This is a genomic window from Paenibacillus fonticola DSM 21315 (assembly GCF_000381905.1).
Taxonomy (GTDB): Bacteria; Bacillota; Bacilli; order Paenibacillales; family Paenibacillaceae; genus Fontibacillus; species Fontibacillus fonticola.
Window position 1 is genome coordinate 115344 of sequence record NZ_KB907246.1, and the last position, 57671, is coordinate 173014.

43 protein-coding genes (2 of these 43 cut by a window edge) are annotated in these 57671 nt (G+C 46.0%); 39 read left to right on the forward strand and 4 right to left on the reverse strand.

Annotated features, from left to right (window positions below):
- The 13 genes from csaB to G358_RS0102360 all read left to right on the forward strand — a co-directional run.
- A protein-coding gene (csaB, locus tag G358_RS0102300) for a polysaccharide pyruvyl transferase CsaB (RefSeq protein WP_019635589.1) crosses the window boundary here: on the forward strand, positions 1 to 117 show its 3' portion. Its footprint begins 1032 nt before the window's first position; only the last 117 of its 1149 coding nucleotides appear in the window; its start codon lies beyond the left edge, outside the window; it ends in the stop codon at positions 115 to 117.
- A gap of 67 nt (positions 118 to 184) precedes the next feature.
- Complete coding sequence (locus G358_RS0102305; RefSeq protein ID WP_420836041.1) at positions 185 to 931, forward strand: WecB/TagA/CpsF family glycosyltransferase; 747 nt, start codon at positions 185 to 187, stop codon at positions 929 to 931.
- A gap of 114 nt (positions 932 to 1045) precedes the next feature.
- Positions 1046 to 2167, forward strand: coding sequence for a glycosyltransferase family 4 protein (locus tag G358_RS0102310; protein ID WP_019635591.1), 1122 nt, complete (start codon positions 1046 to 1048; stop codon positions 2165 to 2167).
- A 286-nt stretch (positions 2168 to 2453) separates the two neighbouring features.
- A complete protein-coding gene (locus G358_RS0102315; protein WP_019635592.1) occupies positions 2454 to 2852 on the forward strand; it encodes a hypothetical protein in 399 nt (132 codons plus the stop codon).
- A gap of 346 nt (positions 2853 to 3198) precedes the next feature.
- Complete coding sequence (locus tag G358_RS0102320; protein ID WP_019635593.1) at positions 3199 to 7083, forward strand: S-layer homology domain-containing protein; 3885 nt, start codon at positions 3199 to 3201, stop codon at positions 7081 to 7083.
- 141 nt (positions 7084 to 7224) lie between these two features.
- Positions 7225 to 7566: a hypothetical protein gene (locus tag G358_RS0102325; protein ID WP_019635594.1), complete on the forward strand. Its 342-nt coding sequence runs from the start codon at positions 7225 to 7227 to the stop codon at positions 7564 to 7566.
- 547 nt (positions 7567 to 8113) lie between these two features.
- The gene (locus G358_RS29355; protein WP_019635595.1) at positions 8114 to 11248 is read left to right on the forward strand and encodes an S-layer homology domain-containing protein; all 3135 of its coding nucleotides are present in this window, start codon (positions 8114 to 8116) and stop codon (positions 11246 to 11248) included.
- A gap of 257 nt (positions 11249 to 11505) precedes the next feature.
- On the forward strand, positions 11506 to 14031 hold the full coding sequence (locus tag G358_RS0102335; RefSeq protein WP_019635596.1) for a hypothetical protein: 2526 nt from the start codon (positions 11506 to 11508) through the stop codon (positions 14029 to 14031).
- Between the two features lie 126 nt (positions 14032 to 14157).
- On the forward strand, positions 14158 to 14721 hold the full coding sequence (locus G358_RS0102340; RefSeq protein ID WP_019635597.1) for a hypothetical protein: 564 nt from the start codon (positions 14158 to 14160) through the stop codon (positions 14719 to 14721).
- Positions 14722 to 14850: 129 nt separating this feature from the next.
- Positions 14851 to 15126, forward strand: coding sequence for an alpha/beta-type small acid-soluble spore protein (locus G358_RS0102345; protein ID WP_019635598.1), 276 nt, complete (start codon positions 14851 to 14853; stop codon positions 15124 to 15126).
- Positions 15127 to 15330: 204 nt separating this feature from the next.
- Positions 15331 to 16533: a methionine adenosyltransferase gene (gene metK, locus G358_RS0102350; RefSeq protein WP_019635599.1), complete on the forward strand. Its 1203-nt coding sequence runs from the start codon at positions 15331 to 15333 to the stop codon at positions 16531 to 16533.
- A 1137-nt stretch (positions 16534 to 17670) separates the two neighbouring features.
- Positions 17671 to 17985, forward strand: a complete 315-nt coding sequence (locus G358_RS0102355) for a hypothetical protein (RefSeq protein WP_019635600.1) — start codon at positions 17671 to 17673, stop codon at positions 17983 to 17985.
- A 233-nt stretch (positions 17986 to 18218) separates the two neighbouring features.
- Positions 18219 to 22211 (forward strand): Ig-like domain-containing protein, encoded by a 3993-nt coding sequence (locus G358_RS0102360; RefSeq protein WP_019635601.1) that lies wholly within the window; start codon positions 18219 to 18221, stop codon positions 22209 to 22211.
- Between the two features lie 149 nt (positions 22212 to 22360).
- Here G358_RS0102360 and G358_RS0102365 read toward each other — a convergent pair whose 3' ends face one another.
- The 3 genes from G358_RS0102365 to G358_RS0102375 all read right to left on the reverse strand — a co-directional run bounded on the left by G358_RS0102365 (position 22361) and on the right by G358_RS0102375 (position 27933).
- Complete coding sequence (locus G358_RS0102365; RefSeq protein WP_019635602.1) at positions 22361 to 23263, reverse strand: TetR/AcrR family transcriptional regulator; 903 nt, start codon at positions 23261 to 23263, stop codon at positions 22361 to 22363.
- A gap of 84 nt (positions 23264 to 23347) precedes the next feature.
- Entirely contained in the window at positions 23348 to 26530 is a 3183-nt protein-coding gene (locus tag G358_RS0102370; RefSeq protein WP_019635603.1) for an efflux RND transporter permease subunit, read from the reverse strand.
- Positions 26527 to 27933 carry an efflux RND transporter periplasmic adaptor subunit gene (locus G358_RS0102375; RefSeq protein ID WP_019635604.1) on the reverse strand — a complete coding sequence of 469 codons (1407 nt, stop codon included), beginning with the start codon at positions 27931 to 27933 and terminating at the stop codon, positions 26527 to 26529. The genes G358_RS0102370 and G358_RS0102375 overlap by 4 nt, the downstream gene beginning before the upstream one ends.
- A 169-nt stretch (positions 27934 to 28102) precedes the next feature.
- On the opposite strand from G358_RS0102375, the gene G358_RS0102380 reads away from it, so the two are divergent.
- Positions 28103 to 29458 (forward strand): TolC family protein, encoded by a 1356-nt coding sequence (locus tag G358_RS0102380; protein ID WP_019635605.1) that lies wholly within the window; start codon positions 28103 to 28105, stop codon positions 29456 to 29458.
- Positions 29459 to 30501: 1043 nt separating this feature from the next.
- Here the strand turns inward: G358_RS0102380 and G358_RS31160 are convergent.
- Positions 30502 to 31095, reverse strand: a complete 594-nt coding sequence (locus G358_RS31160; protein ID WP_019635606.1) for a hypothetical protein — start codon at positions 31093 to 31095, stop codon at positions 30502 to 30504.
- Positions 31096 to 32138: 1043 nt separating this feature from the next.
- Between G358_RS31160 and G358_RS0102390 the strand changes: the two genes are divergently transcribed.
- The 25 genes from G358_RS0102390 to prfB all read left to right on the forward strand — a co-directional run.
- Positions 32139 to 34850 (forward strand): stalk domain-containing protein, encoded by a 2712-nt coding sequence (locus G358_RS0102390; RefSeq protein ID WP_019635607.1) that lies wholly within the window; start codon positions 32139 to 32141, stop codon positions 34848 to 34850.
- Between the two features lie 49 nt (positions 34851 to 34899).
- Positions 34900 to 36060: a sensor histidine kinase gene (locus G358_RS0102395; protein WP_019635608.1), complete on the forward strand. Its 1161-nt coding sequence runs from the start codon at positions 34900 to 34902 to the stop codon at positions 36058 to 36060.
- A gap of 4 nt (positions 36061 to 36064) precedes the next feature.
- Positions 36065 to 36793 (forward strand): response regulator, encoded by a 729-nt coding sequence (locus tag G358_RS0102400; protein WP_019635609.1) that lies wholly within the window; start codon positions 36065 to 36067, stop codon positions 36791 to 36793.
- Between the two features lie 277 nt (positions 36794 to 37070).
- A complete protein-coding gene (locus G358_RS0102405; RefSeq protein ID WP_019635610.1) occupies positions 37071 to 37496 on the forward strand; it encodes a glycosyltransferase family 2 protein in 426 nt (141 codons plus the stop codon).
- Between the two features lie 158 nt (positions 37497 to 37654).
- Positions 37655 to 39910 (forward strand): ATP-dependent helicase ComFA, encoded by a 2256-nt coding sequence (locus G358_RS0102410; RefSeq protein ID WP_019635611.1) that lies wholly within the window; start codon positions 37655 to 37657, stop codon positions 39908 to 39910.
- Positions 39911 to 40048: 138 nt separating this feature from the next.
- Entirely contained in the window at positions 40049 to 40987 is a 939-nt protein-coding gene (locus G358_RS0102415) for a ComF family protein (protein ID WP_019635612.1), read from the forward strand.
- Positions 40988 to 41093: 106 nt separating this feature from the next.
- A complete protein-coding gene (locus tag G358_RS0102420; RefSeq protein ID WP_019635613.1) occupies positions 41094 to 41513 on the forward strand; it encodes a TIGR03826 family flagellar region protein in 420 nt (139 codons plus the stop codon).
- Positions 41514 to 41646: 133 nt separating this feature from the next.
- On the forward strand, positions 41647 to 41931 hold the full coding sequence (gene flgM / locus G358_RS0102425; RefSeq protein ID WP_019635614.1) for a flagellar biosynthesis anti-sigma factor FlgM: 285 nt from the start codon (positions 41647 to 41649) through the stop codon (positions 41929 to 41931).
- Between the two features lie 9 nt (positions 41932 to 41940).
- On the forward strand, positions 41941 to 42441 hold the full coding sequence (locus G358_RS0102430) for a flagellar protein FlgN (protein WP_019635615.1): 501 nt from the start codon (positions 41941 to 41943) through the stop codon (positions 42439 to 42441).
- A gap of 17 nt (positions 42442 to 42458) precedes the next feature.
- Positions 42459 to 44057 carry a flagellar hook-associated protein FlgK gene (flgK, locus tag G358_RS0102435; RefSeq protein WP_019635616.1) on the forward strand — a complete coding sequence of 533 codons (1599 nt, stop codon included), beginning with the start codon at positions 42459 to 42461 and terminating at the stop codon, positions 44055 to 44057.
- A gap of 15 nt (positions 44058 to 44072) precedes the next feature.
- Entirely contained in the window at positions 44073 to 45002 is a 930-nt protein-coding gene (gene flgL, locus G358_RS0102440; RefSeq protein ID WP_019635617.1) for a flagellar hook-associated protein FlgL, read from the forward strand.
- Positions 45003 to 45015: 13 nt separating this feature from the next.
- On the forward strand, positions 45016 to 45579 hold the full coding sequence (locus tag G358_RS0102445) for a DUF6470 family protein (RefSeq protein ID WP_019635618.1): 564 nt from the start codon (positions 45016 to 45018) through the stop codon (positions 45577 to 45579).
- 102 nt (positions 45580 to 45681) lie between these two features.
- On the forward strand, positions 45682 to 46134 hold the full coding sequence (gene fliW / locus G358_RS0102450; protein WP_019635619.1) for a flagellar assembly protein FliW: 453 nt from the start codon (positions 45682 to 45684) through the stop codon (positions 46132 to 46134).
- Position 46135: 1 nt separating this feature from the next.
- Positions 46136 to 46369, forward strand: a complete 234-nt coding sequence (gene csrA, locus G358_RS0102455) for a carbon storage regulator CsrA (RefSeq protein WP_019635620.1) — start codon at positions 46136 to 46138, stop codon at positions 46367 to 46369.
- Positions 46370 to 46521: 152 nt separating this feature from the next.
- A complete protein-coding gene (locus G358_RS0102460; RefSeq protein WP_019635621.1) occupies positions 46522 to 47805 on the forward strand; it encodes a flagellin N-terminal helical domain-containing protein in 1284 nt (427 codons plus the stop codon).
- Positions 47806 to 47880: 75 nt separating this feature from the next.
- Positions 47881 to 48249, forward strand: coding sequence for a DUF8042 domain-containing protein (locus tag G358_RS0102465; protein ID WP_019635622.1), 369 nt, complete (start codon positions 47881 to 47883; stop codon positions 48247 to 48249).
- A 76-nt stretch (positions 48250 to 48325) separates the two neighbouring features.
- Positions 48326 to 49567, forward strand: a complete 1242-nt coding sequence (gene fliB / locus G358_RS0102470; protein WP_019635623.1) for a flagellin lysine-N-methylase — start codon at positions 48326 to 48328, stop codon at positions 49565 to 49567.
- A 153-nt stretch (positions 49568 to 49720) separates the two neighbouring features.
- On the forward strand, positions 49721 to 50101 hold the full coding sequence (locus G358_RS0102475; protein WP_019635624.1) for a flagellar protein FlaG: 381 nt from the start codon (positions 49721 to 49723) through the stop codon (positions 50099 to 50101).
- Positions 50102 to 50125: 24 nt separating this feature from the next.
- Positions 50126 to 51598, forward strand: a complete 1473-nt coding sequence (gene fliD / locus G358_RS0102480) for a flagellar filament capping protein FliD (protein ID WP_019635625.1) — start codon at positions 50126 to 50128, stop codon at positions 51596 to 51598.
- 29 nt (positions 51599 to 51627) lie between these two features.
- On the forward strand, positions 51628 to 52023 hold the full coding sequence (fliS, locus tag G358_RS0102485; protein ID WP_019635626.1) for a flagellar export chaperone FliS: 396 nt from the start codon (positions 51628 to 51630) through the stop codon (positions 52021 to 52023).
- Positions 52016 to 52351 carry a flagellar protein FliT gene (fliT, locus tag G358_RS0102490; protein ID WP_019635627.1) on the forward strand — a complete coding sequence of 112 codons (336 nt, stop codon included), beginning with the start codon at positions 52016 to 52018 and terminating at the stop codon, positions 52349 to 52351. The genes fliS and fliT overlap by 8 nt, the downstream gene beginning before the upstream one ends.
- Before the next feature lie 728 nt (positions 52352 to 53079).
- Positions 53080 to 53277, forward strand: coding sequence for a cold shock domain-containing protein (locus tag G358_RS0102495; RefSeq protein ID WP_019635628.1), 198 nt, complete (start codon positions 53080 to 53082; stop codon positions 53275 to 53277).
- 275 nt (positions 53278 to 53552) lie between these two features.
- Positions 53553 to 54110 carry a ribosome hibernation-promoting factor, HPF/YfiA family gene (hpf, locus tag G358_RS0102500; RefSeq protein ID WP_019635629.1) on the forward strand — a complete coding sequence of 186 codons (558 nt, stop codon included), beginning with the start codon at positions 53553 to 53555 and terminating at the stop codon, positions 54108 to 54110.
- 217 nt (positions 54111 to 54327) lie between these two features.
- Entirely contained in the window at positions 54328 to 56835 is a 2508-nt protein-coding gene (secA, locus tag G358_RS0102505; RefSeq protein ID WP_019635630.1) for a preprotein translocase subunit SecA, read from the forward strand.
- Between the two features lie 139 nt (positions 56836 to 56974).
- Positions 56975 to 57671, forward strand: a protein-coding gene (prfB, locus tag G358_RS0102510; protein WP_157274235.1) for a peptide chain release factor 2 whose coding sequence is annotated in 2 segments (ribosomal slippage) — positions 56975 to 57046 and positions 57048 to 57671 — 1113 coding nt in all (it continues 417 nt past the right edge of the window). Because the reading frame shifts where the segments join, the coding sequence is not laid out codon by codon here.

Here is a 57671-nt window from a genome sequence, read left to right on the forward strand (position 1 = left end):
CTGCTTCATGACCGGGAGGGCTGGCGCGCTTCTCATGCAGCGCAGCTCGAACAATTGCGGCGGGAAGCCCAGCATCCGGCAAAGCGCATAGTGGAATATTTACAGAGCAAAGGGTGAGCTTCGCGTGAATAGCTTGAATCATTCTAACAATGAAGCGGAAGAGCAGAGTATAAGCACTGCTGGAATAGAGCGAAGGATAGTTACCATTCTTGGCATTCCTTTTTCAAAATGGGGGATGCAGGAAACGGTCCGCTATTTAACGGCTGCTGTGTCTGCTCGCAAGCCGCATCAAGTCATCACGGCAAATCCGGTTATGGTGATGGCGGCGCTGGAGGATCCTTCCTATAAAAAGATGATGCAGCAAGCAGAGCTTATCGTGCCCGATGGAACAGGCGTTGTCTGGGCTTCGCGGATCGGCGGCGACCCGGTTACGGAGCGGGTGGCAGGCTATGACCTTCTTCATGAATTAATGAAGCAGGGGGAGCTGCATCGCTGGAAAGTATACTTGCTTGGAGCGAGCCCCGAAGTTGTGGAGAAAACGGCCAGCAGGCTAAAGGAGCTATACCCCGGAACGGAGATCGTCGGTTATCGGGATGGTTATTTTACCGCAGAACAGGACGAAGAGGTCGTGGATGAAATACGGAAGACTAGCCCAGACCTGTTGTTTGTTGCCCGTGGAGCGGATACGCAGGAGCCGTGGATCGCCAAATATAAGCAAAGGCTGGGCGTCCCCGTTGTAATGGGGGTTGGCGGCAGCTTTGATGTCATTTCAGGCAAAACGAAACGGGCCCCGAAGTTGTTCCAGAAGCTTCGGCTTGAATGGTTATATCGCTTAATAAAGGAACCTACCCGGTTCCGTAGAATGCTTGCGCTGCCGAGATTCGCAGTCCGCGTGCTGCGGGAAAGAGGAAACCTTACGAAATCACGTTAAATAAGTTGGTTTTGAAGGGAAACGGCGTGAAATTGCTGAATTACGGACTTGGTGATTTACTTTTAAACAGAGTATAATTCATTCCGGGCAGAACAATTGGGGGTTGAATTTTACATGTGGTATATATATATTATCGGTTTTATCGTCTCGCTCGGCCTTGCGCTGGGACTGACGCCGCTCGTGAAGAAATTTGCATTTAAAGTCGGCGCCGTGGACGTGCCTAATGCGAGAAAGGTTCACACCAGGCTAATGCCAAGATTGGGTGGGCTAGGAATATATTTAGCGTTTCTTATTGCTTTTTTTCTGCTGCTTCCGTTTATTCCGGAATCATTCTCCGTACGCGAAGTGAACTTCGTTAAAGCGTTTCTCGTTGGCGGCACGATGATTTTGCTGCTCGGCGCACTGGACGACCGCTTTGATCTATCGGCCAAATTGAAGTTTCTCATTCAGATCGCTACGGCTTGCATCGTCGTATTCGGTTTTGATATTAAACTGGAATTTGCCAACATTCCGTTTCATTCGTATGCCTCCGTCGAGAGCTGGATCGCCATTCCGTTTACTATTTTATGGATTGTGGGCGTGACGAACGCCATCAACTTGATTGACGGACTGGATGGGCTGGCTGCGGGAGTTTCCGCTATTGCTATCGGTACGATCGCCGTTATGGCCTTTTTGATGGGGAATGTTGTCGTAGCACTGCTGTGTCTACTGCTTCTTGGCAGCATTATTGGATTTTTATTCTTTAACTTTCATCCGGCCAAAATCTTCATGGGGGACTCAGGGGCGCTGTTCCTCGGATTCAGTTTGGCGCTTCTGTCGCTTTTGGGCTTTAAGCAAATTGCGATCGTCTCTTTCTTGACACCGCTCATATTGATTGGCGTCCCCCTTTCGGACACGCTGTTCGCTATCGTACGCCGCTGGGTACAGAAGAAGCCGATTTTCTCACCGGATAAAGGTCATTTGCATCATTGCCTGCGTGAGCTAGGATTTTCTCATCGCCAGACGGTGCTCATTATTTACGGGATCGCTGCCTTTTTCGGAGTGCTGGCGATTATTCAGTCTTCAGCAGCGATGTACAATGCGAACTGGGTAACTTTCGTCGTCATTTGCATAATGGTCTTCTTCCTGCAAATCGGCGCTGAAGTGATCGGCCTGATCGGCAAGACAAAACGGCCGCTGCTTGATTTCTTTGCCCGGCTGCGTATGAAGGTAAATACGGAACGCGGCTCGAAGTAACGTTGTTTCTCGAAAGTAATGTTGTTTGAGGTTTGAAAGTAACACCATTTTTCAGGAACTGATCAGGAAATTGCAATGATGACTTGGACTTGCATTTGTACTTGTGCACTATTATCGGACAACCCTTGCTTGTAAATGTATAGCGAGGGTTGTTTTTTTTAATATTAGAAAGAATAAAGTTGATCAAACGGAATGAATGTCATATTGCATTCAGAAATGGACGGTTAGTATAATAAATAATAGGCAGTAAATTGTCGAATTCATTCTATGAGAGGGAGTTATTCCGATGAGTGAACAACTGCTTCGAGAGATATTACACAAGGTAAGCAACATAGAGTCCGACCAGCAGTCGATGAAATCCGAGATGTTGTCGATGAAACCCGAGATGCAGTCGATGAGGTCGGATATGCAAGCGATGAAATCCGAAATCCAGGCGATCAAAGAAACGCAAGGCCTGATGCAATCGCAGTTAGATGAGACAAATACGATCGTTCGAGCGATCCGTGACCGGCAAGAAGAGACCGATGCGAAGTTGGATGCCCTTAGCATGGACGTTCACCAACTGCGTGGGGATTTTGTACGGCTTAAAGAAGGACAAGAACGGTATGAGAAAATATTGGAGAAGCTATCCTTGCGCTCCATTGAGCAGGAAACAGATATTTCAGCGCTGTGGCGGGCGAAGTGAATTTTTGTTTGCTAGCATGGCTTAATTGTTCAGTAAAAGCGACCCTTGCTGTACCCTTGTGGGCAGCGGGTCTTTTTTTGTACAGCTATCGTTTATGTGAAGAAGTGAAGGCAACTCCCATTCCAAATCCAAGGTGGCCCAAGGTGAGCTTCAGGCTTGCTTCGGTGTATGGCGTTCAATATATTGTGAGCGCTTCTATATAGATATCGATTAAATATCTCAAATACTTTTCCCTTTATTCCTAAATATTTATCTATTAGGTACCGATAATTAAATTATGTGATGATTAGGGGCGATCTTGGCACCATGACAATCGTAAATTAAGAAATAAAGGAGAGATTAGTGCATGCAGCGCTTGAAGAAACCACTGGTGTGGCTGGCTTTGGTATCATTAATTGTTGGACTCGTTCCCCTTGGCCTGACACAAACTGTTGAGGCGGCGAATCCCCCGGCTTATTTTATGCCGGATGATCCAGATTTATTGAAGACGAGTTCGATGGATTTGGCTGATTTAAACAGTGATAAGGTGAAAGTATCATCCTCTGAAACTTATCCTGTAGAAGGAACTTACAGCCAGGTCAGTACTGATTTGGCGGTAACCGTACAACAACTGCAATCCAGAACTCCTACGCAGTGGGAAGCAGACAGTACGCGTATTATTACAGAGCAGCTTACGGATAACGGAAATAACCGTTTTTCGGTAAATCTTCGTCTGTTTCCAGGCTACAATAAAGTTACATTTACAGGGAGCCAAGGGAATAGTAAACGATCCGATACTTTCTATGTATTGTACGATCGGACCCCGACACTTGTAAATGCGAATATCATTTATCCTGGGGGCGGCTCAACCGCGATTAACTTAAATGAAGATGCTAGAGCGGTAGCGTCAAACAGCAGAATCATGGTTCGCGGCATATACGATAATGCCACGCGAATTCGAATCACTAACGACAGCAACAGCAGCAGCGGTGAACAGTTAGCGACATTGATTGAACAAACGAAGGAGTTCTTCACTAGTTATATCGACCTTGTTCCAGGCCTGAATACGTTGACAATTGAAGTAGGGAATGAGACGAGTAAAATAACTTTCAAGCGGGAAGTGTATTTCTTCGACCAAAATCAGCCTTTTGTAGATTTGGCTTTGCTGCATAACGGAACCGAGCATGATTTATTAGGTGCGGCGCCGACGGTTTCCAAAGCACCGGCAAATGCTGCCATAACCGGCCAAGTACTGCTGCCTTATAAAACGGAAGGATTTAATGGAAATAATGAAATCAGTGTGGTAGTGAATAGAGGGGCGGCTCAAGACTTTGTAGCTACTTCCTCAGAAGAAGTAACGATACCAGGTCCAGACGGTGTCACACCGGCGTATCGTCTGATCACTTTCACGACTACAGGGGAATTTGATTTCGATACTACAGTGAGTAATCAAACTATTGATGTGACGATCAAATATGGCGATTCATCGAGACCAAATGATCAATATAGAGCAACCAAGAGAGCTACTTTTAAGTACGCGCCGGGACAACAAGTGATTAAGAACATGTATCTGCTGGAAGGCTATGAAACAAATCCGAGCCTGGCTAATAAAAAGGCGCTTAACAATTCGCAAGTGACTACCTCCGTGTTTTATATTTTAGTGGAGAGTGACGATGACATTAGTGACCCTACCAAGCTGGTTGGTAAATATTTACCATTAAGCGTTAGGGATGTGAACTTGAGGCATGTGGCTTCGCCAACGCCAAAGCAGGCAGTATATGAGGTGACTGGGTTTGCGAATGGAACTCAGCAGGTTCGCTTCTACTTTGAAAACTCTCCGGATGCTTTTTATAACGCCAATATTACTTATGTATCCAAGAGTAGAATTCATATCAGAAACCTGTTAGATGGGCAAACACTCACGATTAATTCCAGTAATCCGCAGGAGATCCGGATTGAAGGGGAATATGTCGGGTTTGGGAACAGCGGGTCTGGTACACATAATTTCCATAACCAGGTTTTCATTAACGGAGTGGAACAGCGCAAGGATGATCCATCCTGGCTAGGCAACAATGGTGTCATCAGCGGACTGGAGTTTCCCGTAAGCGATAGCGGACCGTTTTATTATGGTCAAAATACGATCATATTGAAAGGTAAAATAACGGGCAATGACCCTACGGGCAAGACACAGACGGAAATCACTGAGACGATTCGCATCTTTATTGTCGATGAGAACGTATCGGTAATCGAGAAGTTTATTCCCGTAGCTGCTCCGACTGTCGGCCATGAGCGGACTGTAATCTACGATAACTTTGGTATGAATGATTTAAACAAAATTTTTGAACAGTCTACAGATTTTGTTCCGACTGATGAAGGTTTTACTACAGGCAGAATGACCTATGATTTGGTGCTGCACGGTGGCGGGGCAGAGAAAATCGAGCTTTATGAAGGATCGAAGCTCATTCTGGCCATACCGACGGATACTTATCAGAACGGTGCGAGTTACGGAGATCTGGTCTATGATTTCTCCGGAACAGCGGAGGAATTTATATTACGGATCCGTGACCTGAAGTTCGATAGAAATATTTCAGGTGCGCATATCTATAATTTGGAACTGATTAATAGGACGGGTTCACGCACGACTCAGAAGCTGGAAGTCAAACGTGAAGTGAGCGGGTTCCGCATATTGGCGCCTCAGCCTACGGTCGGTGGGGAAATTATCGTGAACCGCAACTTTGTGCGCTTTGATATCGAAGCCGAAGGAGCGACGAGCGTAAAAATCGGCAAGGAGCAAGCGGTTAAACGTACGGATCTTCCGGCTGGGGAGAATGCCCGATTTGTATTGGACTATGTCGGATTGAAGAAAGACGGCTGGACGACGATCAAAATTGAAGTAGATCGCAACGGTGTGAAGTATAATAGCGACATTAAAGTTTATTACGCTTCTGCCGTAGCAATAGATTCGCAGTTTATGGCCGAGAAGGTCAGTAATAAATACAGCGTGTTCAACAAAAAGCTGGAACTGTCCTTCCCGAAAGGCACAGTACTGCAAAATGCGGTTGTGCCTAGAAATACCGTTGTAAAATTTTACCCGGAAACTAAACTCTTATTCGGCATTGCCGACCCAGATGACGGGGTAGTGGAAAGAAGAAATGATTATGGCGGCATTATTTTTGATCCTACGAGCGGGGAAGACGACGGATATCGGAAAATCGAGCGGCCGGTCTTTGAAGTGAGTATGTTCCAAACCAATTCCTTCAACTTCTCGAGAGTCTCGGATGTTTACTGGATCAGCGGCGGGCTTGGAGAGCTTGATAATTCCCCAGCGACAAACGGACTGCCTCCGTATTCGTCCTGGTATTCCTACCCGTCCCTAAACAGCCATGAGCCAATAAGCTTCATGACGGTCGATCCGACCCGCAGATTGAAGCCGTCGCAGCGCGGTCAGTTGACGATTGCCTTCGATCCTAACGTAGTGGATGCAGCCGGGACTTCGATCACTGTTTTCCGCTTGACGCATACCGGAGTATGGGAAAATATCGGCGGAGAGGTGGACACGAAGAAGGGGACGATCACCGTTCCATTCGACGAATTTGGATATTATAAAGTAATGAAGCTGAGAAGCAGCTATAAAGATATTACGAATCATGGCTGGGCGCGTGAAGTGTTGAATGCCTTGTATTCCAAAGGAGTTATGCGTGAAAACGGCTACCGTTCCGACGCTTTTGGAACAGATGACCGGATTTCGCGTGGTGAGTTTGCAACACTGCTGGTCAAAGGGCTTAATCTGCCTCTGAATTATGATGACAACCAGACATTCTTTGATGTCTCGCCGGATACCGGAACGAATACGTGGACGTACGCCCATATAGAAACAGCGGCACGAGCAGGAATCATTTCCGGTGTAGGCGATAGTTACTTCGGTGTCGGCAATGATTTGACGAGAGAGCAGGCAGCTATCATGATCGCCAGAGCATTGGAGCTGAAGCTTGATGCGAATGACACCAAGCTGGAGGCATCGCTGTCGAAGACGTTCCTGGATTCGGGCAGAATCGATTATTATGCCCGTCCAGCCGTTCAAGCGGTTTATAAGGCGAAGATTATGTCTGGTACGCCGGTCACGGTACCAGGACAGAAGAAAAGCTCGCTTAACTTTAACCCGAAAAGTCCGATGACCCGGGCTGAAGCAGGTAAAATTGCAGTCGAGCTTCTTAAGAAGAGCACGAAAATGTTCCCTAAAAACTTAAGCTAGCACTGGAGCAGCCCTTCCCCGGCGCGATATGCGGGGCAAGGGCTCTTTTTTTCCAGTTACATCATTTTGTAATTTGTTGGAGATTACGTTACAATAGCAGAGGAGTATTAGACATTTTAGCAAAAGGGTGAATAAGGACAGATGAAACCGATCCTATCGAAGGCTCAGCTAGGCTATATGAAAGCAAAACACAAATTCGAGGATAAATCGAAAGTTTTGGAGAAAAAAATCGAAGAAACGGCTAAAGCTCAGGAGGTAACTCAAGAGGTAATGGAATCTCTTGTTGTGGAAACCGGATTCCATGAAGCGTTCAACGCACTGCGCACTGCGGAAAATGAGCTCATCGATTGGTCGCATATGACGATGAAGCATGAGAAGACCTATAAAGACAATAAGAAGCCGATTGATGATATGTACGCGAAGCTGGAAACAGATCCTCAAATGCGTGCCCGGATCATTCAGTTGGCGATGAAGGTCAGATAAGGAAAACAGCGCTGCTTTTCGAATGTTATATTTAATAGAATAATTTTTTGTTTTAGATGAAATAAGACGTCCAATGGGACGTCTTATTTGTGCTGGACCAACATAGAATAATGATATTGGGGATTGGAAGATGTTGCTTAATGACTGGGATAAATCGGTATGTTATACTAATTTCCGTCAGAAGGCAAGGGATGAAATAAGTTGCAGCTAAGGATAAGCTTAGAAAAGTAACAAACTTGCAAATATTTTTAAAAAGTGCGCAACTTTTTGAATCCTGATGCGTTTAAGATGTAGAGCATTTACAAAGATGACCAAAACAGTATGACTAAATTAGACAGGGAGAATATGTCATGTGGGGAAACTTGTCTATCTATTAGAAAATTTAGCTTTACGGTTCTTGGTATACATTGTATAATGTCTAGGTAGGATTAGGTAACTAGTCTAGTTCTGCGTCTATTTGCTTGTTTTATTTACAAGTTTCTGCGGGAAACCGCAGACCTAATTTATAGGAACTCGCTCAGGCTCTGGAAAGGAGGTGCAATGGCTAATGAGTAACACGAGCTATTCATTTAAAGAAAACTCTCATATGAAGGAATTTCAAGGAGGAGAAAAAAAGGTTATGAAGAAAATTTTATCCGTAGCTTTGTCTACAGCAATGGCATTCTCCATGTTTGCTTCCGTAGCATTCAGTGCCGAGAAATTGACACCACAGCAACAATTTGATGCATTGAAAACTGCTGGGGTTGTAAATGGTTACCCAGACCAATCATCAGGACTTGAAAGAACTATTACGCGCGCTGAATTGGCAACAATCATCGTTAAGGCGATCGACCTTGACCCAGTTGTTGGCGTAGCTACTTACAAAGACCCGAACTACACTGCAGGCCATTGGGCTGCTAAATACATCGAAGCAGCTACACAAGCTGGTATCCTGACAGGCAAAGACGCAGTTAAACAACTGTTTGGACCAAACGACAATCTGACAGTTCAAGAATTGGCAGTAGTTTTGGTTAAAGCGTTGAAACTGGAAGTTCCAGCTGAAACTAACAACACAGCTACTGAGTGGGCTAAAGGTTACGTTCAAGCTGCAATCAACGAAGGCCTGATCGAGTCCGGTATCAACTACCAAGCTAATGCTACTCGTTCTCAAGCAATTGTAGCAGCTTACGCAATCTGGGAATCTAACCAAATTCCTACTGTAGCTTCCTACGAAGTATCCGAAGCTGGTAAAGTTGTTGAGTTCAAACTCTCCAACGACGATGTTGTGAAAGTAACTTTGGAAGAAGCACTTGCGCCTAACAAAGAAACTGAAGTGAAATTCACTCACAACGGTAACGAGTACACACATAAAGTAACTTATGTTACTACTGTGGCTCAAACAGTTCAAAGTGTTAAAGCTGAGAACCTGAAACAAATCGTAGTTACTTTTGACGGTACTTTGGATCCTGAAACTGCAGGAAACGAAGATAACTATGTAGTCAAGGATAGATCCTTCCACAGTGCAACATTGTCCGAAGATAAATCATCCGTGACGTTGCTTCTTGACAATGAAGCAGCTGGCAACTACATGACGAACCAAAAAGAAATTGAATTGGAAATCAAGGGTGTTAGAAACGAGGATGGAACTAAAACCTTTAACCAAACTGTTAAGTTTACACCATCTGATGTGACTGCTCCTACGGTTCAAGAGGTTACTGGTTTGGGAACTAAAGCTTTCAAAATTAAATTTAGCGAGCCGATTGATCCTGCCACTGCTTTGACTTCCAGCTCTTATAAAGTAGATGGAAAAGCAATTGGTGCTTTCGTTAAATTTGGTTTCCCTGACACTGTGATTGTTCAAACTAGCTTGCCAGTTGGTGAACACACTGTTACTGTAAGTGGCGTAGCTGATTTCTCTGGCTTGAAAGTGGCGCCGGTGGACAACCAATTTACGGTAACTGAAGACACAGCGGCTCCTGAAGTTGCATCTGTTAAAACAAAAGATTTGAAGGAAGTTATCGTTGAGTTCAATGAGTCGATTAAAGCTGTCTCTGAAGCTTATGCTAATACCACAAGCAATAAAGCTACGAGAATCGTAATCGAAGATACAAAAGTTAGATTGTTCTTCAACTCACCGCTTAACTACAGTGAAAACACTGTTACATTGAGAGGTGTTAGTGACTACAGCGATAATAAAGCTGACAGAGACGTGAAGGTAACTCCTACTCTGGATACAGTTCGTCCTGTAGTTTCTGAATCTGAACTGAAATTGAATTCTAACGGGCATTATATTGCTAAGATCAGATTTAGCAAAGAACTTGATCCAAAATCCGCTAAGGACACGGATAACTATGTTCTGAAAAATGCTGACGGTAAAATCCCGGATCTTGCAGGTATTGACAAAGATGGTCATCCACAACTGAAACCAGAATTTGAAAACAGCAGTAACAGAGTTGTTTTGGTCGATCTGGGCACTAGCCTGAAATCGGAAAAATACACACTTACAATTACTGGTGTTAAAGACACGGCGTATGTTGGGAATGTTCTTGCACCAACAACCATTGATTTGGATGTTTCCAAAGCACAAAATGGCGCAATCGATCGTGTATGGTACGGAGATGCGGATAGCGGCCATAAATACGTTTATGTTGAATTCAACAAAGAATTAGCTACAAGTGGTGACGGTAACCCTAAATCCGCTGCTAAATATACTTTGCTGAAGAAAGCAAAAAATGGAACTGGCGGTTACGTTACTGTTGGTCAACTGACTGAAAATAATGATGATATTGATTTGCTGACATCTAAATCTGTTCGAATCAAAACTAAGCACACAACATTTGAAGATGCTAATTACACATACGCCGTTAAAGCAAGCTATGTTGCCAACGCAGAAGGTAAATTCTTGCAACAAAATGGTAGTTACGAGTTGATTCAGGATTTTGCAGACGACAAGTATATCACTATTAAATCAGGTTCTGTTAAAGCTACTAGCCGTACAGAAGTCGAAGTAGAATTTAATTCGAGAATTAGTAACGTTAGTGACTCTGACTTCTATATTAACGATGCTAGACCTCAAAGAGTATCTCTTAGCTCGGATGGTAAGAAATTGACGTTTACTTTGGATGATGACCACAAATTGCCTGCTACTGTTGGAGGGGCGACCTTTAAAACTGTTGCACAAACAGCGATTGGCACATCCAATGAGTACGGAGTCAAGATTAAAGAAGTTGAAGTAGGTATTAAGGACGAAATCAAACCTGAACTCTTGAAAGACGGTTTGAAAGTTGCACGTGTGAATCCTTCTGCTACAACTGCAACGTATGAAATCGGTCTGGCACTGACAGAAGCTGTTGAATTCAATCCGGACTGGGCAGGATCTTCTCCTCAACAGGTTTATAACCTTTTTGAAATTGAGGCTAAGCAAGGTCAAAATATTACCTATAAAGGAACTGTAACAGGTATCAAATATGTTCCAGCTGATGCCGTTTACAACAACCTTACTGGCATTGTTCTTACAGTCGAATTTGAACTCAATGGTAATGATGTTGCCGATCTTGGAAATTCAGCTAATACTACATTGCATGTGAAGATTAAAGACAGCAACGAACAGTCTAAACTTATTGTTGATAAGACTGGAAATAAAAATCCGCTTAAAGCTGGTTCTGTATCCAATTATTTCAGCAACATTGGAACACTCAACTAATAACTAAATATTTACAAAAAAACGGGCCTTGTGCCCGTTTTTTTGTTATTAATGGTTTTAGCTATGGAGGATCCACCCTAAATGGTTAGTCGGTAAAATAGCGAAGTAAATCAGTGACTGGAAGATACTTTTACTTAAATCCCATATTAAAAATATAAATTTCTTCAGTTCATTCTCAGTTCATAATCTTTTGTTAAACTTTTTTTAATTTAATGCGTATATACTATATACGACAATTTAAATTAGGAGGTTTAAAGTTGAATAGAACGAAGATGGTTGTAGCTTCATTGGCTGTAGCTGCCTTAATGGCACAGTGTGCTACTGGAATTGCAGGCGCGGCAGCAACGAAGTCGCAAACGAATACAGCAGCAGCGCAAGCGGTTAAGACACTGGGGAACTTAAATGGAATTAAGCTAGCTGGTAAGAGTACGGTAAAGCTGAGTAATGTTAATATTTTGGCTCAGGGTGATGGCAATGTATTGACGTATACACTGACTTATCACAACAATGATAGTAAGACTCTGTCCTTAATCGATTATTGGACGAAAGTCAAAACCAAATCAGGTACGGCATATAGCGTAAGTGTAGTAGGGGCAGATAAGGAGAAGAAGAAAGTTGTTCCCGGTTCTTCAGTTAGTGTGACCTATACTACAAAAATTGCCAAGCATCTAAAATATAGTGACCTGAACTTTCAAATCGTGAAATGGAATTTTAATGTTGCAGGATATGAAGAAGTATTGGGAAGTATTAATATTCCATCTACATATGCTGTAGCTACTCCAGTGAATACGACAGGAAAGCTAATCTTAAATGATTTTTCAGCAAATGCTAAAGTTATGTCGGTTAATGTTCTGGGGTTAGGCGATTCTAATTATGTAAATATCGCTTTGTATTTGCAAAACACTGGCTCCAGCACCATTGAAAATCCAAACCTAAAATATGTGGTTCAAACGGCTAGCGGAACAGCCTTTGCTGTAACTCCGGATTCAGCTAGTTCGAATTATAAGATTTTACCGCAAGAGAACAAGACGCTTAATTTGATCGCCAAAATTCCTAAAAACGTAAATTTGAACAATTTGCAGCTCTTATTAGTACAAAGTGATGAAGCTTCTAAGAGTGATATTCCCGTAGCATCCATGGGACTAGGAACGAAGCAAGGTACGAGCTCCAAAACTGCTGCGAACAAGGAAAGATTACTGAAAATTGATAATACGAACATAACGACCCGAATTGAAAGTATTTCCAGGAACCAAAGCTTTGGAAAGAGCGATCTGTCGATTCAATTTGCTATTGCCAATAAGGGAGATAAAGCAATCACACTTCCGAATTATTCTTTTGAGATTCAAGCTGGATCCAAATCGTATCCTCTTGTATCGAGTAGTTTGGATGGAATGGTTATAGAGCCGAATGAGGAGCAAATTATTTCGGTGGATGGAACTCTGCCGATTATTACGAATGCGAATGAGATGGACTTGGTGTTGAAGACGCCAACTGGGAGCTCTCAGGTTTCACCTGAACAACCTGCAGCACCAGCGGCTTCCAGCAGCTATCCGGTAGCTATTTATAGTTTGCCAGATTATACGGAAATGCAGCATGCTCTAGGACAAGAGCGTATAGTTAAAAATAATGATGGTGAATTTGGAGTTACACTGGATGCGGTTCAGAAGCTTCCGTGGAATGACGGAAACTTGTTGGCTACTAAAATTACAATCGTTAATAAAGGAACCAAAGCAGCGAAACTTCCAGAGTTCGAAGGTGCTTACAAGATGGATCTGACAACGCTAAGCAGTACGGTGAATCTTGTTAATAGTAATACGACGCAAATTTTGGGGCCAGGAGAGAAATCTAGCGTCTATGTGGTTGCAAATGTACCATCTAGCTTGAAATTCTCTCAATTGCAGGTGCAGTTGCTCCAGAAGCTTGGCGCGGATAAAACGGCCAATTGGGTTATGTTCTCGAACTATGGCAGCACCAGTGCCATAAAACAGATAGCAGAAGGAACATACTTCAATTTGGATACGGCAGGTAAAAAGTCCGATCTGAAGACTCGTAAAACTTATTTGTATAAGGGCAGTACGAGCGATATCATCTACACAGAACTAGTTATGAAAAATCTGGAAAACAGTCAAGCGAATCTATCTCAGTTAACTGGATATTTCCAGACAGATGATGGTCAATACTACAAAGCAGATGTGAATCAAGTGAAGCATGCGGTAGGACCTCAATCGTCAAGCCTGGTCTCTTTCTCAGCGAAGGTGCCGAAGGGGACAATAGTTTCAAATTGGCATCTGGTTGTTGGGGAGAGCGTTACGGAGAATAAGTTCACTGAGCTGGAGGGCAAACCAACGGGCTTTGTCAATGCTTCGGCTATGGAGCTTAATTTGGACAGCAGAAACATTCAGAGCAATCTGAAGGATGTTCAGTTATTCCCTTACACGCTGACTGTTAAGGAAATCGAAGGACGTACGAACTCATCTGGCTTAGAAGTGAAGATGAAATATGATCTGAAGCGTGACTTGACATATGATATGGGCGAATTCCAGCATAAGTTCATTCTCGAGGTGACAGATTCCAGCGGTGCCAGATTCGAGAAAGAAATCGAGTTGGAAAAAGATATGATCGTGGGCGGAAACCTGAGCTTCTCTTACGTTATTAATGACCTGATCTTTGCGACTTCCAGATCTGGAGCCTTCCAATTCTCCATTTACGATTCCTATCAAGGTGAGAAGACGAAAATCGCAACGCAGGCGGCATACTATGTAAATACAGATTTGTATAATTAATAGGTTTAAAGCAAGCAAAAATCCCTCCCGCAGGGATTTTTGCTTGTTTCAGTCTCTTAAAACTACTATCATTAATGAAAAGGGATTCATAGAAATGGATATGTTATTCATAATAGGAGGTACATAATGAAAGCAACGTGGAAAGTCGCAGCAGCAGCAGTACTAGTTGGTGGTGGAATATGGGCTGGTTCCTTGCTAAATGAGAACGTTGGAGCAGCGGTAGCCAACCAGCCAGGCACGGCAGAAGACCCTGTTGTGACAAAAAGCTATGTGGATCAGCAAATTCAACAAGCGTTAAAAGGCGGGGGCGGTAGTACACCTCAAGCAACAACGCCTAGTACATCAACAGGGGGATCAATAGGAACACCCGGTACATCAGCTGGAACACCTGCTGGAGGCAATAATTCGGCTGCTGCCAATCAAGTTGAAATCGTCGAACTAAAGCCTGGCAAGAAGCTGATTGCCGCAGCCGGCGCGGAATTCATCGTCCGGGCAGGCAAAGCAGCAATCTATAGCGAGGACCAAAACGGTGTGGCCGACTTAACAGATGGCAAGGATATAACAAATGGCGGTGCAGTCACGAACAATCATTTGTTATCTTTCCCAAGGGCGGGCCGGGGTATTCAGCATCAAGAGGGCCAGACACATCCACTGACTGTCATGGTGCGTGGCGGCTATTCCATCAAATAAATCCAAGGCAGTGGATGTTGCTTCCATGGAAGAATAATACCAGCAGTAACAAACATTGAGACGGCTAGATGATCGCGATTGATGCATACTATTCTTGAAGCATTATTTTTTGGAGGAGGTGTTTCAAGTATGGCTAGAAGCAATCGCAAAATCGTCCCGGAAAGCCATCAAGTGCTGCACCAATGGAAATATGAAATCGCCGCGGAGTTTGGATTAGCAGTCGCACATACCGGAGGGGCCTCTGGCTCTGCCGACACCGAATTTGCAGGTGAACTTGGTACATCTGGAGCTAATTCAGGATATACGAGTAATTGGGGCCATCTGACATCCCGAGAGAACGGCTCTGTAGGCGGAGAAATCACAAAAAGATTAATCGCGCACGCCCAGCGAAATTTAATGCATTAATTTTTTATTAAATTGTGTTTTTTATTTTGACATGACTTGGCAAATACGTTAATATGACTTTTAAGGATTGTCAATTCAACCTTTTCCGCTGCGGAAAAGGTTCATTTTTTGCTGATAAGCTGATAAGCTGATAGCTGATGATTAGTATTTAGTATTGGATATTTAGGCACTTGCCATACGATTCACATGGGGAGGTTGATTGTTATGTCCATCAAAGGACGCCATTTATTTACTTCTGAATCCGTGACCGAGGGGCATCCGGATAAGATTTGCGACCAGATTTCTGATGCGGTGCTTGACGCTTTTTTGAAGGAAGATCCAAATGCGCGGGTTGCGTGTGAAGTGTCTGTAGCTACCGGCCTTGTACTCGTTATCGGTGAAATTAGTACCAAGTCGGAATATGTGGATATTCCCGCACTGGTGCGGAAGACCATTAGAGAAATTGGCTACACTCGGGCAAAATACGGCTTTGACTCTAATACGTGCGCTGTACTGACGTCGTTAAACGAGCAGTCAGCAGACATCGCTCAAGGCGTTAACGCCGCTCTCGAGCATCGTGATCCAGCGCAAGTGGATAAAGAGACCGAGAATATTGGGGCAGGGGATCAGGGCTTAATGTTTGGCTTTGCCACGAACGAAACGCCTGAGTTCATGCCGCTGCCGATTGCTCTATCCCATCGGATTGCCCGCCGCCTGGCGGAAGTGCGTAAGGATGGAACGCTGAACTATCTTCGTCCGGATGGCAAGACTCAGGTAACGATTGAGTATGAGGATGGCAATGTGGTTCGCGTCGATACGATCGTCGTTTCGACACAGCATGCCGAGGAAATTACGCTGGAGCAGATCCAGAAGGATATTAAAGAGCATGTGATTCTTCCAGTTGTCCCGGCGGAATTGCTGGACGAGCAAACGAAGTATTTCATTAACCCTACCGGCCGTTTTGTTATTGGCGGACCACAAGGGGATGCCGGTCTGACCGGACGTAAAATTATCGTCGATACGTACGGCGGTTATGCCCGTCATGGCGGGGGCGCTTTCTCCGGTAAAGATCCTACTAAGGTGGATCGTTCCGCAGCTTACGCGGCTCGTTACGTCGCGAAGAACCTCGTTGCGGCTGGCCTGGCGGACAAGCTGGAAATTCAGCTGGCGTATGCGATTGGCGTAGCGACTCCTGTCTCCATTAACGTGGACACGTATGGCACAGGCAAAGTTTCAGAAGAGAAGCTCGTTGAGCTCATCCGGAACAACTTTGATCTTCGTCCAGCGGGCATCATCCGCATGCTGGATTTGCGCCGTCCAATTTACCGCCAAACCGCGGCATACGGTCATTTTGGCCGTACAGACCTGGACCTGCCATGGGAGCGTCTGGACAAAGTAGAAGTGCTTAAATCGCAAGCGGGTATTTAAGCTTAAATTTATTCCTTCTATACACCCTGTTATAAAATAGAAAACGGATATCCAATGCGTTCAGCAGTGGGTATCCGTTTTTTTGAGTTCTATATAAATTAAACTAGTAGATGGAAATGGATGTGGGGAAGTGCGAAAAATGTTCAAATGATCGTTGTTGCTCACCCGGCTGGGGCATATTAAGCTGCCATACCTAGATGCGTAGACCAAGCTGTCGCACGCTAAGCTACCGTACCCTAGATACGTAGACCAAGCTGTAGCACCCTAAGCAACCGTGCCCTAAGATAGTACACCAAGCTATCGCACGCTAAGCTGTCGCACGCTAAGCTATCGCACGCTAAGCTGTCGTACCCTAAGATACGAAAGACCAAGCAGTTGCACTATAAGCTGCCATACCCTAAGATGAGTAGACCAAGCTGTCGCACACTAAATGGAATTCGTGTATCTAATTATGCTCTAAACGAATGTTTCAAGGGTTTAGATGGATTCTATGCTCCTAAAATCAAGGATCTAGCCCATGATAGATATTTCCCTGCTTCTAACGACACTAGATACATTTAAATTTACATACCCCCCTTTGCCGCAGAAACTAACTACTATAAATCCATTTATATAAGTTGAACTAGTGAAAGTGGATGGGCGGCAATACGTAAAATGCTCCTACGACCGCTGTTGCTCCCAGACTTCCTGAATGATAAAGGTTCATAAGGTAGAAACTCGATCATAAAGGCGACTACAAGCTTAGCTCCCGAAGCAGTTTGCTTTCAGCCCCCTTTCCGTATCCTCGGAGCGATTGGATAATAATTGAATCAGTTTCACTCAGGCAGCTGGATATATTTTCATTGAAATGTCGACAGCCATCCAAGCATACCCCGGATATAAGAGGAGAGAACAAATAGGGAGTGCGACAATAGTCGACCTGAGCTGGGGACATTTTTCTTTTGAGAAATCATATTTTTCAAGAAACAAACGAAGTTTAATTATAAATCGGCAGTATGGCGAGCAATTAAACTTTACCATTAAGGAACTGCATAAGTGGGAAGAGGCGCTGCGAAATATGTGATATACTGAATGCAGAAGGCTACATATGAGAGCGGGATAAACACTGTAGTTTGTTGAAAGAAGGGAGGGACGAAAGTGAGTGAGCAAAAGCTTGATTTGATACTAAAAGAGCTTGGAAATATTAATGGAAGATTGGATGGTATAGATCAACGATTAGATGGTATAGACCATCGATTCAATGGCATAGATCAACGATTGGACAGCCATGAAGGGCTGATAACACAGCTGATTAGTGTGGTAAAGTCTACGAATGAGAAAGTGACGGTCATACAAGAGGAGCTTTTAGAGTTAAAAGAGGGTCAAAGCCGTCAGGATCGGATCTTGGAATCTTTAGCTTTGCATTCGCTAGAGCAGGAAACGATTATTCGGGAACTGAAGCGCATAAAATAAATTTTACAGGATGAGGAATATGGAAAATTTTTATAAGAGGAAGACAAAGTAACCCTCTAGGCTGATCTTAAATGGCCAGAGGGTTATTTCAATTGCTTGCTAAATTGTCTAGGAGGGATTTGCCGGTTCCCCTAAACTTGAGTCCCATATTTGCCGTTAATAAATATAGGTATGTCTTAATGGCCAACTACGGCTGATACATAGAGAATACGGTGAGAGGAGTCAGATAGAGAATGAGAAGGAAGCTTTCCTATAGTTTAGTGCTTGTCATGGTGTTAAATCTGCTGATGGGAATGGGAGGGGCTAAGGCGGCTGAAGCGCCGTTTGTCATATCAACAATGCAGCCGGCAAACGGTTCGAAAGGAGTTTCAATTGACCCCAAATCCATTCTGTTGACTTTTGATAGAGGAGTCAGACCCGGACAGGGAACGATAGAGGTCATTGCCGATGGAGAAACAGCTCCAACATTCAGCGAAACAATTACGCCCCAAGGCTTTGTCAGCATGCAATATGAGATCAGACTGCCAAGATTGGATTACAACAGGGTCTATCATGTCAAAGGCAGCGCAGGAACGTTTGTTGATGCGAATAATCCCGCGATAACATCCGAAGCCTTCGATTTGTCATTCACTACCTTGAGCTCGGCGGAGAGCAGGCCGCCTGTAATTAGCAGGGTGACCCCAGCAGAGAAAGCAACAATTACAGAGCTGACGCAGCTGCTTCAGATCGAATTTGATAAGACGATTGCAAAAGGCAGTGGTAATATACGGGTAAAGCGAGTTTCTAACAACGAAGTCGTGTTTAGTGCAGCGGTACAAGATTCTGCAGTGAGTGTAAATGGAAATGCCGCCAGCTGGCAAGTAGACAAGCTCCTTTCTGGAGAAAGCTACTATGTCGAGATAGATCAGGGGGCTTTCGTGGATAGCGATCATCAGCCTTTTGCCGGAATTCAGGACGGAGACAGATGGCGCTTTAACGTACGGGGATCTGCCGTGGCATGGAATGCAACGACGCCTTTCGTGCCGGCAAGCAATGCTAGTAACGTAAGCATTAACAGCAGCATTCAACTGAACTTTTCCCGTGCGGTATACCCCAATACGGGCAACATTATTTTACAGCATAGAAGCTCAGGGACACCTGTGACTATTCCTGTAACCTCCAGTGATGTAAAGGGAGGAGGAACGACCCAAATTACGATAACACCTCCTGCTTTAACATATAACTCAGTCTATACGGTAACTGTTCCGCAAGGCGCATTCAGAGATTCGGACGGAAATGAGACAATCGAGCGTTTCTGGAATTTTACAACGGGAACGGCTAATTCTACTTCATTGTCGATTGCCAGTCTTACGCCGACAAGTAATAGCTCGAACAACGCTGTTACGACAAAAATCGCAGCTACCTTCAGCAAAAACTATACTTTGGTAGATCGCAGCAAAGTTACGTTGAAAAAACAAGGGACTACCACGCTCATTAACGCGGAGGCCAGACAGACTTCAACCCGCGAGCTTACGGTTACTCCTTCCAGCAGTCTCCAGGAAGGGACAACTTATATTGTCGAAATCGCATCCGGCGCCATCGTTGACGCGGAGACAGGGGCCAATTATACGGGAACGAGCTGGACGTTTCATACAGGCACTGTAGATAAGACGGCTCCTGTACTTCAAAGCGCGACGATGCATTCTAACACGGCAATCCGGCTTGTATATAACAAAACGTTGGATTCATCCTACAACTTGTCGACTTCCAGCTTCACGGTCAATGTAAATGGAGAGAACCGCCGTATTAGCAGTGCGTATGCATCGGGTGAGAATGTTTATGTTTATTTGGAGACTGGCGTCGCGGTTGGTCAAAATATTCGTATCAGCTATTCAGGCACCGGTCGGCTAATTCAAGATACTAACGGGAATAAGGCGGCTAGTTTTACCAGCAAGGAAGTTACCAACGGCATTGACTCTGTCATGCCAAAGCCGCAGGAAGGATATATTTCAGGCAGTACATTGACGTTGCGCTTTAGCGAGAGCTTGAAGGATATATCCAGCTATGCTTATCAGCAGTTCACAGTTACAGCGGATGGACAAACGAAAAGCATCGATAGAATTAATAAAAGCGGCTCATATGTTTACCTTTATTTGAACAGTTCTGTATCGAATGGCGACATAGTTAAAGTATCCTATACACCAGGATCTTACCCGCTGCAGGATTATCGCGGGCAGAACATCGCTGCTTTTAGCGATTACTTCGTGCGAAATTACAATGATTCGAGAGCGCCAGAGTTTACGAAGGTTGAAGGATCCAGCAACAAAATCGTCATTACCTACAACGAAGCGTTAAGAAGCACCAGTATTCCGATGAAAAGCCAGTACTCGGTTCTAGTCAACAATTCACCTGTATACGTCACGAACATTGAGGTTTCGACAAACCAGGTCACCCTGACATTGGCATCGTCCTTCACGAAGGAACAGTATGTGACGCTATCTTATGTATCGGGTGTTGGAGGCATTGCCGATTTGAACGGGAACCTGGCTGGTTATATTAATCTGGAGCCGGTCACCTACAACATGGTTGCGGATGGAGTTCGCTCCGCAGTTGTCCGGGGGGATACGATCACGATCACGCATACGGGCACCTTAAGATCGTCAGGATCTATATCCGCTAATCAATTCAGTGTGAATGTGGATCAAGGATATACGACGGTCCAATCCGCAAGCTTAAGCGGAGATACGATTACTTTGAAGCTGGGGACATCCGTCTCAGCCAGTCAGGTGGTGGAACTGTCCTATACGCCGGGATCTGCTCCGCTCTATGATCATCTTGGCAATGCGATGAAAGCCTACAGCCGGATTTCTGTACAAAATCTTACGGGCGGTGGGACAAGCAACGGAACAGGAACAGGAGTCAGCAGTCTGCCATCCTTTTTGACGGTGTTTCCTTCTTCAGAATTTGACTTGAGAGGCTATTTGCTTAATGCAAATACAGCAAAGGCTCAGGAGGTCGTATCTGCGAGTAAGCAGCGATATATTAAAAGATATGAAGTTGATTCTGCAAAGCTGCAGGAGGCATATCAATTTATTATGAACAGCAATACGGCTGACCGGAAGCTTGTGTTCCAGGTGCCGAGCACGGAAAAAATGGCCGAGGTCGCTTTGCCGATAGGTCCATTATTGAGCGCATACGGACAGGGGAAAACGGGCTCCATAGCGATATGGCATCAGGATGTGATATATGAGCTTCCGATCGAGAAAATACCTTTTTCGCAAATTTCACGTTCCTTGTTCGCTAACAATTTAAATTCAGCGTACATTACAGTTCAAATCGATCCAATGGCTTCGACGCAGATGCCGCCCCCAATCAACAATAACGGGGTAACGACTACGCCGCTGCGTGATCCGGTTCAAGTCAATGTAGCGGCTTATAACAGTAACGCTGTGCAAAACGTCGTAGATGTGGATCACGAGGGGCGCATTCATTTTCGGGTCATAAATCAAGGAGCGGTGCCTCAAGGGATTATGAGCCAGGGAGCTAATAATTACAGAGCTCTTATCAAACATGATTTTTCTTCACGAACATCTTCATTTGTTCCCGCAAGTGTGAAGCAAAGCGGAAATTATGTGATCTTCAATGGGAAAATCAGCGGAAAAGAAGTCGTCGGACCGGCTCGCGGCTACAGTTACTTCACTGACACGGGCAGCCATTGGGCGAATGATTCTATAGTCAATTTGGCAAGCAGGCTCATTATCGACGGCCGGCAAAACGGCAGGTTCGAACCGAACAGTAATATTACCCGGGCGGAGTTTGCCGTGTTCATCGCTAAAGGACTAGGCCTGACCGCCGATGAAGGAAATGTTAATCGCTTCCCGGATGTGCCGAGAGGTACGACGGGGGATTATATTGGAGCGGCCGCCAAAGCAGGTATTATTGCCGGCAACACGGACGGTACTTTTAAACCGAACAGCTACATTACCCGTGAGCAAATGGCGCTGATGATGGTCCGGGCTATGAACTATGCAGGGTACGAGATTTCCCTGAATGGCTCGTCCGCCGCGACACTGAACCGCTTCAAGGACAATAACAAAATCTATTCCAAAGACAATGTCGCCAAGGCGGTAAAAGAAGGGATCATTCAAGGAGTTAGCCTCGATACCTTCCAGCCCCAAGGCAACGCTACCCGCGCCCAGGCAGCTGTCATGCTGAAGCGGGTACTGGAGAAGCTCAATTATATTTAGGTGTTGGCTGGATAAAGCTAACTTTTAATTTTCTATACACTTACTACCCTGATGTCACCCTAACAAGAAATGAGCCTAAGGCAAACGCCTTAGGCTCATTATGATTACCCTCCAAAATAATCTTAGGGTAACCGTGGTCCGATCAACAGCTACTTCATCAAAGCTCGCAGCTCCGTACATGCTTCCCTTAATGATTCTACTTGTTCTAAGTATAGCACTAAGGCATCTAAAACCACACTGTTCTGTGATGACTCAAAAGATTCCTGCCGTATTTTCCTCAGAGCTTCGCTATAGCTCGCTTTCTCTGAGTCAGTTAGTATTTGGTTATTACTAATACGGCTGTCTAACTCCTCGAACACCTCATGTAACCGGCGGGTTTCCCAAATAGCGTTCTTGACTTTGCAGTTCTCTTTTTTTTCTAATGGAGAAAAATCGAACAGAGAAACATTGCGCATTTCAGGAGTATTAAACCCTTCCACTAGAATGTGGATAACCTGACCGACATATATAGCAAGGCTCCGGCATTGTCGATCAGGGATATCGGAACCTATAAGCCGGAAATATTCCAATAAAATGCTGCCGGCGATAAAGATGATGTCCATAGCATGCTTCTCAATATCTTTTCCATACGTATCCGTGATGCAATCTTCAAACCAAAGATAGAATTGCTCCTCTAAATCCGTCCATGCTTTTCGAATTTTCTCGTCGCTTGAATTTTTTAGCGCAGGCATGTTGAACATGTTGAACATCAATGTTTGAAAGTTATGATTCAGAACCACCTTCAAGTAGGTTGCCATAAGCTCAACAAGACGTTCGCTGGGAGTAAGCTCTAAGTTACGATACAGCTTGGTAACCTCTCTATCTAATGATTTGCTCAAATTTGAAATGCTATCTAACAGCAGTGTCTCTTTGCTGTCAAAATACTTATACAAAGAAGGCTTGGTCATCCCGCTTTCTTTGGCGATTTCATCAACTGTGGTCAGGGCAAATCCCTTTTCGCCAAAAAGCCGCAGTGCATTTTGTAAAATAATTTCCTTTTTGTCCTTATTCATTTAAGGGTTCCTTTCATTGTTGTAAATAGCGGTGACCTCACCTGCAAATCTGCAAAGATGCGAATCTGCAAGCGAGGCCGCCGGTTACATCGAAACGGTATCTGTAGCTGTAGAGATAGATGGATCTGGAGTACGTTTGCGATTATGCCGGTTTTCCTTCCAATTCGCGACTACCATGTAGATGGAAGGCACGACGACCAGCGTTAGAACGGTTGAGAACATCAATCCAAAAATAATAGTGTAAGCCATAGGTCTGAACAAGATGCTTCCTGCAATAGCCAATGGCAGCATTCCGATCATGGCCGTAAACGAAGTGAGCACGATAGGACGGAAACGAGCGCTTGCTGCTGAGATGACTGCTTCGTACAAACCGATTCCTTCCCGCCGCGCATCCTCAATAAATTCAAGGAAGACAATCCCGTTGCGCACGACAATACCCGCTAGTGAAATTATACCCATTATACTCATGAAGCCAATGGAAGATCCAGAGACAAAGATCCCAATGATTCCGCCAGCGGCAGCCAGATATACCGTGGTCATAATAATAATCGGTGCCGACAGGGAATAGAACTGGATCGTGATCATAATAAAGATTAAGAAAATGACGACAACGAAAAGCATAGCCAAATCCCCGAAAATATCCGCTTGGTCTGAAGTTTCGCCGCCAAACTCAATCGAATATCCATTTGGAATAACCATGTCATTCAAAATAGCGCGCACCTCGGCATTTAGCTCAGATGCTGTCTTTCCAACCGCATTGGCTTCCACCGTGATCATACGTTCAAGGTTATAACGCTGAATTTTTTGCGTTGTAAATGACGACTTCATTTCAGCTAGTTGGGCTAAAGGAATTTGGGCCCCTTGTTTATTGGTAATAAAAATTTGCTGGAACAATTCATTGGGACTTGCTCCTTGGCTCGAAGCTTGGAAGTTGATATCGACGATTTGCTTGCCTGTATCAAAGTCGCCAATGTCGAGTCCATCGCCCATCAGCCGCAGCGTTTGCGTCAGTGTACTGTAATCGATCATATATTCGTCCATAGCCCGGTTGTTAACTTCAAATTCTAGCGTATAACTCTGATTTCCGAAATTGTCTTTGATTCCGGTTGCGCCGTCTAGCTTGGAAATTCTCTCTTTTAACTGCTGAGACAGCTTTTGCAGCGTGCCCAGATCTTCACCGGCAATCCGGACGGATACCGCAGAACCTACGGGAATTCCGAGTCGAGGGACGTGAGTCGATATCGTTGCGCCCGGGAATTGCTGCTTCAGCTCCGCTTCCCAAGCGGAGACGGTTGAATCTAATTTAAATAAACCCGGTTTGCCAATAACAGAAATCTGTCCGACAGAAGTTGAAGAAGCAACAGCATTTGTAATGTCAGAATATAATTGGGGAGCCCTGCCGCCCACGCCTACGCTGACAAGCTCGGTCTCAGGCTGCTTCTCCACCCATTTGGATATATTGTTCACCATGCGATGAGTTTCCTGGAAGGACGTGCCTACAGGCATTTCCACATTGATGCTAACATAAGGATCCTCGGACTCAGGGAACAAATCAATCGGCGTAATCAAAGCTAAACTGAAGGAGGCTGTTCCGATCAGCAGGCCTATGCCTGCGTACAATTTAGGTTTTTTAAGCACCTTCGGGATCAGAGTACCGGAGTACCATGTAATTAAGGCCTGAATTTGTTTGCCGAGCAAGCCAGCAGGCTTTGCCTCCACTGAAGAAGGCGTATTCTGCTCGTCGGTGACTTCTTCATTAACGGTTTTATCAACGGTTTTGCTAATGGCTGCTCGTTGTCTGCGCCGGTTCTCATGCCACTGACGGAAGATCGGAATGATGGTCAGCGACATAATCATGGAAGCAAACATGGAGCAGGAAATGACAATAGGAAGCGGCTTGATAAAGGAACCGATATCCCCGGTTAAAAATAGCAATGGCGCAAAAGCAAAAATGGTCGATAGGGTGGCAGTCAGGATAGATATGGATACTTCCTTCGCTCCCTTGATTGAGGCGACTTCGGGACTTTCCCCCAGTACGCTTAGTCTGCGCTCGATATTGTCGTTGACCACAACGGCATCGTCGACCAGTATCCCTAGTACAATAATCAAAGCTACGATAGAAATTTCATTGATCGTAATTCCCGTGAAGGGCATCACGATCATGCCTATCGCTATGGAAATTGGTATGGCAGCCGCCACAATCAGCGACGTCATTAGATTAAGTCCTAATGTACAGACCAAAATGACGGCAGTGATGGCGATCAGCATTTCCTGCAGCAGCTCGCTGAACATGGTACTGACGACTTCTTTCTGACCAAAGGCCGGAGCAAAATGTGCGTTGCTGGGCAAGCTACCCTTAAGCTCATCCAGCTTCTGAGAAATTAATTTATCCATGGTCAGCACATCCGAGCCGGTTTGAGCGGACACATTTATGGAGATGGCAGGCTGCCCGTTATAATAAGCAAGATAGGATGGTTTTTTATCCACCAATTGAACCTGACCGACATCTTTTAAATATAGCGGAGATCCGGTCTGCGTTTTACTAATGAGTATTTCATTCAATTCTTTGGCATCGGCAATATCAGTGACGACCAAATCATAACTGCGAGAGTCATAATCCAGCGAGCCAAGCGGTGTGCGGTTGTTCATGTTGGTTACTGCCTGCACAACCTGCTCCCAGACAATGCCGTATTGCTCTAGTTTTTGCAGGTCGACCTTAATGCTTACTTCTTTGTCAGGAATACCTTCGATCTTTACATCGGCAACACCGCTCACCTGACGTATTTTATCCCGCCATTCGATCATGAGATCGCTGAGACCGTACAATGTATCTGGATTATCGGCAGAGATCACATAGGAACCAATGAAGGAGGAGATTAGGTCGTCGTTAACAATAGGTTTATGAACGCCATTGGGCAAATCGGCGGTGGCATCCTCCACCTTTTTTCGCAATTGATCCCAGGTTGCAGCAGCGTCTGCGTCCGGATAAGCATATACCATAATGGACGAAACGCCGCTTGAACTGGTCGATTCAATCGTTTCGATCGTTTCAACCTGCTTAATCGTCTGTTCCAAAATTTTAGTGACCGACTGTTCCACCCGCTCTGGCGTAGCTCCCGGGAAAACAGTTATGACTGCAGCCTGCTTCAATACGACGTCAGGCATATCCTGACGAGGGAGCGTAGTCGCGCTAAAGATACCGAATATAATCAAAATGATAAATAATAAGATCGTAATTTTTCTTTTGCGTATGGAATATTCGATCATTTTGCATTATCCTCCACGATCGTGATCGTGTCTCCGTCAAACAAGCTGTCTGCCCCGATGCTGACAACGACATCGCCTTCATGGAGGCCTGAGGCGATGCTCAAGCGGTTATCCTCGCTGATACGAGCACCTAATTCGACCACCGTTTTAACGGCTTTGCCGTTGACATGTTTGAAGACATACGGCTCCTGACCATTACTAATGACCGCCCCGGCGGGAACAAAGATGCCTTCCTGTCCGATGGAGGATAGGCCTACACGAACCACTTGACCAGGGATCCAATCCTGCTCAGGATTAGGGACACTCACTTCTACAGTTAATGTTCCTGTTCCTTGATTGGTTGCAGGAGAGACTCTGACGACAGTACCTTGCCGTTTGTTTCCGTTCTGTTCAAGCGCGACCACTTGTCCCGGTTTCCACTGGTCTGCTTGCTCGCTTGGAACGGCGATCGGAACCATCAGTGTATCGATCGTGCCGATGACAAAGGCTTCTACTCCAGCGGGGGCCAATTGGCCAACGACAGCCCTTTTACTCAAAATAACGCCGTCGATCGGCGCGGTCAGTTTTGTTTTGCTTAATGCCAACTGGGCTTGTTCCAGTTGGATTGTCGCCTGGTCGTATGCCGCTTGCACTTGCATTTGCCCGCCTTTGGCTTGCTCTACGGCTGCCTCGGCTGCGCTTTTGCCGGCTTTAGCCTGTTCAACTCCGGCCTGTGCCGACTTGCGCTGCTCAGCAGTAGCACCTTCGGTCAGCTCAGATAGCGATTGCTCGGCGTTCTCTAGTGAAGTTTCGGCATCTTTAAGCTGCAGTTGGAATTTTTCGTACTCATCCAACGATATTAGACCAGCGGAATAAAGATTCGAATATCGCTCTTCATCTGCCAGGAATTTGTCATAGGCACTCTGCGCCATAGCGACCATATTTTGAGTCTGAGCAAGTTTTTGGGCGGATGCTCCTTTCTCTACGGCAGTAAAGCTTGCCTCAGCCGTATCCAGCTGTGCTTTGGCCGCCTGGGCTTGGGCCTTTGCTGCTTCTACCCCCGCTTTGGCGGCGCTGAGTTGACCAGCGGCTTGAGCTACCCCGTTCTGCGCTTGCTTCAGTTGCAACTGCGCATTCTCATCATCAATAACAGCAAGTACATCCCCTGCTTTAACATGATCGCCCGCTTCCACTAGCGTCTGTTGAATCTGTCCCGCAACTTGAAAGGAGATGCCTGCTTCCTGCTCCGGCTTCAGCGTTCCTGAGAAATTGTACTCCGCATTCAAGGGTTCTTTCTTAATTGTAATGACCTGTACGGCGGTTGCTGCTTCTCCTGATGCCGTCCCGTTATCAGCTGAACCGCATGCTGCTGTTATCATCATCATTGATATGGCTAAAATTAGAGCCGGCCAACGTCCTTTCATCCAGTTCCTCTCCTCCTGAATTTATCCCATAGTAAATTTTTTAACTTTAAAGTAACCCAGTCGTGGCGCGCTTGTCAAGCGAGGGCATGAAAGTTGATTTCTTAATTTTCCGGTGATATTATGGGAGCGATATGACTAGTCTGATTTGGGAGAGAGAGGTAAATTTTCTATGAAAAGAAGTCTATCGGCAATGATATCGTCACTGCTATGTTTGAGTCTTTTATCAGCGGGGCCGGTAGCAGTCCATGCCGCCAGTGCGGACGAAGACAACACGATTCGTACCGGGAAGGAAGCGACTCTCAAAGAGGTGTTAAAGGATTCCTTTATTGATTCGGGCACCCTGATAAACATTAAGCGCCTGGATCTGGATACGGTGCTGAAGTTATCGTTGGATCATTCACTGAATTACAGACTATTAACTTATAAGCTGACGGCTGTAAAATTAAATGAAGGAAGCCTTAGAGAACAGCAAAAAGAGCTCAATAGTGCCAGTGGAGGGGCGGGCAGCTCGTATAGATTACCGGAATCTATTGAGGAGATGCAGGAGAAATATGGCGAGATTCCGGAGGAGATGCTGCCATCCTTGTACCCGACGCTAGAAACCAACATGGTTGTGAATCAGTTATTGAATGGTGTTGGCGATATTGCCGATGCCATGAACAAGCAAATACAAGGGCAACGAGACCAATTGATTGCTGCCTTAAAGCAGGTTGAGATGGAACAGTCCAATACAGTTCTTGATTTGGAGGAAGCTCGCATAGGAATTAAGCTGCAAGTGACTTCGCAGTATGCGGAACTGCTCTCGCTCGACAAACAACGGACTGTGGCCGAGAAGTACTTAGAGGTCTTAAAAGCCGATTTGAAGAAAGCCGAACTGATGCAGGAGATGGGTATGACTTCGGCGGTCAAGGTTACCGAAGCGCAAAGGGAGATTCAAAAGCAGGAGCAGCAGCTGGAAGGGCTAAAAAGCAAGTATGAATTGGCATTAGTCCAGCTTTGCTTTGACCTTGGCATCTCCTATGACCCCAATATCGAGCTGGCAGACCTGCCGGACTTCACCCCGCAGCCAATCAGCCGCTTGAATCGGGAGCGTATATTGGAAAAATCATTTGAAATGAAGCGGCAATGGAACTCTATCATTTTGGCAAAACATCAAGAGAGTCACACCCGTGCTACCAATGCATCCAATGACGATCAGAAAGACTTGCTGGAGTTGAATGTACGTATTGCGGAGCAGCAGGCCGAAAAAACGCGGATCGAGCTTAACAAAAAAATCGATGAACTTTATAGTAATGCTGATTTGGCTTACAAGGCTTACGAAAATGCAGAAAACGATTATAATAACGCGAAGCAAGATAATATTCACATGACAAAGCGCTACGACAATGGATTAGTCTCTCGTCATGATTATGACAAGTCAACCTTCATTTTGACGCAGCAGGAGCTGGCGAAGGAGTTGGTTCGAATTCAACTTTACGTAGTAGAGCGCTCCGTAGAGGCGCTTGAGGAAGGGTTCATTATGTAGGGATCTATGTGGTAGGGGCACATGACGGACCCGGCCGGCCATGAAAAATGTTCTTCCATTTTATAAGATGGGAGAACGTTTTTTCGTGATTTTCAGTCGACTCGCAAGTGCTCCGCAAGCCGCTGTTATAAACGAATTTGCAAACCGCTGTAGTCGGCCTATCCGCTAACCGTTATTGGCGACCGCTCTGCAGACTGCTGTTGCCGGCCGCTCCGCAGGCCGCTCCGCAGGCCGCTCTGCAAGCCGCTCTGCAAGCCGCTCTAATAGCCGTTGTTGTCGGCAGTCCCGCAGGCCGCTCCACGAGCCGCTGTTGTCAACGACTAAATTAGTGTCTTCCTAGAATACAAGTCTTTGGTACACAAACTACTGTACGCCGCCGGATGAGAGGAGGGCTCGCCCAATAGCTGGATTGCGCAAATTACATAAATTACCTGGAGCGCACCTATTACACAAATTAACAGGAATGTACCTATTATGCAAGTTAACTGGAACGCACCTATTATACAAGTTAACAGATCGCATCTATTACAAAATTAACAGGAACGTACCTATTACACAAATTAGCTGGATTTTCTGTATGTAAAAGTTGCACTTTAAGGCGAAGTGTGTGATTAGCTGGAATTCATGTAGTTAATTGAACTGGATTGGGAAGTAAGTCCAAAAAAACAATGTTGCAGATACACGAAATCCAGCTATTTTTTCTAATCATACAATAAAGCTAAAAATAGGTACGAGAAATCCATCTAAATTTAAAATCTCGATTGCGGAAGTAAGCCCAGTTGGTTTGAACGACGTTTTTCATAAGGCTTAGTAAGTTATAAAGGGCAGGAAGTTGTAGGTCAATAAGTCACAAGACTAAGTGAATCATAAGACAAAGTGAATCACAAGACTAAGTGAATCATAAGACTAAGTGAATCACAAGACTAAGTGAATCATCAGAATTAGTAAGTCGTAAGGGGCAGGTCAGCAAGTCATAAGAGTCGGTTTATAATAGTAGGTTACATGTGCCGCAAGCTGGTATCTTAGATCAGGTGAACATAAAGTTAGTTTATTAAGTCCCAAGTGTTTCTAATGAGTTCATACTGATGTACACGCAAGCCTGCGCCGGAGTAAATGGGACGAAGCCAGCCTTTTTGAGTAAGTGAATGTAATATTCGAATGGCCGTGCGATGATCCATACAAAGATGAGTTGCTACTTGTTTGGGGCGGATGGGCTGCATGGAGCTTAAGCACAAGCGAATAACTTCTGCTTCTTCCAAAGCGCCTGGCTCAAGGGGATGCTGTTGCGTCAGGTAACGGTTGAAAAGCAATTGCAGCAAATTTCGGCATATTTCGGGCCTGCTGGCAATGTCATCGTATGCTAGTGATATTACTCGGTAGCCAAGTGTTTGCAAGTAGAGCTCGCGATTCAATTCATTACTGTATTTGGTTCGATCCATCTCGGTGACATGTGGGCCATAACCTTTAATTTCAAGTATGAATCTTAAATGCCCTGGTAGGAAGGCGAAATCACCGAAATAGGAGCGTCCGCGCCAATCTGGCACCTCGTACTCAGGATGAAGATGATCGAGGTTTCTATACAGGGGCCACCAGACATTTTTCAGAAAAAGTCTCTCCGTGCCCGTGACCTCTCTCAAGACGAGCTCTACGTTCTCCTTTACGACGCAGAATGTGACTGTTAATAAACTGCCTGTGGGCTTTTTCGAATTCCATGGTTACCTGCCTCCCGTAGATTTGGATAGATACTTAAAATGTAGAATAAAGCATACAGAACACACAGAAACATACAAAAACGCCCTGCCCATTAAAATTGGACAGGACGTTCTTCGTCATGTATATCACCATTATACGAATATGTATCGCATTTAGCCAGCGGTAAACAGTATAGACGTAATGTAAATGGATTTCTTGTAATTAATTCTACTAAATTTCATGTTAGGCTAACTTTAGCTGGATTTGGAGTATTTAAAATGGCTTGAAAATGTAAAAGTTACTGTTGCGATGAGTTTAGATACCATGAATCCAATTAATGTATTTTAATAGAGTGTTTTCTTTTAAATAGATACAATAAATCCACTTGTTATCAATCTATGGTAAGTTCCAGATCTCTTATACCTGTTCATTCATACCCGTTCATCCACCATGTGACGATAATCCAATTCATTTCCACTGGCTCAATTCCGCTACATTCCAGGCCTCCTCAATCCCATCATTAAATCTATAACCTACCTTTCAACCTCAATATAACCGCAAACACCCGCCACCAGCGAACGAATCATCTACCCATCGTCGACGCACCGTCGAGTCACCCATCACCCATCACACATCACACATCACACATAACCCTCACTCATCACCGCCAACTTATTAACCATCACCATCAACCAACAACCCTCACCCACCACCATCACCATCAACCAACAACCGTCAACCACCACCATCATCATCATCAGTTAACGGTTAACCGTTAACCGTTAACCGTCAACCATAACAACACACACCAACTCTCCTAAATCGTTCCAAATCCCCTTCCGATTTTATCAATCTTGTTACTTTTGCGTAACTTTTCCGTCTAAAAGTAGTCTATTATTTATGTACTAGATTCCCGGATTGGAAGAATAGGAAGAATAGGGATCGATTTTTGACATAAAGCATACAGATGGGAGAGTAATAAATTACAATGGTAGTTCGCAAAGACACAAAATTGGTTCGGTTTGCTGTCAGAAACGGGAAGAAGCTCATTCTTGTTACGCTGGCCGGTATGATATGGGTTCAACCTGTGGTAGATATTGGGATAGGATGGTTTGGGCCTGCCTCATCGGCTCATGCGGCTTCGGAGCAGGCTGTAAAGTTAAGTGAAGATTATATTACGTCTGGCGCCAAGCTATTAAAATATCAATACACGACAACGAGATCCGGCAAGTCGGTGAAGGTGCTCGCCGATGTCATTCAAGTAGATTTGACGAATCCTTACGTCCATCTTGATGTCATGACAGGGAAGGAAGGGCAAGTAACCACTAGGCAGTCCGTCCAGGGAATGGCTAGGGAGACTGGCGCAGTCGCAGGCATTAACGGCGATTTCTTCTCGACGACAGGGCAAGGTGTTGCGCTCGGCGGCGCGGTATCCCAAGGAACGCTCGTAACGAGTCCATCGCAACTGACGGGGATGTATGCCTTTGCCGTACGGAATGACGGGACCCCGTTGATCGATCGATTCGAGTTCCAAGGAAGCGTCATGACAGAGAATGGCACGACCTTTCCTCTGTCCGGCTTAAATCAGGAAGCGTACATCACAGAGCCGGACAAGTCTTATAGTCACGCTAATAAGATGTATATATATACAAGCGCCTGGAAGTCAGAAGATCGTCCCAAAGACAGTTCTACGACACCTACAGAGGTGCTAGTCCAAGGCGGCATAGTACAGCAAATCTCGATTAAAGCGCCTATATCGGGCACGGTGCCTACGGATGGTTACATATTACGGGCTCACGGCACGGCAGCCGATTTCGTGGCCGCCAATCTGTACGTGGGGCAGCGGCTGGATACAACCTATCGGCTACGTTCGCTTAGCAGCGGTCAAGAGCTGAATCCAGCCGAAGTGAAAATGATGATCGGCGGCCATACACTGCTTGTCGATCAAGGAAAGCCATCTTCGTTCACCCGCTCCACTACGAGCATTAGCGGCAGCAGTGCGGTGGCCCGCACAGCGGTCGGCTATTCCCAGGACGGCAAATACGCCTATCTGATCGCTGCGGAGAAGAACAATAGCAGCTCCGGCATGACTCTGGCCGAATTGCAGAAGTTCATGGCTGCGATCGGCATATGGAAGGGGATGAATCTAGACGGCGGCGGCTCCACGACGATGGTCGATCGTCCGCTGGCTGAGAATGAAGCGACCCTGACCTTTACGACGTCCAATGGAGACGGATCGCAGCGTGCGGTGGCGAACGGGCTTGGCATATATACTACGGCGCCCCAAGGAGCGCTGAAGGGGCTTAAGGTCAGCGGAACAGCCTCGCTTCTGATCGGACAGACAGCGGCATATTCGCTGAAAGGGTACGACACCTACTATAACCCGGTGGACGCTTCGGGGATTCAGGCCACCTGGAAGGCGGATAACGGCAATGTAAGCTGGACGGGAGCGGGCTTTAAGGGCGTGAAGGCCGGCACATCGCAAATTACAGCGGTTAGCGGCGATGCGAAGACTAGCATGAAAGTGACCGTCCTGGGCGGCAGCGACTTGGACAGTCTCTCTTCAACGACGACCTATGCGCCGCTGGCGGCCGGTACCAGCGTATCCGTGCCAATGACAGCCAAGCTGAAAGACGGCCGGACGGTAGAAGTGCCTGCAGAATCCTTGACCTGGGAATTCAAAGGAATGAAGGCTTCGGTGTCGGATGGTGTCCTGACCGTAGAGTCGGTTAACAACGGAGCCAAAGTGGCGTATGCTACGGCAAAATATGACGGGTTTAGTGCAACACCGATTGTATTATCCACCTCGGCCGAGCAAATTTGGGAAAACTTTGAGAGCACGTCTTATCCGGTTTCCTTCAAGGGACTTCCAGCTGAAGCAGCGGGAACGGCTGCGATCGTGCAAGGAACGGGAGAGCGTCAAAATTCTAAAGTGCTTAAGCTTGACTATGATCTAACCCAGGGAACGGGCAACAAATTCGCTTATGCTGAGCTGAATGGAACAACAGGCCGGGTGATTCCTGAAGGTTCTACCGCAATGTCGGTAGATGTCTTGGGGGATTCCAGCTTAAACTGGCTGCGCGCCGAATTTGAGAATCCAGATGGCAAGGCCGTGTACGTGGATCTGGCCAAGCCGCTTAACTTCTCGGGCTGGAAGACGCTGACGGTCGATCTGAGCGCAGCAGGTCTGCAGCAGAAAGCGAAGCTGAAGCGCCTATACCTTGTTAACCTGGAGGAAGGACAGGACGAGCGTGCTTTAACCGGAAGCGTGTCTTTTGACAATATTAAATTCACGTCTCCCGTACTGGAGGGAGATACAGGACTGGCAAGTGCCAAAGCTGTCATGGCGATCGGGCAGAAATCGATGACTGTGAACGGCAAAAAGCAGAGTATCGATGTGGCCCCGCTGCTAAAAGATGACACGACGTATGTGCCAATAAGGTACGTGCTGGATTCGTTTGGCGGACAGTCGGAATGGAATGGTACAGCGAAGAAAATTACCGTTTTGTCCGGTAGTACAGTTTTGGAATTAACGGTAGGAAAGAAAGAATTCACCATGAACGGTTCGAAAAAACAATCGGTCGTATCGCCTATTATCGTCGACGGTAGGACTTTAGTCCCGCTGAGATTAGTGTCAGAAGCACTTGGTATCGATGTAAAATGGGAAAAGAAAACCAAATCCATCACTCTTGAATCATGATATGATTAAACATGGCATATATGGATACAAGGAAATGGAGAAGGTATAATTGGATTTTCAAGCGGATGCAATAGATCGTGTTATTAAAAACACCATAGGTGTAATGGAAAACAGTAAACTGCAAATGCTGGAAATATTAGAATCGGCACGAAATGAGCTCAAGACGCTGAACAATGAGCTTCAGCTGGTTATGAAGGAAACGGCGGAGACCGTGGAAAAAGTAGACCAGCTCGAGGTGAATTACAGGCGTTCCCGCATCCGGCTGACGGAAGTCAGCCGGGATTTCGTGCGGTATAAAGAAGAGGATATTAAGCAGGCATATGAGTTGGCGACGCAGCTGCAACTCGACCTGCTTATTTATCGTGAGAAGGAAATGTATCTGAAGGCCAGACGGGACGAATTGCAGAAGCGAGCCCGCAATGTGGACCAATCCGTCGAACGTGCCGAGACGATCGGCACGCAGATGGGAGTTGTGTTAGAATACTTGTCAGGGGAGCTTGGACAAGTTTCTCGCATACTGGAGACCGCTAAAAACCGCCAAATTATCGGCTTGAAAATTATTCTCGCCCAGGAAGAGGAACGCAAGAGAATCTCCCGGGAAATCCATGATGGCCCCGCCCAATTGCTGGCAAATCTAGTGCTTAGGACGGAAATTGTAGAAAGAATGCTAGCCAAGCAGGAATTTAAGATGGTGCAGGACGAAATAATAGACTTAAAGGGACAAGTCCGCGCCAGCTTGGAAGAAATGCGAAAAGTGATCTTCAATTTAAGGCCGATGGCTCTGGACGACCTGGGGCTCATTCCGACTTTGCGCAAATATGTGCATGACTATGAAGAGAAGACAAAAATTCGGACGACCTTCGAGACGAGAGGCAAGGAATTCCGTTTGACCTCTCCCATGGAGGCGGCGGTATTCAGGTTGATCCAGGAAGCACTCACTAATGCTGCAAAACATGCTTTTCCCACTTATGTCGGTGTTGAAATCACGTACCAGGCTCAGATGGTCAAAATTATGGTCCAGGATAATGGCCTGGGATTCAAGGTCGATCAACTGGAGCTAAAGACGAAAGAGCATACCCACTTTGGGTTAATCGGCATGAGGGAAAGAGTAGAATTGCTGGAAGGAAGAATGGAAATCGAATCGACGGCGAATTTGGGTACCAAAATCGTCATCCATATCCCGACTAACGCAGAGAAGAGGAAGGAGTAACAGGATGGATAATCTCATTTCTAACACTAGACAAACAATCAAAGTTCTCTTGGCTGATGATCACCAACTTTTTCGCGAGGGTCTTAAACGGATTTTAAACATGGAGGAAGACATCGAAGTAGTCGGTGAGTGTGGCGACGGGTCTCAGGTTCTGGAATGCTGTCAGCAGTTTTTCCCTGAAATTGTTCTTATGGACATTAACATGCCACAGCTAAACGGGGTGGACGCCACAGCGGAGCTTCGCGAGGCGCTTCCAGAGGTGAAAGTTATTATTCTGTCGATCCACGATGATGAGAGCTATGTATTTGAGACGCTCCGCAAAGGAGCCACCGGTTATTTGCTCAAAGATATGGAGGCGGAATCGCTCGTCAATGCAATTCGTACCGTAGCCGAAGGCAACGCGTTCATTCATCCTAAAGTGACGGGGAAATTGATCCAGCAGCTGCGCCGGATGGAGTATTTGAGTGAGACCGGGGCTATTGCAGAAGACAATACCATTCGTGAGGCTGGCGTGAAGTTCGTGGCTGGAGATGATAACCCGCTGACTAGACGGGAAGCAGAAGTGCTTCGTCTCATGGCAGAAGGACGCAGCAATAAAATGATCGGTGAGCACTTATTTATAAGTGAAAAGACGGTCAAAAACCATGTCAGCAGCATTTTGCAAAAAATGGATGTGGACGATCGTACCCAAGCGGTCATCAATGCGATCAAATTTGGCTGGGTAACATTATAAAATGAGGTATAAGTCATAGCTATTTATGGTTAAAAGTAACGATGAGGGCACTTTAAATGCGCTATGAATTCCAAAATTTTCTTTAAATTGAAATGTGAGGTCGCAACCCCTGTTTCTTGACAGGGAAACGGATGCAGCACTTTAGCCTGTACATACAGCTTTGCAGCATGGGTCTACTGCGACAAACCAAAGTATACGTCTATTACGCGAATGAAATGGAGCCCAGTAACCGTCCTCCTTTGATCGGCATATATTGTCGTATAAGGAGGGGAGTCGCATGGTTCCTTACATGGCTTGGATTTTGTTCACTTATGGAATTGCCGTGGTGTTTGTGCATTTGTCCCACAGCAGGTATTTACGGTACAAACCGGATCCTCGCAAGCGGGTTCACTATATTTTGGTCGCTCATAATCATGAGAATCAAATGGAGTGGTATTTGCGGGCGTTGATCTGGTATAGCTGCTTAAGGGCGCAGACACTCAGAATTACCGTACTGGACGAAGATTCGAAGGATGATACGCTGGCGATTGTGGAGCGGATGAAGCATGCTAATGAAATGAATTTGACCGTGATCCCGATCACAAAGCTTCAGGATGCAAATGAAGTTCTGCTGCATGGAGCTCCTGATGAAGGAGAACTGTTAACGTATATTGATCTTCGTATACCGCAGGAAGCGGCAAAGATACCTTATGTTCAGGTATAGTTTCAGGCACTTACACTTATATATAAAGTTGGACCGTAAGATGTGAAGCACACTCTTGGGCTGAATGGCCAGGGAGTGTGCTTTTTTGTGTTTTTGGACAACGTGTTTGAATTCATAAGGGGTTGTTTTTGGGAATAGCAGAAAAGGAGGGGAAACGAATGCAGGTTTGTTCGTATGTCGTAAGGCGGGCGGAAGGATGGCAATTTAGAGTGAGCCTGGACTTCGTGGTTGATTTCATGTGGTGGACGGAAGAAGCGGAACAGCAGGATGACCGGGCGGAAGTTATTTTGCTTCTGACAGATGAACTGCCGCTGGGGCTGGCAATCGGATTGCGGGATCAATTTGCTCATGTACCGGAAATGGACGGATGGTCTGCAAAGGAATGGGGGAACTATCTGAAGCGGCAGCTGGAGGAGCAGCTGACCAGGCAGCAACTGCAGCATGCAGGCGGGAATCGGGATGGTTACGGTCGCCGCAGGAACGATATCCAGCTCCGCTCAAGTGCGCTGTCAGTCCGTCTGGTTTGGTGTAAGGCTGGGATAGGGGGAGAGGAAGGGACAAGCGCAGGTGTAGGTTCTAGTGCAAGGGCAAGTTCAAGAGAAGGTCAAGGCTTAACTGCAGGTTTAGGTGCGGGCTTAGGCCTAGGTTCAAGCGCAAGTGTAGGTGAGAATGCAAGGTTAAAAGCAATTACAAATACAAGTTTAAATGCAGGTTCAGGAAGCTTGGGCGGGCGGGATAAGGAAACGATCCGCCTTGCGGCGTCACGCTTAGGGGACGCCCTGGCCGGTCGCGCGCTGCTTGCTGCAGAGCTGCAACAGCTGCTGGCGGAACGCCTGCCGGAGGTCGCTCCGGCCTGGCGCTCCGCCGCCCAGTACGCGCACCTGCAGGGGCGCGTACAGCTCACTGCGGGCGTGGCCCCAGCCACCGCCCGCGCAAACCGTGCCCCGCTGCGCGGCCGGGCACGGCACCCCCGCTGCCGCCGCTGCGGCAGCGAGGCCCTTCGCCGCACACCCTGCGGGTCGTGCGGCCAGAGCAGCTGCGCCTATTGCGAGGCCTGCCTCGCTCTGGGGCGCAGCCGCTCTTGCACGCTGCTGCTTCGCGGCAGCGTGGGTGCGGGTGCCGTGCCGCGGCCTTTGGCCGGGGGCACGGCAGGGGCGCCCCCCACCGGGTCCTTGCTGGACCGGTGGGGGCTTAGCCCCGCGCAGCGCGCAGCTGCGGGGGAGGCGCTGCGCTTCCTGGCGCAGCCGCAGGAAGCGATGGCCCGCGGCGGCGGGCGGGCCGCGGGGCTGTGGCAGCGCGTGCTTGCGCGCTGCGGTGCGGGCGCTGCCGCCGCCGCTGCCACCGCTGCAAATGCTACCAATGCTACCAATGCTACCAATGCTACTGCCGCTACCCACACCTTGCCGGGAATTCCACGTTTTTTGCTGTGGGCCGTGACGGGGGCGGGAAAGACGGAGATGATCTTTCCTCTCATCCAGTATGTTCTTCACCGCGGAGGGAAAGTGCTGGTTGCCACGCCGCGAAGGGACGTAGTGCTGGAGCTTGCACCGCGGATTGCCACAGCTTTTCCCGACGAACCTGCGGCTGTTCTCTACGGCGGCAGTCCCCAGCGCTGGGAGAACGCTCGGCTGTACTTGGCGACGACTCATCAATTGATGCGGTTTTATCAGGTTTTTGACCTCGTCATTATAGACGAGCTCGATGCTTTTCCATACCACAACGACCCGATGCTGGCTTATGCTGCCGAGGCATCCTGCAAACGAGACGGGTGCTTTGTATACTTGTCCGCTACGCCTCCGCTGAATTTGCAGCGCGAGATCAGCCGAGGCAAACTGCCGCATGCCAAGGTTCCCTCCCGATTTCACGGTCATCCGCTGCCCGTCCCGCGCAGGGTTGCCATGTACCCAGTCAAAGAGGCGGTGCAGCGCCAAAGGCTGCCAGGCTCTTTGTTACACTCCTTAAGCGAATCGATCCAGCGCGGGGCACAGATTTTTATATTTGTATCGCGAATCCGGCATATCGATCCCATTGTTGGCCTGCTGCAGCGAAAGTATCCTGCTATACCTGTGGGGGGTACCTCTTCCCAGGACGGGGAGCGCACGGACAAAGTGCTTCAATTCCGTTCCGGTGAAATCCGCATTCTGGTAACAACGACCATATTGGAACGAGGCGTCACGGTACCGAAAAGCGATGTATACATACTCGATGCCGACAGCTCGCTTTTTGATGAGGCCTCTCTAGTGCAAATGGCTGGACGAGCCGGGCGCTCCAAGGATGATCCGGCAGGCGTGGTTATATTCGCTTCGCCCGAATGGACCCGATCACAGCGGGGGGCCGTGAAGCAGATCAAGTCCATGAATGCGATCGCGTACAAAAATGGCTTTTTAAAACGGCAATTATTTAGAGGTTTATAGACAGAGTTTTTTAAGGTGCGATTAGTGATTCAGCTTAAAGTACGCATTGTTTTTGTACTAACGATTAATGCTCGATTTAAAGCTCATTAAAAATTGGGCTCAGTACGAATGAAACTTGTGAAAGGAGATGAAATGGGAATGGGAGCTGAGATGAGTAGGGACGGAAACGAAAACAAAAACAGCTATTGGCAAATGGAGGGACAATTGGATCGGATATGGAGCAATTTATTAACGCCGATTCATCGGCTGCTTGCTCCGGCAGGAAGCGCTTGTTTAGTGTGCGGAAAGACGATTAAGGAGCGGGTTCCCGGGTACCCTGAACTATGTTTGTTATGTTTTTCAGCGATTCCTTGGATTACACGACCTCGCTGTAGGGTATGCGGCCGTCTTGTCGGGTGTCCTGATTGCAGCCGGAGCGGGGGAGTTGAGCGCTGTTTTATAATGAATCGCAGCAGCGTGGCCTACAGTGCGTCGATGCGTAATTGGCTAGCACAGTACAAGTATCGGGGACATGAAGCCTATGGCGCGATTCTTGCCCGTATGATTGGACGGGCCATAGGGAGGATGATGCAAGAACTACACGAACTGCACGAACTGAACGAACTGAACGAACATAAAGCCGTCCATCCTTTCTTTGATGCAGTTACATATGTGCCGTTAAGCGAGGAAAGATGGAGAGAGCGGGGCTTTAACCAGGCGGAAGTGCTGGCCAAGGGGGCTGTATTGGCTGGAAAACGATTAGGTGGGCGCCTGCCGGTGGTGGGCCTGCTGAGGCGATCCCGGCATACGGACAAGCAAAGCTTCAAAAGCCGGCACGAACGGCTGCACAATATGCAGGGGGTGTTTCAGGCGCTGCCAGAGGCAGTTGAGCAGTTAGCACAGGCCATCTCGCCAGCACAGACTTATTTTCGGCGTCACTCTCCTTCTCATCGGCGGAATACAATACGTCTGCTGCTTGTGGATGATGTGTATACGACAGGGAGTACATTGAATGCCTGTGCTGCTGTGCTGCAGCACATTTGCAGGCAGCTTGGGATGCCGGGCGAAATTTACAGTTTGACCTGGGCCAGGTCTTGAAAATAGCAAATTTAAGTATTTTTATACGATAATATGGACGTCCCCCCCTAAAATAAGGTAATCTATTATAAATAGCTTTACGAATGGAGTAGTAGGGGGAATGGTTATGAATTTAGGAAATTGCCCGCGCTGCGGCAAACTGTTCGCCAATAATTTCAGGGACATCTGTCCAGCCTGTATTAAAGATATTGAGCACGAGTACGAAAAATGTCTCGAATACTTACGTCAAGAGAAGCTGGCTACAATCCAGGAGGTTCATGATGCGACAGGTGTCTCCGTCAAACAGATTACAAAGTTTATTAAAGAAGGACGAATCACTGTAGCTAATAACCCGAATATGATGTATCCTTGCGAGGTATGCGGAGTACTTATTCGCGAGAACAACATGTGTGATTCGTGCCGCACTCGCTTGACGCGTGATCTTTCCGCTGCGGCGAAGGAGGATTTCGGAATGGAGCAAGGCGGATCAGCCGACCGGAAAGGCAGCGGAGCTTATAGCGCTGTCGACAAATTCCGCAATCAGTAACGCCAAAGAAAGCCGAATAATGCTGTAATATTATAAATAAACCTATAGTTCGCTATTAACTATGTTTCAACCTACGCCGATAAACTTAGTAAAGATTATCGGCTTTTTTAATTTAGAAAGAAAGGTGGAGCCCATGAAGATCAACGAAACTGGACGGGTCGGAGCTATAAATAATTATCAGCGTCACATTGAATCACAGCGTCAGGAATCAGATCGCAAAGCACGTCGCAAGGACGAGGTGTCCATCTCAACGGAGGCGATGGAGCTGTTGCAGGCGCAGGAAAGCGCACAAGATCCCGGACGTTTGAAACGGATTGAGGAGCTCAAAGCCCAGGTGTCCGCGGGAACGTATCACGTCGATGCCGGCAAGCTGGCGGAGAAGCTCGTCCCGTATTTTAAGTCTTTAACCGAGAAGTAGGGGGCGGCTATGTCAATACAGCTATTAATTAACTCTCTTGACCAATTGGATGAAGCACATCAGGATATGCTGAAGTGGGGACAGCTTAAGAAGGACGCTGTCATGAAGAATGAAGTAGATATTTTGATTAAAGTAATGAATCAGGAATCCAGGGTAATGAAAAAAATTGCCCAACTAGAGGAAGAGCGTCTCTCGGCGTGTTATGCCTTTTTGCAGGAAAAAGGTATTAAGTCGATGCTGAATCTCACCGTAACCGAATTGGTCAGGCTCGTATTTGATCCAGAGGAGAAGACTTTGCTGCTGGAAGCGCAGGCACGTTTATCAAGCACCTTGGAGCAATTGAAGGAGCTTAATGTATTGAACCAGAAGCTAATCGAACAATCGCTGTCGTTCATCGACTATTCCCTTGAATTGTTGGGCGGAGGAAACGAGCAGGAGGCAACTTATCATCACCCGACGGATAAATCAGGCGGGGTGCAGAGATCAGGCTTATTTGATACCCGAGCTTAAAAATATAGGAGGTTAACATGGCATCTACATTTCACTCCATCGAAACAGCTAAGCGCAGTTTGTTCACCCAAACAGCCGCTTTAAATACGACAGGACATAATATATCGAACGCGAATACGCCTGGCTTCTCCCGGCAGGTCGTGAATATGCAAGCTTCATCTCCGATTGAAGCGCTGGGGCTGAATCGTACTACCGCGCCGGGACAATTAGGGACAGGGGTAGAGTTTTCTTCCATCACTCGCATCAGGAACACTTTCCTTGACAGAGAGTATCGCGGAGAAGCGGAAGCTTACGGAACCTGGAAAGCCCAGGCAGAGACTTTGTCTAAATTGGAAGGAATTATGAACGAGCCTTCGGATACGGGACTTAGAGTCGTCATGGATAACTTCTGGAAAGCATGGTCAGATTTAAGTAAAGATCCCGAGAGCATCACCGCCCGGAAGATTGTGATCGAGAGAGCGCAAGCGATGACGGATGCTCTGAATTACATGAGCCAGCAGTTGGACAATTTAAGTCAGGATTTATTAGACAACGTTCTTATCAAAGAAACCGAAATTATTGGCTACTTGTCCTCAATTAATGACTTGAACGAGTCCATTATTAAACTGGAAAATTTAGGGGATAACGCAAATGATTTGCGGGATCAGCGGGATTTGCTTACCGATAAGCTGTCCCAGATTGTTAATATCACAGTGACTGAGAACGAACAGGGATACAATATTACGATGGGCAATACACCCTTGCTTCAAGGGAGGGCTGTTCAGGTTCAACCATCAACGGGAGGGGACCCGGCTACATCCTTCCTCGTCCAGTCATTCGCTGCCGGAAGCTTGAGCGGCGGAGAAGTTCATGGCATGCTTGTCTCGCGCAATCAGTATGTCACTGACTATAAGGCCAAGCTGGATAACCTGACGAATACGATGTTGAATGGTACGATTGCTAATCTTCCTATTCCTGCGGGCTCGATGCTGCCGGAAGGGACGATTGTAAAGATAGATACGACCGTCACTGTAAACGGGACGGATCAAGTCGTTGCTGCAGGTTCACCGTTGCCTGCTAATGCCGTCTTAAGAACAGCGACAGAGATCGATGTAGCTGGCTTTAACGGTCTCCACCAACTGGGTTTCACATTAAATGGAACGACAGACCGTGGGCTGCCTTTTTTTGAAGGAACAAATGCGGGGAACATCAGGCTGAATACACTCATAGCTAACGATCCTAAATTAATTGCGACTTCTTTGAGAACAGAGGCGTCAGGAACAGGACAAGTCGTGGTGAAAGGTAACAATACTTTGGCGTTGGTCTTCTCTTCACTGAATGAGTTTAAGTTTACGGCCCAGGATGGAAGCCAATCCACCTTGAATTCTCAATATAGCGCAATGGTAGGTCAATTAGGGATTCAGGCGCAGGAAGCAAACCGCCAGGCTGAAAATTCCTCGATCCTCATCACGCAGGTGGACACGCAAAGACAATCCGTAAGCGGGGTCTCGCTAGACGAGGAAATGTCCAATATGATTAAATTCCAGCATGCTTACAGCGCAGCGGCGAGATTTATGACGACGTTTGATCAGTTGCTCGACAAGCTAATTAACTCTACAGGCATTGTGGGTAGATAAGGGGGATAAAGCGTAATGATCCGAGTGACTACGAATATGCTGAATTCACAATTGTTGTTGAATTTGAACCGCAATGGTGTGCGGATGAATGATTTACAGAACCAGATGTCTACGGGACGCAAAATTAATAAACCTTCCGATGATCCGGTTGGCATTACTTATTCCATGCGTTACCGCGGGGAGCTGTCCTCTAACGAGCAGTATCAGGCCAATGTAGATAGCGCTTTGTCCTGGCTTGATTTTAACGATACGGCGCTGGGGCAGGTGGGCAGCATCATTCAACGAGTGAAGGAATTAACGGTCCAGGCATCCAACTCAACCAATCCGCAATCTGCCTTAACAAGCATCCAGACGGAAATTGAGCAGCTTAAAGAGCAATTGATCGATATTGGCAACAGTAAGCTAAACGGAAAATATATATTTAACGGTCAAACTTATGACCAGAAACCCTATGATTTCGTGAAGGATGCGAACAATCTGTCCGATACAAGTGATGTCGGAGATTTGCTGACGGATGCAGGGAACATTACTTTTATCGTCGGCGAGAGCGTCCAGTTATCTATAAACGTGACTGGCAACTCTATATTCGGGAGCCCGGAGGAGAAGGATGACGATCATCTATTTACGATGATGGATCGTCTGATCTCGGCGCTTAGTACAAGTGATTTTGAGGCTATTGCTGGGGAGTTGGATAAATTAGATACACGGCTGGATAAAGTCATGACGGCACGGGCTGAAATTGGGGCCAAGACCAATCGTGTCGAACTCATGGGCGGTAGGCTCGAGGATCTCGGAATTAACCTGACAGACCTGCAGTCAAAAACCGAGGATGCGGATTACGAAAAGCTGATCATTCAGTCCAAAATCCAGGAGAGCATCTATAATGCCTCATTATCAGCTGGAGCCAAAATTATTTCGAACTCCCTCGTTGATTTTCTTAGATAGGCGGTGATTGGCTGTGAGTTCTCAACTTCAAATTATTCAGCAGCCATCCCGTCTGGGAGTGGAATCTGGCCGAGCGAAGCTGCTTATTAAGCAGCCGCGGGCCGACTTTCAAATCGAAACGTCCCGGGCCAAGATGGAAATTAGCCAGCCGAGACCAGAGATGGAAATTGACCAGCATCAGGCCTGGAGAGCTTACAACGGTGGAACTGCACTGGAGATGAATAACCAGATTTATTCTGAACTCCCTGCTTTGTTTCTGGAAGGCCTCGCTAAGCGGGTAGAGCAGGGGAACCGGATGGCTCAATTTCATTTACCCGGCAATTCTATCGCGGAAATTTATGGCGGCGATTGGCAGCGTGACCCCTTTGTGGAATATCGGGCTCCGGCTTCCTATGACAATGTGGACATCTATGTTAGGCAGCGTAAGCCAGAGATAAATGTCCAGCCGATTAGGCCGAAAATTACCGCTAAGGCCAACTATCCAGAGATTGAGTACAGCCCAGGGTTTTTAAATGTCTATGTGAAGCAGTATGCTTCAATTCAATTCATTCCGCCAAATGTGGATATAACAATGTAATAGTCTGACAACAAGCTATAGTGGTGTGTGTAATCCTCTATAGCTTGATTTTGTTATTTACGATAATTTACAGCTATATTATTTTTTTAAGGAGCGAGCAGAATGAAATCTGAGACAGCTCAGTTTGGAAAAGAAGAGACGAAGGACGAGCAGATATATTACTTTTCTAAAGGTATACCGGGTTTTGAGGAGCACACCGAATTTATAATGATGGACTTGCCGGATGCTCCTTTCGCTTATTTGCAGTCGGTAAAAGAGAGTCAAATCTCTTTGTTGATTACCGATCCTTTTATTTTTTTCCCGAATTATGAATTTGACTTGTCGGAACGTGTCGTGGAAGAACTGAACCTAGGCTCATCGTTTCTGATTCGGTGTATCGTTACATTAAAGCAGGATGTATCCCAGTCCACGATTAATTTACTGGCTCCCATCGTGTTCAACCTGGAGAATCATACGGCAAGGCAAGTGATTCTTCACTCATCTGAGTACCAATCACGTCATCTTCTATGGTCTGGGGAGAGCGAATCTTCTCCAGATAATAAGGCGGGTGAATAAAATGCTAGTACTGTCACGTAAGAAGGGAGAGTCAGTAATAATTCAGGATGAGATTGAGATTACCGTGCTTGGTGTGGAAGGAGATACGGTAAGGATAGGAATCTCAGCGCCGAAAAATGTCGATATTTTTCGCAAAGAAATCTATTTGTCGATCCAGGAGGCGAACCGGGAATCAGCCGCTCAATCGGAGGCAGGGATTCACAATTTGCTGCAGCATTTTAAAAATCCAAAATAATTTTTTGTAAATATGCTAAAAGGTCTAAAATAGTGAATAGGGTCTGACGATAAATATATTAGACGCTATTTCGGAGGGGCGGCCGACCTTAACGAAAGCAAGCGAAACCACAAGGATGTGGGAACAAACCATTTCAAGGAGGAAATACTAAAATGAGAATTAACCACAATATTGCTGCATTGAACACGCACCGTCAATTGGGTGCCAACACAGGCGCATCTTCCAAAAACCTGGAGAAATTGTCTTCCGGTCTTCGTATCAACCGTGCTGGCGATGACGCTGCAGGCTTGGCGATTTCCGAGAAAATGCGCGGCCAAATCCGCGGTCTGGACATGGCTGCGAAGAACGCTCAAGACGGTATCTCCCTGATTCAAACTGCGGAAGGTGCTTTGACTGAAACTCACAGCATCCTGCAACGTATGCGTGAACTGGCAGTTCAATCTGCAACTGACACGAATACAGATAGCGACCGTGCTAACCTGCAAAGAGAAGTTGACCAACTGTCCCAAGAATTGACTCGTATCGGTAAAGATACTGAGTTCAATACGAAGAAATTGTTGGACGGCTCTTTTAGTGGAACGTTCCATATCGGTGCTAACGAAGGACAAAATATTTCGTTGAACATCGGAGACCTACGTGGTCTAAACTTGGGTGTAGCTGGAGCAATTAAAAATGAGCAAACAGTGAATGTAACAGCAGCTGCAGGAGATGGAAGTAAAATTGCTGATGGCACGTACTCCGTTGTAAAGGGTGCTACTGCTAATGATTATGATTTGAAGGATGCAGATGGAAACGTAGTAGCATCTTCGACTGATGGAGGAGAAACTTTTGCTGCTCCAGATGGAACGACTGCAGGTACTGATACAGGTGCAACATTTACATTTACTGAAAAAGTAACTTCTGGAACAGTGAAAATTGCTGACGGTAAAGCTTCTGGTACTGCAGAGTTTAAAAATGAGCAGTTGCAGGCAGGAGATTACATTGTAACTGAGACGCAAATAACAGATAAAAACGGTAATGTTTATGCTACTGTGGATGGGACTGGCAAAGGGTATGAAAATGCTGCTGGTGACACAGTTCTTGAATTAAATACTGCAGTTGCTACTGGTAAGTCGATTAATATTTCTGTTGGCGGTACAGATATTTCTTCTTCTTCTGCAGCTAGCAAAGCAATCACTACTATAAATAACGCTTTGGAAACTGTATCCACAGAGCGTTCCAAACTCGGTGCTTACCAAAACCGTCTGGAGCATACAGTTAACAACTTGGGTGCTTCTTCCGAGAACCTGTCTGCTGCTGAGTCCCGTATCCGTGATGTGGACATGGCAAAAGAAATGGTTGAGTTCACGAAGAATAACATTCTTACTCAAGCTGCTCAAGCTATGTTGGCGCAAGCTAACCAACAGCCGCAAGGCGTTCTGCAATTGCTTCGTTAAGATTTACAGAAGTGAAAGAGATCTTAGAATTTCTAAGGTCTCTTTTTTTCTATCAACAGGATTACAGGTGATGACATGGAAGCGTACGTAGAAGTCATGAGAAGGACAGTTGAGTTATCGGAGACATGCATTGAAGGACTTCAGTATGTCAGTATTCGGCTGGATGAAGGTATGATGGAAGAAACTTTGTATTTGCTTGAAGATATTGTGTATGGTTTTTGTCAAATTGTTAATTCTACTCAGCTTTTAGATTCATGTATTATAGATGATCATTTTTCGGTAATTACAAATAGTATAGAGAAGTCGTTGGATGATATTGTATCGGCTTACGAATCTAATAATTTGTATTTAGCTTCTAATGAGATAAATCATAGATTGTTGCCATTCTTTCAATCCTGGAATAATGAATTGGCCTATGTTTTCAAAAATTATATATTGTCATGAGGAATCTCCTTCATTAACTCGACAACAATGCCGATAATTCTAAAAAAGAGCTTTTAAACTAAAGGAGACAACTAGGATGACAAAAACGAGAGCTATGTTGGTTCCTGCCTATATGCAGCAATTTTCTTGCATTGGCTCCTCCTGTGAGGATACGTGTTGTGTTGGCTGGCAGGTATCGATCGATCGGGACACCTATAAAAAATACAATAAAATTCGATCAAAAATCAAGCCGGCATTGGATAAGCATATTAAACGAAATCGCTCCAGCAAAGATAACGAGGATTATGCAAAAATAGATATGAATTCAAGCCTTTCATGTCCGCTGTTGAATGAAGAAAAACTTTGCAGCGTACAGTTAACACTAGGTGAGTCATACCTATCTAACACTTGCGCTACATATCCGAGAGTATCTAATGTTGTAAACGGGATTCTCGAGAAAGCGGCCACGATGTCTTGTCCTGAGGCTGCTCGCCTGGCCCTGTTTAATCCCGATGGCATAGAGTTTAATGAGACGGAGGAGGCTATAGATATCCGAAATGCCATTAAAAAGAAAATAGATACTGCACGAATAGGAGAGCAAGCTCAACTGCGTCAATATTTCTGGGAATTGCGGATTTTCTCTATTCAAGTATTGCAGAATCGTAATCACAGCTTGCAGGAAAGACTTATTTTGCTCGGCATGTTCTATCAGAAGGTAGAACAATATGTGCAGGCTGAACAAATTGAGGAAATACCCCGGTTGATAGCTTCCTATTCCGGTATTGTTAATGGAAGCAGCTTGACTGATTTTTTAGCTGACATTCCGGTTTTGTCAACCATCCAGATGGAACTGCTTAAGAATTTAGTTGATACACGGATAATCGGGGGGGTCCGAAGTCAGCGCTATATGGATTGTTTTAGAGAGTTTATGTATGGCATCCAGTACACGAAAGACGATTCGGCTCAAGAGATTTCGAAGCGTTATCAAGCTGCTTACGAGACATATTATCTGCCTTTCATGAATCAGCATGAATACGTTCTGGAAAACTATCTTGTTAATTACGTGTATATCCATCTCTTTCCTTTAGGTAATGGAAATGAGGTGTTTGAAGAATATATTATGCTGGTTATCCACTATGCAATGATCAAAATGCATTTGATCGGAATGGTCGGATATCATAAAGAGAGCTTTAGTTTAGACCACGTCATCAAGCTGATCCAATCCTTTGCCAAGACGGTTGAACATAATTCAGGGTTTTTAAAAACAGTGAGAGAACTGCTGCGTAAAAATGAGTATAATTCGATGGCATATATGGCGATTTTAATTAAAAACAACTAAATTCTGATTGTAAACTTTAGATAAGCTTCTCATTTCGAATGAGTGGCTTATTTATTTTGGAGAACCCTCTTTACTTTTTGGCAATAGTATTAAGCTCTGATGTTTTTTAACCGATATATATACTAATCTAATATTGAACCGGAGGGTTGATTAATGAAACCAGAGGTAGCACTATCCGGGAGAACACCGTTGGTAAATGGCACTCATAACTACTCCCCCACTAGGAAGGAAGCCATAGAATCTGTTCAACGTATTACAAATGAGGGTCATGTCATTCGCCTTGAACGCCAGGGTGAGTATATCTCGCTTGGTGAAGAACAACTCATTAAGGCAATTGATCGGGCAGTAAAGGCGCTTGAAGGGCCAAACACTTCATTTGAAGTGAGTGTTCATCAGCAGACAAATTCCATTATGGTCAAGGTTTTAAATAAGGAAACGGGGGAATTAATTCGTGAAATTCCGCCGGAGAAGACACTGGATCTGGTTGCGAAGATGATGGAAATTGCCGGAATACTCATTGATGAACGTATTTAGAATGCATTTAAGGAGGTTATCGGATTGAGAGTAACAGGTTTAGCTTCAGGTATGGATATCGATAGTATTGTTAAACAAATGATGGCAGCCAAGAGAGTTCCATTGGATAAGCTGTCCCAACAGAAACAGACGCTTGAATGGAAGCGGGATTTCTACCGGCAGATTAACAGTCAAATGGTAGACTTTCGTAATAATAAATTATGGAATTACATGAAGGGCGCACAGTTGAATCCGTATAAGTCGGAGGTAACTGGAGATAAAGACGCTATTAGTGTTAAAGCGACTACAGGGGCTAATCAGGTCAATATGACCGTGGAAGTGGAACAACTGGCTACGCAGCGGTCGAAGACAAGTGTGGATAGTTTGGGACCTGGTGTCACGAAACATTCTACATTAGGCAGGTTGGATGCAGGAGCTCCCAATGAGCTTGTTCTTACTGTTTCACGCCCTGGAAGTGACCCGGTGGAGCTGAAGTTCTCCAAAGGCGAGAGCATCGATTCTGTTATTCGTAAAATTAATGGTGACTCGAAAGCTAATGTGACGGCTTCATTAGATGAAGCTACCGGTAAGATTACTCTAAAATCTAAAGAATATGGGAACACAGATGTTGAGTTCTCCGGAAATTTAACTGATGTATTTAAGTTAACTGGTGCTTACGAAGGCGGGGACAAGGCAGAGGTTAACATTAATGGCCAACCACTGGAGTATAATAGCAACACGTTTACAGTCAACGGGGTAGAGATTACTTTGCTGGCCGAGACGGAGGCTGGTAAACCGGCAAACATCGTCTCTAAGGTGGATTCTACAAAAATTATGGAGACTATTAAATCTTTTATCAGTGATTATAATTCGCTGCTAGAAACGATTAATGGTAAACTTAATGAAGAGCGTTACCGTAATTTCCCACCGCTCACAGATGAACAGAAAGCTGATATGAAGGAAGACGATATTAAAAGGTGGACGGAAAGGGCGCAAAGCGGTTTGCTGCGCGGTGACGAAATTTTAAGCAAAGCGGTTTGGAATATGCGTGAAGCCGTCATTAGCGCAGGTGTGAAAGGAACTTCGATTAATTTGAGTTCGATTGGCATTACCACTGGGCAGTATTATGAGAATGGCAAATTAGTTCTCGATGAGATGGGCGAAGAAAAGCTTAAGAGAGCGATTGAAGAAAATCCGGACGAGGTATTAGAGTTATTTATCGGAGCGGATGGGAACGGCGGTTTTTTCAATAACCTTTACGAAAATTTAATGGGACCTTTGGAGGCCATTTCCGAGCGGGCAGGTACCTCTAAATATTCTACCAGCCTGACGGACGCCTATAATACCGAAAGTATAATGGGTAAAGAACTGAAAAGTATGAACGATCGTATCGCTACTCTGCAAAGAAGATTGACGACGATGGAACAAAAGTACTATAGTCAATTTACAGCCATGGAAAAGGCGCTTGATAAGTTAAATTCACAGTCGGCGAGCTTGGCTAATTTTCTAACGCAATAAGAACGCTTATTAGGAGTGAGTGCAGCATTATGATTACATCTCCCTATGACAAATACAGACAATCATCAGTTCAGACTTCTACGCCTTCCCAACTACTGCTTATGCTGTATGACGGGGCGATCCGCTTTGTACGGGGCGGAATAGAGGGGATCAAGGAAGGGGATTACGATAAAGTTAATACTCTGTTAAATAAAGCCCAGTCCATTGTCACTGAACTGACTGTAACCTTGGATTACAGCTATGAAGTCTCAAAAGGTTTGGCGTCCTTATACGAATATATCAACCATCTGTTAATCGATGCGAATATTAAGAAAACTGCACCTCCTGCTGAAGAAGCGCTCGGCTATCTGCTAGATCTGCGGGACACATGGGCTCAGGCGGCAAAGCTAGCTGGAGGCGGAGTTCCAGAGAGCAGCAATGGATAAGTTAATTGGGCAATTGGAGGAACTGAATGAGACGGTAGTTTGCCGGTTAGAGGAAACCGAATACGAGGAATTGATCGAATTCGTAGACCGCCGCCAGTCCGTTTTGGATGAGATGACAGTGCTTATGCTGAGAAGTACTCTCACTTCGGCTCAGAAACAACGAATCCAGAAGCTCCTTCAAGATGATGAGCTGATCCGTGGCCGAATGGAGCTATTAAAACAGGAAGCTTCGGATTGGCTGCGGCAGAGAGATCAGGCTAAAGTCCAACGGAGCGCCTACGAGTCCGCGTATTCTCAAGACAGTATTCTAATGGATCGCAGAAAATAATAACAAATCATTCCATGTTCGCGTATAATTCAGTGGACATGGATTTTTGTTGTTATTCGTCATATCTTAAGAGATAAAATAAATAATATGTATTTATTTGTAGAGAGCTGTTTGTAGAGATGTGGGGATTTTGTCACAGTGGAAAATGTATTAATCATAATATGTAATGATGGAGAGGATAGGAGCTTTTTGATGCGTATTGCTTCAGCTGAAATTTTCTCTGGGTTAATTAGTGTAATATTATCTATTGCTATATAAAATGAACTAAAGAACGCGAGGGAATAAAGCGATTCTGAAGAAACGGAGTGGCCGCCCTTGTTTCCGTAATTTCACTCCATTTGATTTTGTTAAATCAAGAATTCCGGAAACAACAGTGGTCGTAGGAACATTTTACGTACTTACCTATAACATCCATTTCAATGGTTTTCTTATATAGATGTATAAGTTTGACCCTAGAATCGAAAAAAATATTTCTAAACTCTGCAAACGATAATTCATAAATAAGGTAATTACCTGTTTCACCCCTCCCCTTCAAGGTTAATAAAGTACAGGCACAATTCTGCCTATGCTAGCTAATTGGGTCATTCCGCTTTTTGTGACAAGATTTTACAATAAATTAACAGTAAAACCTTTTCTTTTCCAATTGACACTGATTAAGCTGGAGTGGTATAGTCAGAAATGTGAGCTTGCTTCACACTCTTATTTGATAATGAAGGGAATGTTAGTGCATGCAAGGTAAAGTGAAATGGTTTAACGCAGAGAAGGGTTATGGATTCATTGAAACTGAAGACGGCGCAGACGTGTTTGTACACTTCTCAGCTATTCAAACAGATGGTTTCAAGACGCTGGAAGAAGGACAATCTGTAGAGTTCGAGATCGTTGAAGGCGCTCGCGGACCGCAAGCGGCTAACGTAATCAAATTATAATCATCCGGCAGAGCCGACCTACATATAACGGTACGATGGTTAACAATTGAAGATTCGCTAGCATAGGCCCTGGGGGAACCCGGGGTCTTTATTTTTTATTTTTCTAACAAGGCTATGGATGCCATTACTGGAAAACGGCCAATTGGCAGCTAGGGTGCTCCTCTTTTTGTCTTTAACAGCTGTATGGAATTTGAATTAAACATTGCGTTAACACTTTTTACATTGCCTTAATACCTGTGGTATAATTAGGGTGCAAAGCAAAGGAGGAGTGCCCTATGAATTTTAGTATTCGTGGACAGCAAATTGAAGTGACTGAGGCATTGCGAGATTATGTGGACAAGAAGCTCAGTCGACTTGACAAGTACTTTGAAGCACCCCCTGCCTCAGAAGGCTACGTCACTTTAAGTGTCGTACGCGGCTTGCATACGGTGGAGGTTACAATTCCTCTAACCGGCGTAATGCTTCGCGCTGAGGATCGCAGTGATGACATGTACGCATCGATAGATGCCGTCGTGGACAAGCTCGAACGCCAAATACGCAAGCATAAAACAAAGATCAACCGTAAATTCCGCCAGGAGGGCAGTCTGAAGAGCCTGTTCGTGGAGAACGGCAGTGCAGCAGGGGCTGTGGCCGTAGATGAAACGGACAGCGATGACTTGGAAGTCGTTCGTACGAAGCGCTTTACGATGAAGCCCATGGATGTGGAAGAAGCAATCTTGCAAATGAATATGGTTGGCCATAGTTTCTTTGTATTCTCTAATATCGATACTAAGGAATTAAACGTTGTTTACAAACGCAATGATGGGAAGTATGGTTTGATCGAACAGGATTAGTACAACGTATCCAATCGTGACGATTGTATGAATGAGAGTGGTAATTCTTGCAATTGAACTTAAGGACACGAGCCTTATCCGCCCGCGGATAAGGCTCTTTATTCATAAATTGGTGCGGCAGGCTGGCGCTAGGAACGTACTGGAGTGTGTTGCGGCATGCCATACAAACTGTTACAATTTAGGTAAATCATTTGTTTTGCCGTGAAAGGGGTTAACTATGCTAGGAATAGTAAAGAAGATATTTGGCGACACGAATGAACGTGATGTCAAACGTCTTATGAAGACGGTGGACTTTATCAATACATTGGAACCGCAATTTGAGGCGTTATCGGACGAGCAGCTGCGAGGCAAAACAGCCGAGTTCCGCGAACGGATCGAGAAAGGGGAAACTCTTGAAGAACTGCTTCCTGAGGCATTTGCTACAGTAAGGGAAGCTTCGCGCAGAACACTGGGGATGCGTCATTTTGATGTACAACTAATCGGAGGCATGGCGCTCCATGAAGGCCGTATCGCAGAGATGAAAACCGGTGAAGGGAAAACATTGGTAGGTACCTTGCCGGTTTATTTGAATGCGCTCCTCGGCAAAGGCGTGCACGTCGTTACGGTGAACGATTATTTGGCTCAGCGCGACAGCGAGCAAATGGGCGAAATTTATAATTTTCTTGACATGACGGTGGGGGTAAACCTCAGCGGCATGGAGCATGCTGAAAAGCAGGAGGCCTATTCCTGCGATATTACTTACGGGACGAATAATGAATTCGGCTTCGACTATTTGCGGGACAATATGGTGCTTTACAAAGAACAGATGGTTCAGCGTCCGCTCTATTTTTGTATCATTGACGAAGTGGACTCGATCCTCATTGACGAAGCGCGTACTCCGCTCATTATTTCAGGACAGGCTCAGAAGTCGACAGAGCTCTATTATACTGCCGATCGCTTTGTGAAGAAGCTGGTGCCAGAAGAGGATTATACGGTAGACATTAAGGTTAAATCCGTATCCCTGACGGACAAGGGAGCAGCCAAAGCCGAGAAGTTGTTCGGAATCGATAACCTGTACGACCATTCGCACGTAACACTGAACCACCATGTCGTCCAGGCGCTTAAGGCGAACGTTATTATGAGACGCGACGTAGACTATGTTGTGACGGAAGACGAGGTCGTTATCGTCGATGAGTTTACAGGACGTTTGATGGCAGGACGCCGTTACAGTGAAGGTCTGCATCAGGCGATCGAAGCGAAGGAAGGCATTGAAGTACAGAACGAGAGCATGACGCTGGCGACGATTACGTTCCAGAACTACTTCCGTATGTATCGCAAGCTCGCGGGCATGACCGGTACGGCCAAGACCGAGGAAGAGGAATTCAAGAAAATCTACGGTCTTGAAGTGCTGCAGGTACCAACAAACCGTCCGAATATGCGCGTAGATATGCCGGATGTCGTCTATAAGAGCGAGGAAGGCAAATTCCGGGCAGTTGTAGAGGAAATCGTGAAGCGGCACAAGGAGAAGCAGCCGATCCTGGTAGGTACGGTATCGATCGAGAACTCCGAGCTGCTCTCTGCGATGCTGAAGCGTAAAGGAATACAGCATAAAGTGTTAAACGCGAAATATCATGCGGAGGAAGCTGAGATTATTTCGCGTGCAGGTGAGCCGAATTCGGTGACGATCGCTACGAACATGGCTGGCCGCGGTACGGATATTTTGCTTGGCGAAGGTGTGTCCGAAGTCGGGGGCCTGCACATTATCGGAACCGAGCGCCATGAGTCGCGCCGGATCGATAACCAGCTGCGCGGACGGGCTGGACGCCAGGGCGACCCGGGCTCCACGCAATTTTATTTATCGCTTGGCGATGAACTGATGAAGCGGTTTGGCGCCGATAACGTGCTCAATATGATGGAGCGCCTCGGATTTGAAGAGGATCAGCCGATCGAGAGCAAAATGATCACCCGGGCGATTGAATCAGCGCAGAAGCGGGTGGAAGGCAACAACTTCGACGTTCGTAAAGTCGTTTTGCAATACGACGACGTTATGAATCAGCAGCGGGAAATTATTTATAAGCAGCGCCGCGAGCTGCTTGAATCCGACAACATTAAGCAAATTATTGTCGATATGATCAAACCGGTTATCGAGCGGGTGGTTGAAGCTCATACCGCCGATGATATTCCGGAAAACTGGGAGCTGCAGGATGTAGCGGACTACATGAACGCTAAATTGCTGGATGATGGCTCCATTACTAAGGATGAGCTGTGGGGGAAAGAGCCGAGCGAGATGGTCGAGCACATTTTCTCCAAAGTCATGACTAAATACGATGTCCGCGAGGAAGCACTTGGACCGGAAATGGTTCGTGAATTCGAGAAAGTTATCGCCCTGCGTGCAGTGGACAGCAAGTGGATGGATCACATTGATGCGATGGATCAGCTGCGTCAGGGGATACATCTCCGTGCCTACGGCGGAACGGATCCGCTTCGCGAATATCAATTCGAAGGCTATGAAATGTTCAATCAAATGGTAGCCAGCATTCAGGAAGAGGTTTCCACTTACATTATGAAGGCTCATGTCGAGAGCAACCAGGAGCGCCAGGCGGTTGTAGATGAGGATAAAATCTCTACAAGCGGCGAGCCGGCAGAGAAACGTCCGGTACAGCGCGGCGAGCAAATCGGACGCAACGATCCGTGCCCGTGCGGAAGCGGCAAGAAGTATAAGCACTGCCATGGGCAGAATGCATAAGATGGTTGGCCGATGATTTCGCGTGGCGTTGGTCCGCGGGAAAGCAGCCGATTACTAAGGCTGGAGCACTTTGCAGCACTTTGCATTTTAGAGGCACGGAGCATACCTTAAGTACAATTGGGAAGGTGAATGAACAACGATGATCGACCCGAGCATTAAGCAGGATATGCGTGAAATCGCGAAGAAACTATCCAATCTTAGGGGGTCTCTTTGACTTAGATCTCAAGCACGAAATGATTGCAAACTTCGAGGATAAGATGGCGGCTCCCGATTTTTGGGACGATAATGACAAGGCGCAGGGAATCATTGCGGAGCTGAATGCTATCAAGTCCTCGGTAGATCAATACGAGGTGCTGCAGCAGGAGCATGAAGACTTGGTCATGATGGCCGAACTAGCAGATGAAGAGGGCGACGAAGAGCTGGTTGCCGATATCGGCCATTCCATCGAAACATTGCTGAAGAAGCTGGAGGATTTTGAGCTTCAACTGCTGCTTAGTGCACCTTACGATAAAATGAATGCCATTCTCGAGCTGCATCCGGGAGCCGGAGGGACCGAGTCGCAGGACTGGGGCCAAATGCTGCTTCGCATGTATACCCGCTGGGCGGAGAAGCACGGCTTCAAGGTGGAAACGCTGGATTACCTTCCCGGAGATGAAGCGGGAATCAAGAGCGTGACACTGCTCATTAAAGGGTACAATGCTTATGGTTACCTGAAGGCAGAGAAAGGGGTGCACCGTCTGGTGCGGATATCTCCTTTTGACTCTTCGGGAAGAAGGCATACTTCGTTCGTGTCCTGTGATGTTGTTCCAGAAATTACGGATGACGTGGATATTGAG

Bases quoted from the DNA above. Each gene is read 5' to 3' on its own strand.
- G358_RS0102340 (WP_019635597.1), top strand. From the start codon at position 14,158: ATGAAAGCAACGTGGAAAGTCGCAGCAGCAGCAGTACTAGTTGGTGGT.
- G358_RS0102465 (WP_019635622.1), top strand. From the start codon at position 47,881: ATGGAAGCGTACGTAGAAGTCATGAGAAGGACAGTTGAGTTATCGGAG.
- G358_RS0102345 (WP_019635598.1), top strand. From the start codon at position 14,851: ATGGCTAGAAGCAATCGCAAAATCGTCCCGGAAAGCCATCAAGTGCTG.
- flgM (WP_019635614.1), top strand. From the start codon at position 41,647: ATGAAGATCAACGAAACTGGACGGGTCGGAGCTATAAATAATTATCAG.
- G358_RS0102370 (WP_019635603.1), bottom strand. From the start codon at position 26,530: ATGATCGAATATTCCATACGCAAAAGAAAAATTACGATCTTATTATTT.
- fliT (WP_019635627.1), top strand. From the start codon at position 52,016: ATGGATAAGTTAATTGGGCAATTGGAGGAACTGAATGAGACGGTAGTT.
- G358_RS0102460 (WP_019635621.1), top strand. From the start codon at position 46,522: ATGAGAATTAACCACAATATTGCTGCATTGAACACGCACCGTCAATTG.
- G358_RS0102405 (WP_019635610.1), top strand. From the start codon at position 37,071: ATGGTTCCTTACATGGCTTGGATTTTGTTCACTTATGGAATTGCCGTG.
- G358_RS0102320 (WP_019635593.1), top strand. From the start codon at position 3,199: ATGCAGCGCTTGAAGAAACCACTGGTGTGGCTGGCTTTGGTATCATTA.
- G358_RS0102325 (WP_019635594.1), top strand. From the start codon at position 7,225: ATGAAACCGATCCTATCGAAGGCTCAGCTAGGCTATATGAAAGCAAAA.
- G358_RS0102475 (WP_019635624.1), top strand. From the start codon at position 49,721: ATGAAACCAGAGGTAGCACTATCCGGGAGAACACCGTTGGTAAATGGC.
- G358_RS0102495 (WP_019635628.1), top strand. From the start codon at position 53,080: ATGCAAGGTAAAGTGAAATGGTTTAACGCAGAGAAGGGTTATGGATTC.
- G358_RS0102310 (WP_019635591.1), top strand. From the start codon at position 1,046: ATGTGGTATATATATATTATCGGTTTTATCGTCTCGCTCGGCCTTGCG.
- G358_RS0102390 (WP_019635607.1), top strand. From the start codon at position 32,139: ATGGTAGTTCGCAAAGACACAAAATTGGTTCGGTTTGCTGTCAGAAAC.
- G358_RS0102360 (WP_019635601.1), top strand. From the start codon at position 18,219: ATGAGAAGGAAGCTTTCCTATAGTTTAGTGCTTGTCATGGTGTTAAAT.
- G358_RS0102375 (WP_019635604.1), bottom strand. From the start codon at position 27,933: ATGAAAGGACGTTGGCCGGCTCTAATTTTAGCCATATCAATGATGATG.
- csrA (WP_019635620.1), top strand. From the start codon at position 46,136: ATGCTAGTACTGTCACGTAAGAAGGGAGAGTCAGTAATAATTCAGGAT.
- fliB (WP_019635623.1), top strand. From the start codon at position 48,326: ATGACAAAAACGAGAGCTATGTTGGTTCCTGCCTATATGCAGCAATTT.
- G358_RS0102400 (WP_019635609.1), top strand. From the start codon at position 36,065: ATGGATAATCTCATTTCTAACACTAGACAAACAATCAAAGTTCTCTTG.
- G358_RS29355 (WP_019635595.1), top strand. From the start codon at position 8,114: ATGAGTAACACGAGCTATTCATTTAAAGAAAACTCTCATATGAAGGAA.
- G358_RS0102365 (WP_019635602.1), bottom strand. From the start codon at position 23,263: ATGAATAAGGACAAAAAGGAAATTATTTTACAAAATGCACTGCGGCTT.
- G358_RS0102430 (WP_019635615.1), top strand. From the start codon at position 41,941: ATGTCAATACAGCTATTAATTAACTCTCTTGACCAATTGGATGAAGCA.
- G358_RS0102380 (WP_019635605.1), top strand. From the start codon at position 28,103: ATGAAAAGAAGTCTATCGGCAATGATATCGTCACTGCTATGTTTGAGT.
- hpf (WP_019635629.1), top strand. From the start codon at position 53,553: ATGAATTTTAGTATTCGTGGACAGCAAATTGAAGTGACTGAGGCATTG.
- G358_RS0102415 (WP_019635612.1), top strand. From the start codon at position 40,049: ATGGGAGCTGAGATGAGTAGGGACGGAAACGAAAACAAAAACAGCTAT.
- G358_RS0102315 (WP_019635592.1), top strand. From the start codon at position 2,454: ATGAGTGAACAACTGCTTCGAGAGATATTACACAAGGTAAGCAACATA.
- G358_RS0102420 (WP_019635613.1), top strand. From the start codon at position 41,094: ATGAATTTAGGAAATTGCCCGCGCTGCGGCAAACTGTTCGCCAATAAT.
- secA (WP_019635630.1), top strand. From the start codon at position 54,328: ATGCTAGGAATAGTAAAGAAGATATTTGGCGACACGAATGAACGTGAT.
- flgL (WP_019635617.1), top strand. From the start codon at position 44,073: ATGATCCGAGTGACTACGAATATGCTGAATTCACAATTGTTGTTGAAT.
- fliS (WP_019635626.1), top strand. From the start codon at position 51,628: ATGATTACATCTCCCTATGACAAATACAGACAATCATCAGTTCAGACT.
- fliW (WP_019635619.1), top strand. From the start codon at position 45,682: ATGAAATCTGAGACAGCTCAGTTTGGAAAAGAAGAGACGAAGGACGAG.
- metK (WP_019635599.1), top strand. From the start codon at position 15,331: ATGTCCATCAAAGGACGCCATTTATTTACTTCTGAATCCGTGACCGAG.
- G358_RS0102410 (WP_019635611.1), top strand. From the start codon at position 37,655: ATGCAGGTTTGTTCGTATGTCGTAAGGCGGGCGGAAGGATGGCAATTT.
- flgK (WP_019635616.1), top strand. From the start codon at position 42,459: ATGGCATCTACATTTCACTCCATCGAAACAGCTAAGCGCAGTTTGTTC.